This is a genomic window from Mycolicibacterium sp. XJ879, from assembly GCF_053483935.1.
Map to the genome: position 1 here is coordinate 1 of NZ_JBEFTH010000007.1, position 56,450 is coordinate 56,450.

The window sequence follows — 56,450 nt, forward strand, 5'->3', positions numbered from 1 at the left end:
GCTAGGCAAGGGTGTCACGACCGGAACGTGGGGCTCCGCCCCAGCCGGCGACATCGTCATCCTCGCCGTGCTGTTCGACAGCGCCGCACCAATCGTCAGCCAGTTCGGGGACGCACTGGCCGGCAAGATCATCGTCGACATCACCAACCCCTTCAATGCCACGGCAGACGGGCTCGCCATCCCCGAAAGCACCTCGGTCGCACAGGAAGTCGCCAAGGCGGCCCCGGCCGACGCCAACGTGGTGAAGGCATTCAACACCGTCTTCGGTCACGTCCTGGAGAAAGGCCAGACACTCGATGTGTTCTTCGCCGGCGACGACACGCAAGCCAAAGCACACGTGTCGAAGTTCATCGAGAGCGTCGGGCTACGCCCGCTGGACGTCGGTGGCTTGAAAATGGCGCACTGGCTAGAGGGAGCGGGCCTGGTCCTCATGGGCGTCGCCCGCTATGGCGCGGGGAACTTCGACATCGCCCTCGGTGTCACCAAAGTTCCCGGCTGAGCCGCAGAAAGCCAGCGGAGGACACGATGAAGCTTGGTTTCGTCATTCCCATCATCGGCCCGGCCATCACCAGCGCCGTTGGCCTCAGCGCGTTCTGCCGAGGGCTCGAGGACCTTGGTTGTGACACGCTGTGGGTCGGCGATCGACTGGTCACGCCGGTGAACATGCAGTCCACCTATCCGGGTAAAAAGCCGCCGCCGCAGATGACCCGCTACCTCGATCCGGTGCTGCTGTGGACGGTCGCCGCCACAGCGACCAGCCGCGTGCGACTCAACGCCAGCACGCTCAGCACGTTCTACTACGAGCCAACACATTTGGCTCGGCAACTGACAACGCTCGATGTGCTCAGCGACGGCCGCCTCGACGTTGGCGTGGGAGTCGGCTGGATGAAGGACGAACATGACATCGCCCGCGGTGCCGACAGGCGCCGCCGCGGGCGGATGCTCGACGACGTGCTGGCATTCCTGCAGAAGTGGTGGACGACCACTCCGGTGTCCTGGGACAGCGAATTCTTCTCGCTGCCGCCGGTCCATGTCGACCTGCGCCCGGTCCAGGCCGGCGGTCCGCCCATCTGGATCGGCGGTGCCAGCGAGGCCGCGATGCGTCGGGTCGGCCGCATCGGCACCGGCTGGCTCGGCGTCGAGGGCCTGCAGGATTCCGACCGGCTGTGGCCGATTGCGCGCCGTGCGGCGCAAGAAGCCGGCCGCGATCCTGACGCGCTGAAGACGGCCATGCGAATCAGCCTCGAACCCGGCACGTCCATTGATGCGGTGGTCGACAAGATCGAACGCTTCGCGGCCGACGGTGTCGACGAGGCGATCGTGGATGCCATCCCGCTGTTCCGCAGCCTTGAGCAACTGCTCGACTTCGCCAGCCAGGTAACCACCACATGGGACATTCGTCGGACGGCTTGACGGCAAGGGACGCCAGGCTGGCCTTCGTCGGCACGCCCGACGCACCTCCTTGGATGATACATCAACCATTCGGCGTAACATGATGCCGATGGAACCGAACTGGCTGAGCCCTGCTGAAGGCCGCGCCTGGCAAGCATTCGTATACGCGCATCAACAGCTCGAGGCCCACCTGAGCCGGCGCCTGCAGCAGTCGGGGCTGTCCGGGGCCGACTACGAGGTGCTGGCGGCACTCTCGGCTCACGACGGCAATCGCATGTCGGCCCGCCGCCTGGGCAACGCGCTGAGCTGGGAGAAAAGCCGTCTCTCCCACCAGGTGCGACGTATGCAGAAGGACGGGCTCATCGTTCGCGAGCCCAACCCCGACGACGCCCGCAGCACCATGGTCTGCCTGCTGCCGGCCGGCCGCGCCGCCATCGAGAAGGCCGCGCCCGGACACGTCGAGGACGTCCGCCGGAACTTCATCGACCTGTTCACCCCGGCCGAACTCGACACGCTCGCCACCCTCAACGAACGAATCCTGCAGCACCTGGCCACAGACCACGACTCCCCCGGCTAATCGTCCTCGGCGTCATCGCGGTGCGCGGCCTCGATCACTTCAGGCGGTACCGGCTTACGCAACCACGCCTGCATCCGCATCAGTCCGCCCACCACCGTCCCCACGGCGAATAGGGCAACGACGATCCAGAGCGCGGTCGACATGCAGCAATTCTCCCCCTGCCCGGGCGGCGTGAGGCGATATTCCCAGCCCTAACTAATGTCTCGCGCTGAGGTGTTTGCGCGCCCACTGTTCAGTGGTCGTCGTCGGGATGCCGCGGATGGCGTTGAACGTACCGGCCTTTGGCCACGCCACGCCCTCGCCCTCAGCGAACACCGCGCGGTACTTCCGTAGTGCGTCGTCGGGGTTTCGGTCGAGGTCGTGCAGTAGCTGCGCAACGGTCCATTCATTGCGGATGACCTGGGCTCCCGTGGTCCGTTCGACGATCTCGGCGAGTTCGCGGTAGGTGATCGTGTCGCCGGCGACGTAGACGACCTGGTTCGCGATACGCGGGCGGGTCTGGATGATCTCCGCGGTGAGTACACCGATGTCCTCCGGAGTGGTGACGGTGACTTCGGTGTCCCAACTGCCAAGCGCATTAACGGTATTGGTGGTGAGGTCGACGACGCCGAAGTCTGGTTCGAACAGGAAGCTGGTGAACATGCCGGTCGACACGATCACCCATTCGGTGGTGCTCTGGGCGCGCAGCATGTCGCGCACGTCGAGTTGTTCGTCGAACAGGTCGTGAGGGCTGCCGCGTCCGATGGCGTCGTAGTCGACGCCGAACTGCCACGGGAGGTATCGCGGAACCCGCGCCGCCAGCGCGGCCTCGGTGATCTTGCGTTGGGTTCCCGCCCCCGCCGCGAATCCGATGCAGCTCACCACCGTGTGGAACTGTCTCAGCACTGTCGAAAACTCAGCCGCCGACGCCGTCGCAACGTCGGCCTCTACGATTCCGACGCCGCGGGCCGCGAACTCATCGCGCAGCTGCGCATGCCGGGCTGTGCCCGACGGCCGCAGCAGCACAGTCACCGGCGGTGCGTCGTCCCGATGAGTCAGTGCGGCGACAACGTTGCCGCCGAGTTCGCCGGCTCCGATGACGAGGATCTCTCCCCCATGTGGTGATTGCTGTGACGCCATAATTCCTCCGGCGCTGATCAGTTGGCGTATGCGAACGGTCGCGACAACAACCCGCCGCGACGCAGCATTCCCGACCGTCGAGGTAGTGCCGTGCACAGGCAGGTGAGCCAGATCACTTGACGTCGACGGAATCTCGGTGGGCCCGCGCGGCTTTTAGCTGACGACAGCGGAACGGACTGGCGTGGCGCTCACCGGAGGATGGAGACGATCGATGAGGACATCACGGCCGGCCGTCTTCGGCGCAGTCGCGCGATCCGCAAACGTCCTGATTCTGGCATGGATGGCTGCCATTGCCGGAATGCTCACCGTCCCCGCTGCCAGCGCCTTCGCCGCTGACGACTCCTGTGCCGCAGTAGAAGTGGTTTTTGCCCGCGGCACGCTGGAACCACCTGGCGTCGGGGCAACCGGCCAAGCGTTCGTCGATGCACTCAATGCTCGTCTGCCCGGACAAGCCATTGAGGTCTACGGGGTGAATTACCCCGCGTCGTTAGCTTTCGGTCAGGCGGCCGACGGTGTCGCGGACGCAGTGAACAGGATCGAGTCGATCGCCACGCAGTGCCCGGCGACGAAGATCGTGCTCGGCGGCTACTCGCAGGGCGCGGCGGTGGCCGGGTACGCGACCTCCAGCGTCGTGCCGGCCGGAATCAATCTGCCTGCCGGCCTGTCCGGGCCGATGCCCACGTCGGTTGCGCCCCACGTTGCCGCAGTGGTGCTCTTCGGGACGCCAGACGATTGGGTTCTGGGCCTGGCCGACCGCTCCGCGCCGCCGATCACCATCGGAGACCTCTACGTCAACAAGGCGATACAACTGTGTGCACCCGGCGATCCGGTGTGCTACCCCGGCGGACTGAATCGCTCCGCCCACAGCGCGTACAAGGTGAACGGGATGGCCGACCAAGCGGCCGACTTCGTGATCGGTCAGCTGTCCGCGCCCGCGCCCGCGCCTGCGACCGGGTGGAATACCGCGAAATCGAATATGGCGGGTCACCAGTAGGACGCGCGGGTAACGGGACCTCCCGCGCCTGCGTGCCCCACGTCTGCGTACGGTCAGCCCGTGACCGAACCATCAGCCACCACCAACCCCTTCGATCTGTCCGGCCACGTCGCGGTCGTCACCGGCGGCGGCTCCGGCATCGGCTTGGGATTCGCCGACGGCCTGGCCCGCGCGGGCGCCTCCGTGGCCATCCTCGGGCGCAGCGCCTCCCGACTGGACTCTGCCGCCGAACAGCTCCGCCGCCACGGCCGACCTGTGCTGGCAGTCGTCTGCGACGTCACTGACGAGGACGCCGCCGCCGCGGCCATGGCGCGGATCCGTAGCGAATTCGGTTACCTGGACTCGTGTTTCGCCAACGCCGGGGTGCGCGGCGGGTTCACTCCAGTGCTGGAGACGTCGCTAGAGGCGTTCCGGGACGTCACGCGCGTCGACCTCGACGGCGTGTTCGTCACGCTGCGCGAAGCAGCCCGCCAGATGATCGAGGCCGGCCGCGGCGGCAGCCTGGTCGCGGTGTCCAGCCTCGGGGCGTTTCAGGGGATGCCGCGCCAGCCCGCGTACGCGGCCTCCAAGGCCGGTGTCGCCTCGCTGATCGACAGCATGGCGGCCGAGCTGGCCCGTTACGGAATCCGCGCCAACACCGTGGCGCCGGGTTGGTTCGACACCGATATGACCTCGGAAGGCCTGAACGACGAGCGGTTCCGCGAGCGGGTACTGCCACGGGTTCCGCTGCGCCGCTGGGGCGCCCCCGACGACGTCGGCGGGGTGGCCGTTTATCTGGCCAGTGCGGCGAGCCGCTATCACACTGGCGACGTGCTGCGTATCGACGGCGGCTATCTCAAGTTCTAGCGCCGGACGGTCAACCCGCACCTACTGCGGCGGCGGGTCGATGGGTGTCAGGGATATCGGCACCCGATGGGTCCCCGGCCCCTCCCCTGGGCAGCCCGTTCCATGGGTGGTGAGCGTCCGCTCGCCGAAGTAGCTGCCGTCAGGGTTCGGGATCAGGTAGTCGGACCGCGTGGATGGCACTGCGCTGCGCGGGTCATTGCGATCACAGAAGTACGGATACTCGCCGGTTGTTTCCCAACGGTTGTTGTTCCATCTGTACTCGAATACCAACGGAGCGCCTGGGTTACGGTCGTGGTCGGGGGTGTTGTCCCAGCGCGGAATACAGCCGTTGACGTCGCAGTGGGTGGTGAACTCGACGGGAAAGCTGACCGAATCCATTGGTGTCGGCATGCCATTGAACGTCTGCTTCGCGAAGTCGATGACCGCGCTGTAGTAGCCATATATCGGTGGCGGCTCGATGCGATCGGCCCCAGCGACCGGCGAAACGACGAGCGCGACGCACGCGCACACCGTCGTCGTGATGCCGATCGACCCACGTCTCATCAGGAGTCGATCCCCAATGCATCGGCGAGTTTCGGGGGAATCTTCGGGTTTTCGAAGTCGGGATACCAGCGGGTGATGATGTCGCGCAATGCCACCTCGGCCTCGAGCTGGCACGCCACTCCCACGATGCCGGCGATGGTGCGAAACATCAGTGCGTGCTCTGGAGGGATGGTCAGCACGGCGCCGTCGAGAAAGTCCTGGCCGCGCGCCAACCCCGGCACGCGCGGGGCCAGCTGCTGCATCCAATGCCGGTTGAACCGGAACGACTGCGCCAGAGCCGGTTCGATGAACGGGCCGAAAAAGGACTGCACATCCTCGGGGTCGATCTGGGTGTTCGAACCGCTGAACCCCAGACCGCTCAGCTCGTCGTTGATTTCGGACAACACCAGCGCCTGCAGCTCCGGATCGGCCATGTCGGCCAGTTGCACGGATTCGGCGACCTCGGCCAGCCGGATGCTGTCCAGGAACACCAGCGCCGAACGATCGGCAGGGGCCACTGAGCCGAAGTCGACCACGACCAGCCGGCCGTCCGGGTCGAGTTGGTAATTGCCGGGATGCGGGTCGGCATGAATGGCGCCGAGCCGCGCCATCGAAGCGGCGCCGAGCTCGAAAAGCAACCTGGCCGCGTGGTTCTTGGTGTCTTGATCGCCGGTTCTAATCAGATCTGAAATCGGTTGCCCGCTCACCCATTCGGTGACCAGTACCTTCGGCGCCGACGCGACCACTTTGGGCACCAGGAATTGCGGGTCGTCCGCGAACGCCGCGGCGAACGCGCGCTGATTGTCTGCCTCATGGCGATAATCAAGTTCGTCGGCCATCCGTGCCGACAACTCATCGATCATCGGTCGCACCGCGAGCCCAGAGAACAACGGCTCGATCAGTCGGCTGAATCGTCTGAGTTGACGCAAGTCCGACATCAACGCGACGTCGGCACCCGGATACTGCACCTTGACCGCCACCGAGCGGCCGTCGTGCCACAGCGCCCGATGCACCTGCCCGATGCTGGCCGCCGCGACCGGCGCGTCGTCGAACGCGCCGAATCGCTCGCGCCACCGTGTCCCCAGTTGCTCCGCCAGCACGCGGTGGATCCGATCCGCCGTGATCGGTGGCGCGGCCGCCTGAAGTCTCGTCAACGCGTCTCGGTACGGGGCCGCGTATTGCTCCGGGATGGCCGCCTCAAAGATGCTCATGGCCTGGCCGAATTTCATCGCGCCGCCCTTGAGTTCGCCCAGCACGGCGAATACCTGCTCGGCACTGCGCGCTGACCACTGCTCAGCGATCAGGTCCGCATCGCCGCCGGCCAGCCGTTGCCCCCAGCCGAGCACCGCTCGGCCGGCGGCGCGCACCGGCAGGCCCGCCAACTTCGCGCCACGACGCACCGTTCTCCGCGGAACATCCACCACAGGCTAAGAGTCGCACACCATTAGCCGGCGTAGGCGTCCCCGAGCTATTTTTCGGCCAGATCGGCGAGGTGCTCGAGCGAATTGTCCAGGTGCTGGCCGTCAAACGGCGGGAACTCGATGTTTTGCCGAATCGCCGCAGGCACCGCCGACCAGTCGTAGGTCAGGGTGACCTTCGCCCGGTCATCGCCGACCGGCTCGAGGTCGTAGCGCCAGAACCAGCCGCCGATCTCGAGTTCGGCATCGTCATCACCCTGACCCGGCAGCCACGCGATGGCACGCGGCGGTTCAAACACCGTGATCCGGTTGGCCATCTCGTAATGCATGCCGCCAAAGTTCGAGTGGTACATCGCCATCCGAAAGACCTGTCCGACCTCACTCAGCTGTTTTCTATCGAGTGACTCCCGTACCCAGCCGGTGCCGTCGATCTCCTGGTGGGTGGTCGGGTCAGCCAGCACCGCGAACACGGTGTCGGGCGTGGCGTTGACGATCCGGTTGGTGCTCATATTTTCGTGTGCCATGCAGGTACGGACCAACGACGAATCGCAAACTCATCGACGCACTCGATCAGCGCTGAGCGTGGGTGTGACTGCACCCACATCGTGGGTACCCGGTTGTCATGCCCAACGCCGATACCCGTCCCGACGCCATCCGCCGGCAGGCGGAGCAGCACGCTGAGCAGGCCCGCAGCACGATGGCGCAGCGGCGTGCCGACACCGACGGTGGCGTCAGTGGTTGGTTCAGCGAACGAGCCGCAGAGTGGGACCTGGGCGGGCAGGACGAGGCGACCATGCAGCGCCAGAAATACCTGTGGAACTTCCTGGTCGACCACTGGTTCCGGATGGAATTCGACGGGTGGGAGAACCTGCCCGATCCGCCGGTGCTACTCGTCGGCATCCACTCCGGTGCTCCGTTCGTGTGGGATGCCTGGACCGTCGGCGTGCAATGGTGGCGCCGGTTCGGTCAGGAGCGCACCCTGCACGGCACCGCCCACGACGCGCTGATGGCGATCCCGTTGATCGGTCGCTACTTCCGCGCGATGGGCGTGTTGCCGGCCGCACCGGACTCGATGGCGACCGCACTGGCCGAAGGACGCGACGTTGCGGTGTGGCCCGGCGGGGAGGTCGACTCGCTGCAGCCGTGGGTCGAACGGGACGTCGCCAATCTCGCCGGCCGAGCTGGGTTCGTGCGCATGGCGATCAAAGCCGGCGTGCCGATCGTGCCGATCGCGACGGTCGGAGGTTCTGACGCTATGCCGGTGCTGATCCGCGGCGATCGAATGTCGCGTGCGTTGCGGTTGGACAAGGTGTTGCGGCTCAAGGTGTTCCCGGTCGCCGTGTCGCTGCCTTGGGGCATCGCGCCTGCCGCATTGCCGCAGATCCCGTTGCCGGCGAAGATTCGTACGCGGCTAATGCCTGCCGTGGACGTCGATCACGATCCGGCCCGCGCTGACGACGACGATTACGTGCAGCAAAAGTACCGCGAGGTACAAGCCAGCATCCAGCGCGGGATGGACGCACTGGCTCGCAAACGCACCCTGCCGCTGTTCGGCTGAGCCCCGATCTGGCCGGGTAGGGCCGGTCGGCGTAATGTCAACACGATGAGTGACTGGAACACGCAGATAATCAATGAGTTCCGCGCAAACGACGGCCGGGTCGGCGGCAACTTCGAAGGCGCTCCGATGGTCCTCATCCACCACACCGGCCGCAAGACCGGTAAGCAGAACGTCACGCCCACGATGTACCTGCCCGACGACGACGATCCCGACACCATCTACGTGTTCGCCTCCAAGGCGGGCGCCCCGACGCATCCCGCCTGGTACTACAACCTCACGTCAGCCGGCACCGCGCGCGTCGAGGTCGGCACCGAAACCTATGACGTCAGCGTCACCGAGATCTCCGGTGCCGACCGCGACCGCATCTACGGCGAACAAGCCCGCCGCTATCCCGGCTTCGGCGAGTACGAGCAGAAAACCGCCGGCATCCGCACCATCCCCGTGCTCGCACTCAACCGCACCTAGAAGGTCACTTCAACCAATCGTTGCCCGGAAGATCGAGCTGTGCCACGTCAAGGCTCGGCGTGATACCCGATTGTGGTGCAAGACCGTGCTTTTCGAGCACTGATCGCAGCGTCTCCGCGGCGTCGATGTTCAGCGGGCTGGACACCCACATGGCGTAGGGCAGGTTGATGAACCGGTTCTCACGGACCGCCCTGAGGTTCCGGCTCGCCGGGTTGCTCTTCAACGCTGCAATCTTCTCCTCGGCCGTCTGGCCCGGGTAGTCGACGAACACGATCAGGTCGGGATCGGCGGTGGTGATCCGTTCCCAGCTCACCGTCGTCCAGGTGTCCTGGACATCTTCGGTGGCGTTACGGGCCCCGGCAGCGTCGATGATGCCCTGGGGCCCGCCGAACGCGCCGGACGAGAATATGGTGTCCTTGCCGCTGTCGAAGAGGAAGACGGTCGGCTTCTGCTCGGGTTGCGGTGCGGCACGCAAGGTTTGCAGCCTCGCGACGATATCGTCGGCCGCTCGCGCGCCCTGCTCGGCGTTTCCGGTGATGGTGCCGATGTTGCGCAGGTCGGTGTCAAGCGCGACCCACGGGTCCATGGTGCCGCGCTTGGCCTCCCCCTCGATCTGGCGGCATGCCTCCGACAGCTGGTAGACGTCAATGCCGTGTGTCGCAAGGATTTCCGGCGTGATCCCCCGTGCCTCCCCCATGCCGTAATTGAACCCGGCGAAAAGCACCTGCGGCTGCGCGCCGACGATGTTCTCCAGGGTCGGTTGTGCCGGCGCCACTTCGTTGAGATCGTCGACCTGCGAACCGTATTCGAGTCGCAGTACGTCCACGTCGCGGGCCATGGAACTTACCGCGGTCATCTGCTCACGCGCGCCGGCGGCCAATGCGATCGCGATCATTCCGCCGTCGTTGACAAACAATCGCTCCAGCGGCTGCTCGTAGGTGACCTCCTCACCGCAGTTGGTGACGGTCACCGTGTCGGCGGGAGAAGACGCGTCGGTCGGCGACCCGCACGCGGTGCTCAAGCCCACCAACAGTGCGGAAAGGGCCAGGCTGACCCGAAGGTGTTGTGCCACTGTCATATTCCTCGTGATTCGTTGAATGCCGGATCGGCGTGGGTGAGCAGGAGATGGCTACGGCCCGTCGTGGGATGGGCGACGACGTCACCGGCAACGTCGAACACCTCCCACAACAGCCGCGAGTTCAGCACCTCGGTGGGTGGCCCGTGCGCGAAGAGGGTCCCGCCGGCGACGACGGCGACCGCGTCGAAATGCCGTAGTACGAGGTCGAGGTCGTGCATCGCGGCGACGACCGTGCATTCGAGGTCATCGAGGATCCGCATGAACCTCAGCCGCCAAGCGGCATCGAGGTGGTTGGTGGGTTCGTCGAGTACGAGTACCGATGTGCGCTGAGCCAGCGCCCGCGCAAGCACGACGCGGTGGCGCTCACCACCGGAGAGTTGTGAGCACGACCGATCGCCCCATCCGCGCAGCCCAACGGCGTCCAGCGCGTCGTCGATGATGCCCTGCTCTCCCAGCCCCGCGCCCGACCACGGATTGCGGTACGGGGTCCGCCCCAGCCCGACGGCTTCGGCGACCGTGAGCTCACCCGAAGGCCGCTCCTCCTGCCCGACCACCGCGATCGTGTGGGCCCGGCGCCGGGCGGGCATGCGGTGCAGATCTTCCCCGTCGACCCGGATCGCCCCGGACGCCGGCGCGTCCAAGCCCGACAGGACACGCAGCAGCGTGGTCTTACCTGAGCCGTTCGGCCCGACCACCGCCAACCGGGTGCCGGCGGGAATCGCCAGATCCACACCGGCCACCACGGTTCTGCCACCGCGGCGACACTCGAAGCCCTGCGCGCACATCGCGGCCGCACTCATGTGCTGTTTCCGAACTCGTAGCGGCGGCGCCCCATCAGGAACAGGAACACCGGTGCGCCGATCAGACCGGTGACGATGCCCAGCGGCATCTCCCGCGGTGCTGCCATCTCGCGCGAGATCACGTCGACCCACACCAGAAACAACGCCCCGGTGCAGACGGCGACCGGCAGCATCGCGCGATGGGTTGCCCCCACCACCAGCCGCGCGGCGTGCGGCACGATGAGCCCGACGAACCCGATGCCGCCGGAAACGGCGACCAGCACGCCGACCAGAACCGCCTGGATCAGGAACAGTGCGTTGCGCAGGGCGGGTACCGGCACGCCGAGGGAGGTGGCCGTGTCGGCGCCTGCGGCGTAGGCGTCGAGCCACGAATGGATCAGCAGCGCCCCGATGAACGAGATCAGCACCACCGCACCGGCGAGCGGCACCTTCGCCCACGTCGCACCGGCGACGCTGCCGAGCAGCCAGAACATCACGCTTTCGGCGGCGTGCGGATCGCCCGCCGTGAACACCAGCAGCGACGACAACGCCATGAACGCCGACGACAGCACCACGCCGGACAGGATCAGGCGCAGCGCGGTGAGCCCGCCCTGGGCGCGCGCCACCAGATAGACGGTCAGCGTCGCGACCAGCGCGCCCATCAGCGCACCGCCGGACAACGCCCATATCCCCAGCCCGGCCAGCGCGCCCAGCGTCATCACTGCCGTCGCGCCCACCGCCGCACCCGCCGAGACGCCCAGCAGATACGGTTCGGCCAGCGGGTTGCGGACCAGGGCCTGCATCAGCGCGCCGGCCAGCGCCAGACCCGCGCCGACGATCGCCGCCAGCACCGAGCGCGGCAAGCGCAGATCCCAGACGATGACGTCGTATCCCGTCTCGACGGTTGCGCCGGTGAAGCGGCCGATGACGGTGCGCCACACGTCACCTAGCGGAATCTGCTCGGCGCCGAAGGCGACCGAGACGACGATGCTCACCGCCGTGAGGATCGCGAGCACCGTGGTCAGTGCGACAACCGAGACACGTCGCACCGTCGGCACGGGCGTCGCGCCGGTGCGACGAAGTGTCTTCTCGGTGACAGTCACGTCGAGAACTTGCCTCAATATGCCGGGGTATCCGAGCGCGAGATACCGGTGGACACAAGTGAGAACGGCAGGTCTTCGGACTCGGGATCGTCCGGACTCGACGCCTTCCCAGGATTCCAGTGGCCTCCCAGTGACTAATGTCGAGCCCGTCCCCCATACCGCTGCGCGCCAGTTCCGGATTCCCACCGGATTCCCTGACACCCGCATACACGGATGTGACCGTTCTCAACGGCTGAGGCTACCTCATGGCGATTTTGCGGTAAGAAGGATTTGTTGAGCGTTACCGTGGCTCGATCGTGCATTGCCGCGTCGGCAGGAGGTGTTCTTGCTGGGCTTAGCTGACGGCGGGTTCAAGTGCGCCGACGCGCGCAGGCACTATCTGGCAGCGTATGACGAGTTACGGGCGCTGAGCCCGCCACCGAATGTCGTACACGACGTTCCAACCAGGTTCGGCACCGTTCGGGTATACCAGCACGGGCCGGCCGACGGCATACCCGTCGTGCTGATACACGGCTTTTTCCTGACGTCGGCGATGTGGTGGGAGCAAGTCGCGGGGTTGGCAAGCGATTTCACCGTTTACACGTTGGATATGTTGGGCCAACCCGGGGCAAGCATTCAGTCGAAAACGATGTTCGCTCCCGCAGATTGCGCACGCAGCATCGACGAAGTCCTCGAGGGGCTGAGACTGCGTGCAGTACACCTCGTCGGGCATTCGTACGGCGGTTGGCTCGCCACCCACACTGCGGCGCGTGCGCCCGGTCGGCTGGCGACCGTGACACTGGTTGATCCGGCCAGCACGGTGGCGCGGACTTCTGCAACGTTCTGGCGAAGTCTTGCGCTCATAATGTCGCGCCCACGTTCCGTGCGAGCCGGAAGAGCCGCGGCATGGATTGCGGGCCACCCCACACCGGGCAGCTCCATCGATACGCTTGCCCGGTTGTTCACGGCAGGATTCGCGGCCTTCGCTCCACCCGTGCGCACACCAGCGCTGCGCTTCCCCAGCGACCGTCTGTTGCGTTCAGTATCTATCCCGGTCCAAGTTCTTCTGGCGGGCAACACCGTTCACGATTCAGAAAGGGAATTCGACGGATGCAGTCCGTGGTGCCGGCGTGGCGATATCACCTCTGGCCCACCGCGTCCCACGCCTTGCCAGCCGAGATCCCTGACGAGATCAATGCGTGTATCCGTCAGTTCGCGATCGAACACCGTAAAAGTGCTTAGCCGGGACAACTATCTGCTAATTTCACGGGGTGGCACTGCGCCGAAGAGGTGAACCAGCCCGAATCAGGTTCATAGCCACGGTTATCGCCGGATTGGCGGTCGTAGCCGGCGTCGCCTGCGGGGGCACGACAGAACCTGCGGCAGCCCCGCCGGAGGCTGCGGTAGCCGCGCCGGAAACGCCGACGTTCACCTGTCGCGGGCACGACGAACCGCGTACCCCGCGAAGCGTCGATGCGATTCAAGACGACACCGAGGACGACGACACCGCAATCCTCGGCGGCGTCTACGGAGACCCCGGGGCCGCCACCCGGTTCTGGGCGCAGCAGAGCGAGAGCGACTGCGGTCTGATGGCCACCCGCATGGTCGTCGGTGAAGTCACCGGTACTGCCCCCACCGAACGCGAGATCATCGACCTTGCAGCCGCCACGCCAAGCCAGTGCTCACCAGGCGAACCGGTGTACGACGAGAGTGTCGATCCCAGCGACGGCGGCGTCGGCCACGGCACCTGCTCGACCGATCTGCTGCTCCTCCTGGAGCACTACGGGATCGACGCGGATTACACCAACGACGCCGAAGCCGCCGACGGCGGGTTCGACACCGGCATCGACGCGCTGGCCGGCTATCTCGGCAACGGGCAACAGGCGATGGTGTGCGTGAACTCCCGCATCATCTGGGACACCGAAGGCGACCGGACCAACTGCGGTCACATGATCACCGTCGCGGCCATCGATTTCGACAACGACGCGGTCTATCTCGGCGACAGCGGCAGCGACGACACGCGCGGCGAGCAGGTCAGCATCGATGTGTTCGAATCCGCCTGGGCCACCGGTGACCACGAACTCGTGGTCACCGCCCCCTCTGGATAACTCCTCGCACTGCGGCGCGTTCTACGGGAAAGACAGGGCAATCCCATGTCTTCGGGACAAGGCGCTCAGGAGGAGAACCATGAGCTTGGACAACGTTTCCCACTTCGGTACCCAAGGGCTCGACGAGTTGGTGCCCTCGCGATATGCGGTGGCGGTCGGCGACATCGAGGTGTTGGTGATCAGCGACGGAGTATTGCCGATCACCAGCAAGACGATGGCGACCAACGCCGACGCAGTCGAGTTCGAAGGTTGGCTGAACGACAGGTTTCTGCCACCGGATGTGCTCGACTGGCCGCTGAACGTGGTCGTGGTGCGCAGCGGCCAGCGGACCATCCTCGTCGACGCCGGGCTGGGCTTGGAGTTTCCGGACTTTCCGCGGGCCGGGCAGTTGGGCCGGCGGATGGCGGCCGCCGGGATCGATCCCGCAAGCGTGACCGACGTGGTGCTCACCCATTTACACATGGATCACGTCGGCGGCCTGCTCACCGAAGGGTTGAAGGAGCGGCTTCGCCCGGATCTGCAGATTCACGTGGCGAGCCTCGAGGCCGAGTTCTGGGAGGCGCCCGATTTCTCCCGGACCGATATGCCTCAGCCAGTGCCGGACGTGCTCCGGCGGGTCGCCGCGCAGTTCCTGGACGAGTACCGCGGCCAGCTGCGAACGTTCGAGTCCGAGTACGAAGTGGCGCCGGGTGTGCTCGTGTCTCGTACGGGAGGCCACACTCCGGGACACAGCATTGTCCGCCTCGCCTCCGGCGGCGAGCGACTGACATTCGCCGGCGACGCTGTGTTCGCACCAGGTTTCGATAACCCCGAGTGGCACAACGGCTTTGAGCACGATCCTGAGGAGTCGGTGCGGGTGCGGGTCGGCCTGTTGCGCGAGTTGGCGGCGACCGGCGAGTCGATGGTGGCCACTCACCTGCCGTTCCCGTCGGTTTGCCGGGTGGCATATGCAGGCGACGTGTTTCGGTGTGTACCTGCCGTCTGGGATTACTGACCGCTCAGTTTGTTTCGCGGTCGACGGATACCAGCGTCGGATGGTGGCAGACGCGGTTGCCGCCAGCGCGTTTGGCCTCATACATCGCCAGGTCCGAAGTGCGGATCAGCGCATCGATTAGTTGGAGGTTGTCTCTGGGCGAGTAGCCATCAAGCGGTGCGCCCGCGGTGCCGATACTCGCAGTCACCGAAAACGGGATTCTGGCGATAGCTCCGCGCAGTCGCTCGGCCATCTTGGCTGGGTTCGGGCTGTCATCGAGGTCGGCGACCAAAAACTCCTCTCCCCCGAGCCGACAGATGACCGCTGTGGCGCGGCAGTTCTCCTGAAGCGTCGCGCTCACCATCACCAAGGCCTCATCACCCGCGGCGTGGCCGAGGGTGTCGTTGAGTTGCTTGAAGTTGTCGAGGTCGACCATCGCCATGACGAGATACATTCCCGTACGGGGTCGATCGAGCATCATCAGTTCATAGACCGTGTTGTGGAACGACCGCCGATTGTGCAACCCGGTGAGCGAATCGCGGTCGGAACCGCGCAGGTCGGTTCGCAACGTCTGCATCAACGACTGGATCCCAAAGGGCACACCGATGTTCAGCGCTCCGACCGTGAGGAACGACGCGACCGCCAGCGCGACGTCGCCGCTGGTGGCGATGAGCCGGTACGAGAGGATGGTCGCGCACACCATGGCGAAGCCCAGGTTGACCATCGTGAGGCCGCTGGTGTGGAAGTAGGCGACGACACCGCCGATGACGGCGAAGATCGTGCACCCCATCAAACCCGTGTACGGGTTGGACATCGAAAGAGCCATTGCGCCGATCGCAATGCCGGCCGAAATGGAATACACCACTGACTGCCGCCGGGTGGGCCAGCGCAGCAACCACAGCAGTGCACCGCCGACGCCGACTCCTACGGCAAGGATGGCGACGACGGTGGTCGCGGTGTGGTTGGGGCCGGCCGGACTCCACAGCAACAGGATGGGCAAGGCAGCGAACACAAGCGTGAAGGCGGACGTCGCGTATCGCCAGAACTTCTGGAGTCCCCGCTCGTTCAGGTATGCGCTGAGCCAGTCATATTGGTCCTGTTGCTTCCACAATCGCGCGGCCCAGCGGACCATCCCCACCCCCGCGTTTCCCGATGCACGAGACCGTTATTCCACATCAGCGGCGCTAATCTTGTTCGACGACACAGCCAAAGAAGAAGCTCGCGAAGTTTACATTAGAAGAGTTCGGTCTAGTTGGTGGCACATCAACTAAAATGCGCTGACCATCGGTTTCAGCAACGTCGATTTCCATATGAACTCAAGTGTCGGCTTCGCGCGGAAACGCCGGTTGCATAGCCGGTAACCCGACGTCAACCCGGTCTCTTTAAAGCCTCAATAGTTCTTGGGCTCTATTGCAATGCGCATAGCAGTCATAGGCAGCAAATTGCTCCTGCAATTCGCGGAGGGGCCGAGGTACGGCAGCGGCCTCGTTAGCCGAAACAGTGACCGGCCCGGTTACGCGCGAAGGGATCCCCACGCCGTCACCGCGGCAACCATGAGTACACGGGGCCCTGCTGTAGCGTGACGCAGCGTGAACTTCTCCCGTAGGCCCTCGTCCGTCGTCATCGCGGCTTGCGCCGCGACCTTCGCGATGACGCTCGCCGCATGTGGCTCCGATGCCGAAACCACAGCCACAACTACCAGTGCTCCGTCTATCGACGAACTCGTCGCACCCTCCGTCACCGAATCGGCGCCGCCCGCAGCGGCCAGCGCTTGCCCGTCTGCGCCGCCGGATGCCGCCGGCACTGCTGAATGGAACCTGACCGGCGACACGGGCAGCGTCGCAGTCACTGGATCCACCGATACGACGGCGCCGAAGATCGACGTGACCGCACCGTTCAGCGTGTCCGAGACGCAGGTGCAGACGCTGCAGGCCGGTGAAGGGCCGGTGGTCGCAGACTCCGCCACGGTGTTGGTCTGCTACATGGGCGTCAACGGTCGTGACGGCACCGTGTTCGACAACAGCTACGAGCGCGGCGCCCCGGTGGACTTCCCGCTCACCGGGGTGGTGCCGGGCTTCCAGAAAGCCATCGCGGGACAGACGGTCGGATCCACCGTCGGTGTCGCGATGACATCGGAGGACGGCTACCCGCAAGGCCAGCCCGCCGCGGGTATCCAGCCCGGCGACTCCCTCGTTTTCGCGATCAAGATCCTCGACGCCGCCAACTGATCAACCCGGCCCGAACAACGAGCGGGCATCGGCGACTTCGTATTCGGCGACCGATGCCGAAATAATCGCTGCGCCGTGGTCGTTATCGGGTCCGCTGCCGCGGAAGGCTTCGACCGCGGATCGCGACTCCCACCGCTCGAAGACGTTGACGCGACCGGGGTCGATCAGGTCGGCGGTGATTGCGAAGTCCAGACACCCAGGTGCACGACGGCCCTGTTCGACAACGCTCATGCAGGTTGCGAGGTAGCCCTCGCGCTGGGCGGGATTCACGGTGATATGTCCGGCGACGATGATCATGCCCATATAGACACCCCGAAGGCGCACGGCTCATCGGTCGGTTACGGCGTCGGCGGCAGATGCTCGATCGGTGCCGGCGCGACAGGGACCGGCGGCCCCGCGACTTCCGCCGGCGGCGTCGATGACTCCGGGGCCGTCAGCGAGATGTGCCCCGGCGGCAACGGCGGCGGTGGCCCAGCCCCTGGCGGCGGACCGGGTGCGACGGCAGACGGCGCGGTCAGCGCGGCCAGCGGGTTGCCGCTGTGGAAGGTGTGCCAAAGATCCCGCAGGAAGCCGAACTGGCCCGGCGACTGTCCTTGGCCGTAGACCGGTGCGATCTCTGGAACGGGCGGCGCACCGACGGGCGGCGGCGCTGGCGGGTTGGGCGCCCCCGGATCGGCCGGGATGGGGAGCACGGGGTCGGCGCCGGCCTGGCCGGCCGCGGCCAGCGCACCGCCGAGGATCATCGCGCCCGCAGCCGCGAACCGCACTGCCGTGGCGGACCGCATGCCGCGTCGTCGCTTCGTCACCCGAGTAAGGCTAGCCCGTAACGCGCGCGGCGTCTTGTCGGTTACGCCGCTACGGGTCCTTGGCCTCGTCGTCTCGGCCGTCGGAAGGTTCGGGTTCTTCCTCATCGTCGTCGTCGGCTTCGTCGGACTTGGGCGGTTCCAGCGCGACGCTTCGGGACGACGGTCGGTGGCTGCCCGCCGCTTGGTCAGCTTCGGCCGGCTGCAGGTGTACGACCGGCCCGATAGCGCGGCGCAGGCCGGGCAGCCCCTCCTTACGTAAGAAGTTGCCGATCCGTCCTGCGCGGTACCGCAGCGGCGAACCCAAGAACTCGCCGAGCACCACGCCGCTGCCCAGCGCAAGCGCTGTGGCGACCGCGGCCATCATCTGGCGCAACCCGTTGTCGAAGTTGCCGTCGACAGCGAAGGAGAACACCGCCCGGAACACCGCAAGCCCAGGCAGCATCGGCATGATGCCCGCGGTTGCCGTCACCAGTGCGGGCGCCTGCCGCCGGATCGAGATCACGGTCGCGATGATGCCGACGCCGACGGCTGCGACACCGCTGGCGAACACCTGGCCGAACCCAGCGGTCCCGAGCCCGATCAACACCACTTCCGCAGCCGCTGCCGCGACCCCGGCGGTGCCGATGGCCCGCAACGGCGCATAGCTCGTCACCGTCAGGGACGCACCCGCCAGCCCGGCGCCGAACACCGCGAGGAAGATCGGCAGCGCCCCGTGCGGCGTGACGAACGATTCCGTCGCGTCGACATGCAACTCGATCGTGACGCCCGCCATGGTGCCGATCTGAAGTCCAACGAGAATCCCCACGACAATGCCTGCAGTGAGCAACACGGCTTCACCGAGCCGGGCGACGGAGGTGAGCATGTACCCGGTCACCGCGTCCTGCATGGCCCCGACGAACGTCATGCCGGACAGCAACATCACGATGCCGGTCGCCACCAGCGTGGTCGGCCCCTGGCCGGCGTAGTAGTAGGCCGCTACCGCCACCAACGTCGCGATCGTCGCGCCGATCGCGTGTTGGAAGAAGAACGGGGTGCCGATTCGGTTGAGCTGCCTGCCCACTTGATCGATGACCGCCGACGTGGCGGCGGCCAACAGGCAGGTGAGCCAGGTGCCGCCGAGCAGCATGGCGATACCGAGGGCGAAGCCCGCCCAGCCCGCCGTCGCCAGCCACCGCGGGTAAGGGTGCGGCCGCTCAGTCAGTTCGTCCATGGCCTCATGGGCCTGTTCGACGCTCACACCACCCGAGGTGATGCGCTGCACCAGCCGGTCGAGCTCGCCCAACCGGGTGTAGTCGGTCGACCGGGCCCGCACGCTGCGCACAATGGTCAGCGGCGGGCTCTCCGCGGTTGGCAGTGCCGACACGATGACGGTGGTGACGAAGATGTCGACCACGCAGTCGGTGAGGCGATATGCCCGGGCGACGTCCTGGGCCGTCGCGACGACATCCGCGGTGCCCGAACCCGAGGACAGCATCACCTCGGCGAGCCGGATCGTCAGGTCGAGAACCTTGCGGGTGTGGATATCGCCCACCCCGCTGGTGGCGCGGCTACGTTGACCGGCGACGGGTGCGGGGTCGCGACGTCCGCGAAGCGCGATTTGCACTCCACGGCGGAAGCGGGCGGTCCCGCCGAAACGATCGTGCGCCATTTATCAGGAGGATACTGACGACTTCCGGCTTCCGCAGACCCGATAACGCCACCCGTGTCGCGAGGGTCGATTCGACAAAGCGCGAGCGCCGAATACAGTTAGACCTACGAAGCAGCTCGACGCTGTGACTGTGACATGTATTACCCGATGCGGTTGGTATGTGGCGTTCGGGGGCCCTTATTCGGAGGTGATTGTGTGGTGCAATTCGCGCGCGCGCTGATCGTATTGTTCGCCGCTTCGGTGATTTTCGCGCCGCAGGCTGCGGCGGACCAAGATGAATACCTGCGCCAACTGCAAAGCCGGTACCCATACCTGACGGCCGAACAGTTGATTGCTGAAGGCCACAAAATCTGCAATGTCGTTGGCCAGGGCATGCCGAGTTCGGATGCGGCCATGATGGTGCGTGAGGATCTCGGCGTGTCGATTCCCGCCGCGGGCGATATCGTCAGCGCGGCTGTCGGCGAACTGAGCTGCTGACCTCGAGAAGACGGCGTAACACCCGAACGGCTCACGCCGACAAATGGTGTGCAGCAGTCCGCTGACCGCGGCAGGCGTCAAGCATCGGCGCACTTCCGCGTCATCCAGGCACCGCCGTCCCCGTGCGGCATTTCGCGAGGTTCACAAATATGACGTTCTTATCCAGTTTCGTGCGACGCCTGCTCGTCGGTGCGATGGTCGCTTTGGTCCTGCCGGGCCTTGCCGCCGTGACGGGCACGACAGCCACCGCGTCGGCCTACTCGCGTCCCGGCCTTCCCGTCGAAACGCTGATGGTGCCGTCGGCGGCCATGGGCCGCGACATCCCGGTCAAGTTCCAGGGCGGCGGACCCCATGCGGTCTATCTGCTCGACGGGTTGCGTGCCCGCGACGACAACAGCGGCTGGGATATCGAGACAGCCGCGTTCGAGAGCTATTTCGAGTCCGGGCTGTCGGTTGTCATGCCGGTCGGCGGCATGTCGAGCTTCTACACCAACTGGCAGAGTCCTGCGGTCGGCAACGGCGGCACCCACACCTACCAGTGGGAGACGTTCCTGACCTCCGAGCTGCCCGCGTATCTGGCAGCCAACAAGGGGATCTCCCCCACCGGTAACGCGGTGGTGGGTCTGTCGATGTCGGGCAGTGCGGCGTTGATCCTGGCGGCCTACCACCCGGGCCAGTTCCGCTATGCGGCTTCGCTGTCGGGGTTCCTGAACCTCTCCGAGGGCATCTGGCCGCTGCTGGTCGGTGTCGCGATGCGCGACGCGGGCGGATTCAGCGCCACGGCGATGTGGGGTCCCCCCGGCAGTTCGGCTTGGCAGCGCAATGACCCCACCGTCAACGTCGGACGGCTGGTGAGCAACGGCACCCGCATCTGGGTGTACGCCGGCAACGGTATTCCGTCCGAGCTCGGGGGCGGCGGCGACATCGCCGGCCAGCTCCTCGAGACCATCACGTTGGACAGCAACAAGAACTTCCAGCGCCAGTACCAGGCCGCCGGCGGTTCCAACGGCACGTTCAACTTCCCGGCCAACGGCACCCACGGCTGGGGCTACTGGGGTTCGCAGCTCAACGCCATGAAGCCCGACATCCAGCGCACACTGGGCGCCTGACAGGTCACCCGGCCTGCGATTTGTGGAGCGGCAGCCGCTCTCACCGCGGCTAAGGCTCCTCAAATCGCCGGGTCGGAGACAATCGGTGGGTGACGCTCCCAGACCTGACCGTTCCCGCACTTCTGCACCGCAGCGCGCGCGACTTCGGCCAGCACTCCTACCTGATCACCCCGACCGACCGGCTCACCTACCAGCAGGCCGAACAGCGTTCAGCGCATATCGCGCGGTGGCTGCTTCACGAGGGGGTCGGTAAGGGCACCCGCGTGGGGCTGTTCTTCCCCAACGGCGTGGACTGGGTCATCTGGTGGCTCGCGGTGTCACGCATCGGTGCGCTGGCGGTGCCGTTGAGCACCCTGTACACCCCCGCCGAGATCGCCAAGGTCGCCAGGCTGGCCGACATCGCGCTGCTGGTCGCACCTGATCGGGTGTTGAGCATCGACGTCGCCGACCGATTCGAAACGGCGTGGCCGCAACTGTCCGGTCAGCGCGCCGAGCGGCTTGCGCTGACCGCGGCGCCGTATCTGCGCCGCATCGTGTTCACCGCTGGGCCACACCGGGATTGGGCGATGCGGTACGACGACGGCGCCGCCGGTGTCTCACCCGAGGTGCTGGCCGCCGCCGAATCCGAGGTCTGCCCCGCCGACCTCGCGGTCATGGTGCACACCTCCGGTTCCACCGCGGAGCCCAAAGGCGTGCTGCACACCCACGGCACGCTGGTCCGTCAGACGTCGACCTGGGCCGGCGCGGTACGGATGGTCACCAAATCCGAAGGGCCGCCGCGGATCTTGTCGGCGATGCCGTTCTTCTGGATCGGTGGCCTGCTCGCCGTCACCGGGGCGCTGCACGAACCTGTCACGGTGATCACGATGCCGCGACTCGACGCCGGCACGGCGCTGGACCTCGTCGAGGGCGAGCAGGCCACCGGCGTGATCGGCTGGCCGGCGTTCACCCAGAAGCTGCGTGAGCACCCGACGTTCGCCAGCCGCGACCTGTCCAGTGCTCCGATGTTGCGGGACGGACCGCTGGACGTCGCGATGGTCGACGTGCCCGACGGATATCCGGTGCACCGCACCATGACCGAGACCGCAGGCGGGTTCGTCTTCACCGATATGCGCATCGTCGACGACGCCGGCGCGCCGGTCCCCGACGGCACCGTCGGCGAACTGCTGGTGCGCGGCATCGGCGTCATGGCGGGCTACAACAAGCGCGAGCGATGCGAGACGTTCGACGACGACGGCTGGTATCACACCGGCGACCGCGTCTACCGCCGAACCGGCGATCCGCGCCTGTTCTATGTCGGACGCACCACCGAACTCATCAAGGCCGCAGGCGCGAACGTCTCGCCGCTCGAAGTGGAAGCCGTCATCGACGAATCCGCCGAAGTCGCGCAGTGTCTGGTGCTCGGTGTCGACGACCCGGTGCGCGGTGAGCAGGTGTGCGCCGTCGTCGTACCCGCCGACGCCGACGCCGGCGTCGACCTGACGTCCCTCGCCGAACACACCCGCGCTCAACTGTCCGCGTACAAGGTGCCCACCCGCTGGGTCGTAATCACCAGCGGCGACCAGATCCCGACCCTGCCCAGCGGCAAGTTCGACCGAAAGACGTTGCGCACGCGGATCATCGAGGGTGCGCTATGAAGGTGCTGAGAACGCCCGACGAACGTTTCGCCGCGCTACCCGGCTACCCGTTCGAGCCGAACTACGTTGAGGTGCATGCGCGGGCAATCCCGCCGGTACGAATGCACTATGTCGACGAAGGACCGGCCGATGCCCCCGTCGTCGTGCTGCTGCATGGTCAACCCACGTGGTCGTATCTGTATCGGCACGTTATCGGCGTACTGCTCGAGGCGGGCCTGCGCGTGATCGCACCTGACAACATCGGCTACGGACGGTCGGACAAGCTGACCGACCCGACGGACTACACCTTCAAACGCCACATCGAGTGGGTGCACAATGCGATCACGCGGCTGAATTTGACCGATATCACGCTGGTCGTACAGGACTGGGGCGGACCCATCGGCCTCAGCGTGCTCGCGCGCGAGCCTGACCGGTTCGCCCGCGTCGTCGCGACCAACACGATCCTGCACACCTGCGACCCCGGACTCGCGGACAAGCTCGAGTGGCCGCACCACGGCGTCGGCGACGGTCGGGTCGTTCATCAAGAGACTCTCCTCGATTACGTGGCGTTCTACCAGAGGTCACCGGAACTCGTTCCGAGCTTTTTTCTCGACGCGGTGGCCGGGCCGCTGACCCCGGATGTCCTGGCTGCCTACGACGCGCCATTCCCGGACCGCAGGTTCACCGCCGGCCTGCGGCAGATGACGGCGTTGATTCCGTTGACTCGCAACGATTCCGGTGCCGCAATCGGACGCGAGACGATGGCCGTGCTCGGTGCGTGGCGACGGCCGTTTCTCACGGCGTACTCCGACGGTGATCCGGCAACGCGCGGTTGGGACAAGGTCTTCGGCGACCACGTTCCGGGCGCGAAGGGCCAGCCCCACACGACGGTCGCGGGTGCGGGCCACTTCATTCAGGAGCAGCGGGGTGACGAACTCGGCCGCATCATCGCCGAACTCGTCGCCCGTACCGGGTGATCAGAGGCCGAACTGATCCTCGATGACACCCAGCCACACCTGCGCTGAGTCGATGGCGACCTTCTCGCTGATGAAGGCGTGTTGGGTGCCGGTGTACATGTCGCGAAACGCCCGCTCCAGGCGGGTGCCCTCGCGGATCGCGCTGGTACCCGCGACCAGATGGGCCCATTCGGCACATTGGCGGGCCACGTCGGTGGCGTAGACCGCGGCCACCCGCATATCCGCACGCAGCGTCGGGGTCAGTTCCGCACCCGAGGCGACGGCGGTTTCGGCGTCACCGAACGCCTGCAGCACCAGCAGCCGCGCGGCGCGCCACGCCGCGACGTGGTGCGCGAGACCCTTCTGAAACGTCGGGCGGCTGGCCAGCGACGCCATATCGCTCATCCGGAACTTGGTGGCGGCGAGCTCCTCGACATCGTCGAGCATGCTCTTGGCGACCCCCAGCGCCCACGACGCGTGTCCGGCCGCGGTCATGCCCATCAACCCCATCCGGGTGGCCGGTGACGCACCGCGGCGCGGCTCACGGGTGAACAGCGGAAACGTCCGGCTCGCCGGTACGAACACATCGTCGGCGCTGTAGTCGTAGCTGCCGGTGCCCTTGAGTCCCTGGACGTGCCAGCCGTCGTTGAAGCCGATCTGTTCCCTGGGTATCACGGCCACCTGCATATCGGGCACCCCCTCGCTGATCCAGCGCACTTCCCCGTCGTCCATCGGAAGAAAGCCCGCCGCCACGTATTCGGAGTGCCCCGTGCCCGAACCGAAACTCCACGATCCGCTGATCCGGTAACCACCGTCGACGGCGTGGCCCTGACCGTTGGGAAAGAACTGCCCGCCCAATGCGACCCGGTTGTCGTTGGCGGTGAACACCTCCGCGAACCCCTCGTCGGGCAGGTAACAGGCCGCGGCGAACGACGACGGCAGGTTGGCGATGCCGATCCACCCGAAAGAACCGTCCTGCCAGGCCATTTCGATCCACGTCTCGATCATCTCGGCGAACGACGGTTCGACTCCTCCAGCGGCGACGGGATTGAACGCGGACATCAACCCGGTGTCCCACATCGCCTCGACGACCGCGGGCGTGAGGGTCCGCGTGCGCTCAGACTCGGCCGCCTCGGCCGCGACGAGCTCGCGCATCCCGCGGGCCAGCCCGGTAAGCCGGTCAGTCGCGTCCACTATTGACGTCATCACGTACTCCCATCAAGGTCAGGTCCCCTGACATTAGGGTGCAGCCATGAGCCTCGTCACGTTTGAGTGCAAAGACCACATCGCCACCATCACCCTGAACCGCCCCGAGGCTCGCAACGCGATCAACGGCGCCCTGCGCAACGACCTGAACGCGGCCTGGAACCGGTTCCGCGACGACGAGGACGCCTGGGTGGGGATTCTGACCGCCAACGGCGACGTGTTCTGCGCGGGCGGCGACCTGAAGGACGGTGAAGGCGCGGTCGGCACCTTCGCGGGCACGTTCTGGGAGAAACCGACGATCAACTCCTTCGAAAGCGGTATGGAGCTGTTCAAACCGACCATCGCCGCCGTGCACGGACCGTGTATCGGTTACGGGCTGACCGGCGTGCTGTTCTGCGACTTCGTGATCGCCAGCACCGAGGCCACGTTCTGTTACCCGGAGGTGTCCATCGGGGTGCCCACCATCGTCGGTGCCATCCGCCTGCCCCAGCGGGTGCGCTGGGCCGACGCGATGGAACTGCTGCTGACCGGCAAGCCGATCAGCGCCGAGCGCGCCAAGGAGATCGGGCTGGTGTGGCGCCTGGTGGAACCCGAGGATCTGCAGGCCCAGGCGCTGGCCTGGGCGCAGACCCTCACCGAGGCGGCGCCGCTGGCCCAACGGGCAACCAAGGAGGTGGCCTGGCGCACCGAGAACATGGGCTGGATCGAGTCGGTCCGCTTCGGCGAGACCATGCGCAAGGTGGCAGGCGCGACCGAGGACGTCACCGAGGGCATCACGGCCTGGCGCGAGAAGCGCACACCCCGCTGGCAGGGCCGCTGATTTCGGCGGTGCACGTGTCAAAACGGCACATTCGGGTACGCGGTCTGGGCCATGACAACTGCCCAACCCCCTGACCCAGACCCCGCCCAGACGCCAGATCTAGAACCCGGCGGCGGTGTCCGGCCCGGCGCGACCCCACCGGATTCGGCACAGACCTCCGGGCTGTCGGAGCCCGAAGAACGCCCACGGCACCGGATGACGCCCACCGCGGTCGCTGGGCTGATCGCCGTGACCATCCTCGTGCTGCTGTTTGTCGCGACCGGAGTGCTGCTCGTCCTGGACATGTTCAACTAGAAGCCGTGCGCATCGAGATCGTGGTGTTCGACGGGTTCGATCCCCTCGACGTGGTCGCGCCATGGGAGGTGTTCGCGCGGGCCGCCGCGCTCGACAGCGGCATTGAGGTGGCCCTGGTGCGTATCGACGGCGCAGGCGCGGTCACCACGGCGTACGGCTTGCAGATGCGGATCGCAGAGACGCTGGGCACACCGGATGCCCTACTGGTGCCCGGCGGCAGCTGGATCGACGCGGCGGATACCGGTGTGCGACGCGAGATTCGGCGCGGCACGCTGCCCAGAGCCGTCGCCGAGCTGGCCCCTTCGGTGCGCTGGGTGGCGTCGGTGTGCACCGGCGCGCTGCTACTTGGTGCGGCAGGCCTGCTGCACGGCCGCAACGCGACCACCAATCATGCTGCGTTAGAGGAGCTTTCACAATACGGCGCGACCATCAGGCAGCACCGGGTGGTCGACGACGGCTCCGTGGTGACCGCGGGCGGTGTGACATCCGGTGTCGATCTGGCGCTGTGGCTGCTGGAGCGCGAGCGTGGCGCCGAGATCGCCGGGGCCGTGCGTCGGGCGATCGCCTACCCCGTGGCGCCAGACGTGTGGCGGGTGCCCGACACCGTCACGCGATGATGCGGACCAGGTACGGCGCCATGTTGTCGGTGCGCACCGGGGAAACCGTGACGCCCGAGTCGGCGGTTTCCAGCATCTGCCCGTTGCCCAGGAACATCGCCACGCTCTGCGTGCCTTCGGGGCCGTAGAAGATCAGGTCGCCGGGAAGGGCTTGGGACGGCGCCACTTTCTGGCCGACCTGGTACTGCGCACCCGAGGAGCGGGGCAGCTTGACCCCGGCCCCGGCGTACGCGTAGACCATCAGCCCGGATGCGTCGAAACCGACGGTGCTCACCGCCGGGTCCAACCCGACGATGTGACCCTCACGGTCGAGTCCGGCGACGTTCTCGGCGGTGCCACTGCCCCGGGTCGGGCCGGATGCGTCGCCGCCACCGTACGAGAACGGCACACCGCGCTGGGAAAGCCCACGGGCGATCACCAGGTCGACGGCCTGCTGGTTGGCTGCGGTCCGAGTGGTCGGCGTGGTCGGCTGAGCGGTTGCGATCCCCGGTGCCGCCCCCAACAGGGCCAGCCCGATCGCCAAGGCCAGGATGCGTCTCATCAGATGTCCACTTTCTCGAACAGGGCACGCGCGGTTGCGCCCATCGTCTGGTGCACAACAGCCGCAAGATCACTTTTACTTGCACGAGTGTCACTTCGTCCAATCACCGCATGGCACAAGATCAATGAGATGCCAGAACGTGACCGAACGGTGACTCCAACGGCTGTGACGGCCGCAGCGGGCAGGCTATAAGGCACGATCGGAACAGTTCGGGAGGTCGGATGACAGGATCGCGCATCGCGGTCGTCGGCGGCGGCATAGTCGGCGTCGCCGTAGCCCGCGAAATCCTGCGGCGCCAAGCGGAATCGGCGGTGACGCTGTTCGAAAAAGAGAACCGGTTGGCCGCACACCAGACCGGGCGCAACTCGGGCGTCATCCACGCCGGCCTGTACTACCAGCCCGGCTCCCACAAGGCGCGGCTGTGCCGGCGCGGTGTCGAACTCCTCGAGGAGTTCTGCGCCGGGCGCGGAATCCGCCGGATCGACTGCGGCAAGGTGCTCGTCGCACTCGACGACACCGAACGGGCCCGCCTGGACGACATCGCGGCGCGCGCACACGCCAACGGGGTGCCGGGCGTGCGCATCATCGGTCCCGGGGAGTTGCGCGAACTCGAACCGCACGTGCGCGGGGTCGCCGCATTGCATTCGCCGTCGACGTCGATCGTCGACTTCGCCGAGGTGACCAGGGCGCTGGCCGCCGACGCCGCCGCAGGCGGAGCCGAGATTCTGCTCGGCCATGAAGTCGTCGGGATGCAGACGGTACGCGACGAGGTGGTGATCACCGCCCGCTGCGGCGAATCAGTTCGCGATGGCGCCTTCGACCGGGTGGTGGTGTGCGCCGGCCTGCACAGCGACCGGTTGGCCGCGCTGGTGGGCGACGGTGCCAACCCGGTGATCGTGCCGTTCCGCGGGGACTACTACGCGCTGAAGCCGCATCGACGCAACCTGGTGAACGGGCTCGTCTATCCGGTGCCTGATCCGCGGTATCCGTTCCTCGGCGTGCACCTGACCCCGCGCGTCGACGGGGAAGTGCTGATCGGTCCGAATGCTGTTCTGGCCCTTGCCCGCGAGGGCTACCGGTGGCGGACGGTATCGGCGCGCGACCTCGTCGACATCGCCGGCACCCCGGCCTTCTGGCGGTTCGCCAGAAAGCACTGGCGTACCGGGGTCCGGGAGTTGTCCGGGTCGGTGAGCCGGCGCAGGTTCTTGGCCGCCGCCCGCGCCTATGTGCCCGAACTCGCCGACGACGACGTGGTCGCCGGCGTGGCCGGCGTGCGGGCGCAGGCCCTCGACAGCGACGGCAGCCTGGTTGACGACTTCCGGCTCAGCTTCCGCGACCGCGTCGTCGTCGTGCGCAACGCGCCGTCGCCTGCGGCGACATCGTCGCTGGCGATCGCCGAGCACATCGTCACCACGGTCGGACGCCCTGATTAGGCATCGCCGCGGACGCACTGCCCGTAGGCTTGATTTCATGGCCATCATCGAAGCGGATGCAGCGCCTCAGACACCGTCCGAGCGTGCCGTCGCCGCCACTCAGAGTTACTTCGACAGCCCACGATTCGAGGGGATCACCCGGCTCTACACCGCACGGCAGGTCGTCGAGCAACGCGGCACGATCCCGTCGGACTACATCATCGCGCGGGAGGCCGCGACCGCCTTCTACGCCCGGCTGCGTGAGCTGTTCGCCCAGAAGAAGAGCATCACCACCTTCGGCCCGTACTCCCCCGGCCAGGCGGTCGCGATGAAGCGCACCGGTATCGAGGGGATCTATCTGGGAGGCTGGGCGACGTCGGCGAAGGGATCCACCACCGAGGACCCCGGACCCGACCTGGCCAGCTACCCGCTGAGCCAGGTGCCCGAGGAGGCCGCCGGGTTGGTGCGGGCGCTGCTGACCGCCGACCGCAACCAGCACTACCTGCGGCTGAAGATGACCAGCGAACAACTTGCGGCGACGCCTCCGGTCGACTTCCGTCCGTTCATCATCGCCGACGCCGACACCGGCCACGGCGGAGATCCGCACGTGCGCAACCTGATCCGCCGGTTCGTCGAGGCCGGAGTGCCCGGCTACCATATCGAAGACCAACGCCCGGGCACGAAGAAGTGCGGACACCAGGGCGGCAAGGTGCTGGTGCCGTCGGACGAACAGATCAAGCGGCTCAACACCGCGCGATTCCAGCTCGACGTGATGGGTGTGCCGGGCATTATCGTGGCCCGCACGGACGCCGAGGCCGCGAACCTGATCGACAGCCGCGCCGACGAGCGGGACCAGCCCTTCCTGCTCGGGGTCACCAACCTGAGGATCCCGTCGTACAAGGCGTGCTACCTGGCGATGATGCGCCGCTTCTATGAGCTGGGCGTCACCGAACTCAACGGGCACCTGCTCTACGCGCTGCCCGAAGGCGAGTACGAGACCGCCGGCGCCTGGCTGCAGCATCACGGCATCGCCGACGCGGTCAGCGAGGCGGCCTCGACCTACCAGAACGATCCGCAGCAATCACTCGATGCCCTGTTCGACGAGGTGGAGTCGAAGTTCGTCGACGCCTGGCAGCTGGATGCCGGGCTGATGACCTACGGCGAAGCCGTCGCCGAGCTGCTCGAATTCCGGGAGAGCGAAGGCGAACAGCTCGATATGAGCGTCGACGACTGGCGTGAGTTCGCGACCCGGGCGCCGATGTACAGCGCGCGCGAGAAAGCACGTGAGGTCGGCGCGGCCGTGGGCTGGGACTGCGAGCTGGCCAAGACGCCGGAGGGCTACTACCAGGTCCGCGGCGGTATCCCGTATGCGATCGCCAAATCGCTGGCGGCGGCGCCGTTCGCCGACATCCTCTGGATGGAGACCAAGACGGCCGATCTCGCCGACGCACGCGAGTTCGCCGAGGCGATCCACGCCGAATTCCCCGACAAGATGCTGGCCTACAACCTGTCCCCCTCGTTCAACTGGGACACCACCGGCATGACCGATGACGAGATGCGCGCCTTCCCCGAGGAACTGGCCAAGATGGGCTTCGTCTTCAACTTCATCACCTACGGCGGCCACCAGGTCGACGGGGTGGCCTCCGAGGAGTTCGCGACCGCCCTCAAACAGGACGGGATGTTGGCGCTGGCGCGGCTGCAGCGCAAAATGCGGCTGGTCGAATCGCCTTACCGCACACCGCAAACGCTGGTCGGTGGGCCGCGAAGCGACGCCGCGTTGGCCGCGTCGTCAGGCCGCACGGCGACCACGAAGGCCATGGGCAAGGGCTCCACACAGCACCAGCACCTGGTGCAGACCGAGGTGCCCAAGAAGCTGCTCGAGGAATGGCTGGCGCTGTGGAGCAAGCACTACCAACTCGACGAGGCGCTGCGCGTGCAGTTGCGGCCGACCCGGCCCGGCTCCGACGTGCTGGAGCTGGGCATCTTCGGCGAGCGGGAAAGCGGCGAGAGCGAGAAGCTCGCCAACGCGATCGTCGACCCGATCAAGGACCGGCACGGACGCAGCATCCTGACCGTGCGCGACCAGAACACCTTCGCCGAGAAGCTGCGGCAGAAGCGCCTGATGGACATCATCCATCTGTGGCTGATCCACCGCTTCAAGGCCGAGGTGGTCTACTACGTCACGCCCACCGAGGACAACATCTACCAAACCGAGAAGATGAAGTCCCACGGGATCTTCCGCGACGTCTACCAGGAGGTCGGCGAGATCATCGTCGCCGACGTGAACCAGCAGCGCATCGACGAGCTGCTGGCCTCGGACCGCGAGGCGCTGCAGCGGCTGATCCGCAAGGAGGATCAGCCCGCGAGCTGACGCCGCTACGTCGACCCGTCCGAAGACGAGCCGTCCGAGGATGACGCCCCCGACGATGTGTCGGCGGAGTCGGTGTCGCCGGACGCGGTGTCATCCGGTGTCGTATCGGCGCCGGTCGTCGCGTCCTCGACGCCCGTGCTCTCCGTGGTCGGCTCGCTGGTCACCGAATCCTGGGTCGTCGTCGGGGCATTCGTCGTAGTCGGGCTGGAAGTGGTTACCCCGACGGCGGTTTCGCTGGGCTCGGCGGGCTCGGTGGTCAGCGACGGCTCCGGCGCGGTGGTGGTGGTGCTGCTGGGCGGCGGGCTCGTCACCGACGGCAGCGGTTCCTCGACGGAGACCGGCGTCGGCGTGGGCGCAGCGGTTGTCGGTGTGAGCGACGGAAACGTCCCGGGTTGGTCCTCTTCGACGATCCACATGATCTCGGTGGTGTATTCGTCGAGGCGGCCGTCGATTTCGTTCAACGGCACCTTCCCGGCCGCGATGTCGTCACCGTAGGCGTCGATCTCCACCCACAGCGCCTCGAGTTCGGCCCTGGCCTCCGGTGACAGCTCTTCGTCGAGCGTGACGAACAGTTGTCGGGCCAGCGACACCGTCATGCAGTTGACACACTCGTAGTTCAGCGCGCCCGACAAGTTCTGCGGCACAGCCACGTTGTCGTTGGTGTCATCCTGGTCGACGACGAACACCACTTGATACGAGACCGCGACGGCCGCACACGTATTACAGGATGCATACGCGTGCGCCTCGTTGACGTTCATCGCGTATTCCTCGTCGGTGGTCCACACCAGCGCGAAAGCCGTGTCGTAGACCACTGTTCCGTCTGTCGTGTTCACCGCGAGCGCCTGATTGTTGCCGTCACCGGGTTCCGGAGCGATCGGCTTGTCGAACGGAAAGACCCAGCCGACGTCGTCCGGCGCGGCAGCGGCGGCCCCGGTGGTGAAGAATCCGCCGCCGTTCGCCACGGACGTCACGTGGCGGGGTATGACGATGACCGCAAGCTGTGGGGAGTTGAACGTTGGCGGCGCCGTGCGGGTGTCCCACTGCGCCTGCATGACACCGCGCTGCCCCGCGGCAAGTGGCTGGGTGACGGCGACCGGGCCCGGGGCGCCGGTGACCGCCCGCCGCGGCTCACCCATCGCCTCGACCCGCAGCGCATAGACGATGTCGCTGATCGTGCCGCGATCCGACGCCTGGATCGGCCGGTAGTTCTCCCCGTGTGGGAACCACGCGTAGGCGATGCCGATCAGGGCGGCCGCGCCGAGCAGGCCAACGACGGCGCGCTGCACCGGCTTGCCCGCGGAGGACTGCCACGCGGTGGCGCCGATGCGGCGGGCCACCCGCAGCAGCAGGTAGATGATGCCGGCCATCGGGATCACGATCGCCATCATCGCCAGCACCCGCGCGATGACCTGCACCAGATCGCCGTCTGCCCACGCGCTGCTCAGCACGTCGTGCTGCTTGCCAAGGGCCGCCCACGCCGAACCGAGCAGCCGCGGTAGCGCGACGACTGCCAGCACCAGCATCGCGATCAGCAACGGCACCACGGTGACCACCCAGACCGTCACGACGATCCGCGCCCGCCACTTGAGCTGGTTTGCCTGCGGTTCGCGCCACCGCCACGGCAACATGCCGAGCAGGGTCGGCTTGATCCGGCCGTACAGGTCGGGCACGCCGGTCAGATCGGCCAGCACGTGGTAGCCGTCGAACCTGACCATCGGGGTGAGCTGCCGGATCATCTGGATGATCTGGGTGGCCACGACGAGCAGCAGCGCGTCGTAGCGCAGGCCAAGCCACAAGGCCGTGATGGCGACCGCGACGATGGCGTTGAAGTACAAGCCGCCCAGGTCGGTGCGTAGCCGTCCCCTGCGGCTGAGCCGGTAGGAGTCCGTGACGTCGGTGTAGAACGCGGGCCACACCAGGTACAGGCCGAAGCCCATCACACCAGGGGTCGCGCCGCCGTACCGGGCGGCCGCGGCGTGGCCGAACTCGTGGAAGCCGGCCGAGAGCACGGTCACGACGAACACCAGGATCAGCAGTCCAGGTCGTTCGAACGCATCGTAGGCCGCCGCGGCGAGCCCCTTGTGGAAGCACACCCACCAGCACACGACCGCGAACGCCGCGAGCACGGCGACGACGATGGCTGGCCGGAACAGGAACCGGAACGGATCGGTGAGGCGTTGGGTCTGGGCCGGGTCGGTGATCGTGCGGCGTAACTTCAGGCCCAGCAACGGATCTCGCTTCTGCACCTGTGGTTCGCTGCCGTCGGCGAGGGCGGTCAGGCCCATCGGTGCCAACCGCTGCTCGACGAGGTGGCTGACGTTGTCCGCGTTGACGCTGCGGCCCGTCGCCGCCGTCACCGCATCGGCGACATCCGCGGGCGTGCGGTGACCGTCGAGTTCGCGCAGCGTCGCGTACAACAACGGGGTCAACGCGAGGGTCTGGCCGTCGGCGCGACGGACCAGGCCGGGCGCAACCCGGTGGCCCGATCCCTCGAGTTCACCGATCAGCTCGACACCGTCCGCACGTCGCGGCACGACGCGGTCGACCGTCGCGGTCACCTGGGCACTCCCCACGGCTCAGCGGGTTTCAGGCCGGCTCAGCCGGCAGAACTCCCGCCGTCGCCGCCGGACCCGCCGCTGTCACCGCTCGAACCGCTCGCGGCACCAGAACCGCTGCCGGCGCCCGCCGCCGCGGACTCGCCGCCCGTCGCGTCGCCGACCGCCGTGTCGGTGCCGCCGTCGGCGTCAGGCTGCGAGGTGCCCTGCACGACGTCGGACACCTGGATCGCCTCGGCGCTGGTCACACCCCTGAGTTCCTGGTTGATGACGGCATCCTGAGTGGCGATCGCGTCCGCATCGGAGTCGATCGACAGCACGTTGGCGGCTACCGCGGCGCTGATGGGTGCGGCCACGTTGGCGTTGGCCGCCACGGCGCCGGCGATCGGGGCGGTCAGATCGGTGTCGACATCCACGTTGACGTCGACGTTGAGCAGCGGACCCTCCAGGGTGGCCAGGTCGCCGACCTCCACGTTGCCGTCGTCGTCATCATCATCGGGCACGGTGGGATCGCCGTCGGCGACGTCGCTCTGGTCGATGGCGCTGTCTTGGTCAGCCACGGCCAACGCGTCGGCTTCGATGAGCTGGTCGACCTGCGCGGTCTGCTCGACCATGGCGCCGGCAGTTGAGTTGTACGACAGCACGTTTGCGCCCGCCGCGGCGTCGATCGGCGCGCCGACGTTCAGTTGGGCGGCTACCGCGAGGTCGATCGGCGATGCGACGTCGAGGAACACGTCGACGTCGACGTTGAGGTCGAGGATGGACACGACCTCTTTGTCGGGTAGTGCGACGGCCATCTCGGCCGCCAACTCGTCAGGTGTCAATCCGTGATTCGTCATCGCCGCAGTTCCTCTCCGTGTTACCCCGACGTTGCTGAAGACCAACCGGTCAAGTGCGCCACGGGTACCCGGCGAATCCCATGATCAACACAGCAATTTCACAGATATTTCCAACGTTTCCGTTGCCACATCGAATAAGTGGCGATGCCCTAATTAGCCTGGCGCTGATTCGTTTTCGTCATTTGGCGCCATATCGCGGGGTCGGCAGGTGCGCTTCGACCCCTCATCGAACATTTGCTACGAGGCGCCGGGCGGTGACCAGTGCACCACTTTCATCTCGGTCAACTCGTCGAGCAGTTCGGGGCCGAACCCGAAACCGTTGCCGCTGGCGCGGCGCGGCTCGGATGCGCCGCCTGGCGCTCCGCCGAACACGTCGTTGATCTTGACCGTGCCGACCGGCAGCGTGCGCCACGCCTCCTGTGCGTGAGCCATATCGGCCGTCAGCACCGTGGCGGACAGCCCGTAGCGGTCGTCGGCCGCCTCGCTCAACGCGGCCTCGAAAGTCTCGACCACCCTGACCGGCGCCACCGGGCCGAACGTCTCCTCACCAAACACCGCCATATGCGGTGTGCAGTCGGCGAGCACGGTCGGCGGGTAGAACGCGCCCTTGCCCGGGCGCGGTGCACCGCCGATCAACACCCGCGCCCCCTCGGCGACCGCGCCGGCGACCTGATCGTGCACAAGTCCACGTTGTGCCCTGTCCACCATCGGCCCGATCCGATCGCCCCACACGCGAGCTTCGGCAACCAACTCGTCGAGAAACGCCTCGGCGATGGACTCGACCACGTACACCCGCTCGACCGAGACGCAGATCTGTCCGGCGTTGGCGAACGCGCCCAGTGCGGCCTGCTCGGCGGCCCACCGGGGATTAAGGCCGGCGTCGACGATCAGCGCGTCGTTACCGCCGTTCTCCAGCACCGCTTTGGCGCCGCGTTCGGCGCACGAGCGCGCGATCGCCCGGCCGGTGGCGCTACTGCCCACGTGCGCCACGACGTCCACCTCTTCGGAGGATGCCAGCTGGGCGCCGAGTTCCCCGTCACCGTCGACGATTTCGAGGACACCTTGCGGCAGCTGCGCGGCCAGCAGTTCGGCGAACCGGCGTCCGGTGCGGGGACAGCGTTCACTTGGCTTGTGCACCACGGTGTTTCCGGTGACCAGCGCGGCTCCCAACAGGCCGGCGGCCACGGCGACGGGGTCGTTCCACGGCGTCAGTACCGCGACGACGCCACGCGGTTCGGGGATCATCAGATCCGTTGCACCCCAACCGCCCTGCAGGCTTCGACCGCGGTGAAGCGGGCCCAGCTCGGCGTACTGCGCGAGGGTGCCCGCGCCTGCCGCGACGCCACCGAGTGCGTCCTCGGTCAGCTTGCCGGTCTCGCGTTCGTTGAGCTCGGCCAGTTCCTCCGATGCGGCGCGCACGGCCTCGGCGGCTGCGCTCAGCGCGGCCGCGCGTTCGGCGGCAGGTGTGCGCGCCCAGGCCGGAAATGCCGCGCGGGCCCGCGCGACGGCGTCCTCGCACGCGTGGTTGTCGGTGATCGGGATCCGGCTGACCGTGTCGCCGGTTCGAGGGTCAAGAACAGTCAAATCCGCAGTTTGTGACACGACACGGTGTTACCCGCCGTAGAGCTCCTCGAATCGCTCGATCGAGCGGTCGATATCGCCTTTGACCGCACGCGCGGCGGTCGAACCGATCGGGCCGAACAACGGCGCCCCTCCGAGGTTGACGGTGACGGTGAAAGTGCAGCCGGTTTCACTCGGTGTGACCCTCATCTTGAGGCCGTACCTGGTCCCGCCCACGCCGCTGCCGGTGACTTCCAGCAGCCGGGGCGGGTCGTAACTCTTCACCGTCCAGGTGACCCGATTGCGCAGGCCTTTCGCGCCGGCCACCCCGACGATCGTTGTCCCGACGGTTAATTCGTCGGGTAGCTCGCTTCGCCAACCTTCGTGCATCGTCAGCCAGTCGCCCAGCGAGTGGAAGTCGGAGGCGCGGTCCCACGCATCTTCCGGGCTCAACGTCAGTTCACGGGTCAGCTCGAGTTTTGCCATCCGCAGATGTTAATGCCAATTCTGCCCTCACCGGGGTCCCGGTAACCGCAGAAGCAGCCGCGCCCCGCCGAGCGGGCTGGCGTCCAGGCTTGCGGTACCGCCGTGAATCTCGGCCTGCTGGGCCACCAGCGCAAGCCCGAGCCCCGAACCCGCTCTTGCCGCCGTCGAACCTCGGGAGAACCGCTGAAACACCCGAGCGCGTTCCTCTTCCGGGACCCCGGCCCCGTTGTCGTCGACGGCGATCTCGACGCCCTCGCCGGAAGTGAGGGCGCTGAGCCGGATTTCGGTGGCGCCACCGTGTTTGATCGCGTTTGCGATCGCGTTGTCGATGACCAGGCGCAGTCCAGCGGGAAGCCCGACCATCAGCACCGTCGTCGACGACGGCAACGACACGTCGACACCGGGGTAGTTGCGCCGCGCATCGTGTGCGGCGCGGTCGAGCAGTTCGGTGATGTCGAAGGGCACGAAGTCGTCGGTGGTCGTCAGCTCACCCTGGGCGAGGCGCTCTAGCGCGGTCAGGGTGGCCTCGATGCGGCTCTGGGTCCGCATGACGTCGGCGATCAACTCCTCGCGCTGGTCGGGGCGCATCTCGAGGGTGGACAACACCTCGAGGTTGGTGCGCATCGCCGTCAACGGGGTGCGCAGTTCGTGGGAGGCAACCGCGGCGAAATCGCGGGCCGATTCCAGCGCGGCCCTGGTGCGTTGCTGTTCGTCGCCGATGCGCGCGAGCATTCCCTCGACGGCCTCGGCGATCTCCACCGCCTCCTGCACGCCCCACACCTGGACTTCGTCGGGGGCCGACTGCGCGTTGATGGCGCGAGCCTGCTGGGCCAGCAACCGGAACGGGTTGATCATGATGAGCCACATCACCCAGCCGACCAGCACGGTGCCCACGATGACCCCGCCGCAGATGAGCAACACCCGCCGGTGCAGCTCGTCGATGCGGCGCTGGGTGTCGGCGAGCGGCGCGCCGACCGCGATGGTCGCGCCGCCGGCCTCGAAGGTGCGCACCCGGTACTCGACGCCGTCGATCGTGGTGTCGGTGTAGCCGACTTCGAACTCGGGCAGCACGATGTCGGGCGGAACCGACACCGTGGCGCCGTCCACCCGCGCGGTGCGCACCAGCCCGCCACTGGGTACCGGCGCCTCCGCGTCGTCCTGCTGTGCGGTGGCCAGCATCGCCCCGATATCACCGAGGCTGCTCACCGAATCCAATCGCCGGTCCAGCTGGCTGTACTGATCGTTGGTGACACCGAACCAGACCCACGCGCCCAGCGTGATCACCAACGCGACCACCGACAGCGCCGCCACGATCACGATGACCCGCAGCGACATCAGCCGGGTCAGCATCCGGTAGAGGTGCGCGCCGAGAGTCACCGTCACACGCGCCTCGGTAGTTGAGCGAGGATCAGCGGCGCGATCTTCTCCGCCAGGTAGACGTGTCCGGCGTCGGTGGGATGCACGCCGTCGGCGCCGATCAGCCCGGGTTGCCCGACGAACCAGCCTGCTGCGATCGGGTCGACGAACGTCGCACCGGCCAGATCGGCTTGATACGCGAGGATGTCGCGCATTCGCAGCACGTCTCCCGGCGGATTCGCGGTGGGCCAAGCCGGACCGATCACCAGCAACTTCGCCGCAGGAGCGATGCGGCGGGCCAGTTGAAAGGTGCCGTAGACCAGGATCGACAGCTGGGCGGGGTTGACACCTTGGTCGTTGCGCGAGCCGAAGAAGATCACCAGCGTGTCGTCGGGTTTGACCGTCGCGGCGGTCAGGTCTTCGAAGAGATGCCCGCGGTTACCGCGGGTGCCGTAGCCCGCGCCGCCCTCGGCGCCGACGTCCGCAGTGGTGGCAATGCCCTGCTTGGCGAGCATCTGCCAGGCGCGCGTGGTCCAGCCCTTCTCGCCGAGACCGCCCTCGTCACCGCCCGTGGTGTAGGAGTCGCTGATCACCGCGACGCGGTTCAGCGCGAAACCCAGCGCCACTATCTCCTTGTGGCTGACCGAGGTTGGCGGGTGACAACCCAATCCGACCAACAGCGCGAGCGCGATTACGACGGTGACCAGACGTCTCACCGCTACAGCGTATTGCGCGACGGCGCAAACGTTGATCACACCGCGCGGGCCGAAAGCGCTTTGGCTCGCTCTTCGCGCGGCGCATGGATGGGCGCGAGCTTGCCGGGCGGCGAATCAATGCCTGCTTCGATGCCGGGGCCGCTGGGTTTCATCATGCCGCGCATCCACCTGCGAGCAGGCTCCTCGACGAAGTGATACAGCAGTACCGCGCCGGCGAACGCGACCCCGATGATGGCAAGCAGTGTCAGCTTGCCGTTGAAATCGGCGAGCAAGCGCAGTTCGAACTGGTCGACCATCCAGTTCCACGTGGTGTGCACCAGCTCGTGCACCATGTAGAGGCTGAACGAGATGTGCCCGAGGTAGACCATCGGGCGGATCCCCAGCAGCCCCGGCAGGGCGCCCGCGCCGATCGCCAACGTGAACACCAACGGCACGAACAGCACATCGACCAGACCGGCGGAATCGGGGATCTTGGCCAGCGGGTACGCGTCGAGCAGATAGAGGATGGCGACGATCGCGGCGGCCAGCAATAAGGCGCCATAGCCGGCCCCGCGCCGGGCCCGATCCGAGGGCTGCAACTTGCAGACCGCGGCGCACAGCAGTGCGCCCGCGGTGAACTGCATGACGATCCGCGGCAGCCAACTCCACGGCGTATAGAACTGGCCCGTCGACATCAACAGCAGGATCGGCGGCATCGCGGCAGCCACCGCGAGCAGAACTAGACCGCGGGGCCTGGTCGAGCGGGCTATCCGGAAGACGATCAGCACCAGTCCCCCGAACAACAGGTACGCCAGCCACTCGGCGCTGATCGACCAGGCCGGCCCGTCCCAGCTCGATCCGTCGAAGAACGGCTGGAACCACAACTGCACCAACAGGAACTGCTTGATGTAGTTCATCGCCGTCAGCGAATCGGCGGCCTCCGACGGCACGTGCCCGATGTGCAGCGTGAAGATGATCCACAGCGCCGCCAGGTGCATCGTCACCAGATAGACCGGCCACACCCGGGCCAGCCGAAGCCACAGGAAGTGCAGCGTCGAGCGCCACGACCACCTCTCACCCATCCGGTCGAGGTAGTTGTAGGTCAGCACGAACCCGCTGAGGATGAAGAACAGGTCGACGCCCTGGGCGCCACAGTCGAGCACCGGCGCCAGCGCCGACCGCAGCCCCGGCGCGGCCTGCTCCAGCAGCGGACGGAAGTGAAACAGCACCACCCACACGGCAGCGACGATGCGCAGACCAGACAGGGCTCTGATCTCTGTAGGGCGCACAAAACTCTTTTCGCGAGGGCTACAGGTGTTTCGGTCTGGCACGCTCAAGCATTGGTCGTCGGGCGGCTTGCCTCCCCGCACCACCTTGACGGCAGCTTCGCAGAGTACCAGCGCCCCCGTCGTCGCCGCGGAACGGGAACCCGGCGCGCCGCGCCCGGGGAAACCGAAATTTATTGGTAACCGCGCGGTTTGGGCTCAACAGCAACCAGTGAGCAACTAACCCGCGCGCTGTGACGTCGCCTTTCGCCAGTATGAACACGCCGCGTAAAGTCTTGACTGATTCCAGATACGACGGCATATTGGTCATGTGGTCGCTACGCCGGATTACGCCGATCAGCTTCGACGGGCTGGTCTGCGCGTAACCCGTCCGCGGGTGGCAGTGCTCGATACGGTGTACGCGCACGCGCACGCCGACACCGAGACCATCTTCGGCGCCGTCCGCAAGGTTCTGCCCGACGTGTCACGCCAGGCGGTGTACGACGTGCTTGCCGCGCTGACCAGTGCGGGCCTGGTCCGCAAGATTCAGCCATCCGGCTCGGTCGCACGATACGAGTCGCGGGTCGGCGACAACCACCACCATGTCGTGTGTCGGTCGTGCGGCGTCATCGCCGACGTCGACTGCGCCGTCGGTGACGCACCGTGCCTCACGCCGTCCGACGACGGCACGCTCGACGGCTTCGTACTCGACGAAGCCGAGGTCATCTACTGGGGTCTTTGTCCCGATTGCTCGATTTCGCAAGTTTCCCGATCACAACCGTGATCGCAGCCCGATAACCACCGGAAGGAAGATTGTGACATCCGACGCTCGCCCGCCGCATTCAGCGGAGAAGACCCAAAGCACCAGCGAGAGTGAAAACCCGGTAATCCCCTCCCCGACCCCGAAGGCGCACGCCCCGCTCAAAAACCAGGACTGGTGGCCCAACCAGGTCGACGTCTCGGTGTTGCACGCCCAAGACGTCAAGGCCAACCCGTTGGGCGCTGACTTCAACTACCGCGAGGAGGTCAAGAAGCTCGACTTCGACGCGGTCAAGCGCGACCTCGCCGAGCTGATGACCACGTCGCAGGACTGGTGGCCCGCCGACTACGGCCACTACGGCGGCTTGTTCATCCGGATGAGCTGGCACTCTGCGGGCACCTATCGGATCCACGACGGCCGCGGCGGCGGTGGTCAGGGCGCCCAGCGCTTCGCCCCGATCAACAGCTGGCCGGACAACAATGGCCTGGACAAGGCCCGCCGGCTGTTGTGGCCGATCAAGCAGAAGTACGGCCGCAAGCTGTCGTGGGCCGACCTGCTGGTGCTGGCCGGCAACGTCGCGCTGGAGTCGATGGGCTTCAAGACCGCCGGCTTCGCGTTCGGCCGCGAGGACATCTGGGAGCCCGAGGAGACCCTGTGGGGCTTCGAGGACACCTGGCTGGGCACCGACAAGCGCTACTCCGGCGAACGTGAACTGGCCGAGCCGTTCGGCGCGACGACAATGGGCCTGATCTACGTCAACCCGGAGGGCCCCGAAGGTGAGCCCGATCCGATCAAGGCCGCGATCGACATCCGCGAGACGTTCGGCCGCATGGCGATGAACGATGAGGAGACCGCCGCGCTGATCGTCGGCGGCCACACCTTCGGCAAGACCCACGGCGCCGGCGACGCCGACCTGGTCGGCCCGGAACCCGAAGCTGCGCCCATCGAGCAGCAGGGGCTGGGCTGGAAGAGCGCCTACGGCTCGGGCAAGGGCGCCGACGCGGTGGTCAGTGGTCTCGAGGTGGTCTGGACGCCCACCCCGACCAAGTGGGACAACAGCTTCCTGGAAACCCTGTACGGCTACGAGTGGGAGCTGACGAAGAGCCCCGCCGGGGCCTGGCAGTACGTCGCCAAGGACGCCGAGGACGTCATCCCCGAACCGCACGACCCCACCAAGAAGCGCAAGCCCTACATGCTGGTGACCGACGTGTCGATGCGGGTCAGCCCGATCTACGCCGACATCACCCGGCGTTGGCTCGACCATCCGGAGGAACTGGCCGAAGCGTTCGCCAAGGCGTGGTTCAAGCTGCTGCACCGCGATATGGGTCCGGCGTCGCGATACGTGGGACCGTGGGCTCCCAGCGAAACCTACGTCTGGCAGGACCCGGTGCCTGCCGTCGACCATGAGTTGGTCGACGACGCCGACATCGCTGCGCTGAAGGCGAAGGTGCTGGAGTCGGGTCTGTCTGGCACCCAGTTGATCAAGACGGCGTGGGCGTCGGCGGCCAGCTTCCGCGGCACCGACAAGCGCGGCGGCGCCAATGGTGCCCGGATCCGGTTGGAACCGCAGAAGAACTGGGACGTCAACGAGCCTGCCGAGCTGGCCAAGGTGCTGCCGGTGCTCGAGAAGATCCAGCAGGACTTCAACGGCTCCGCATCGGGCGGCAAGAAGATCTCACTGGCCGACCTGATCGTGCTCGCGGGTTCCGCGGCGGTCGAAAAGGCCGCCAAGGACGCCGGATTCGACGTCACGGTGCCGTTCGCGCCGGGTCGCACCGACGCCTCGCAGGAGCAGACCGACGTCGAGTCGTTCGCCGTCATCGAGCCGCGGGCCGACGGGTTCCGCAACTACATTCGGCCCAATGAGAAGACCCAGGTCGAACGGCTTCTGGTGGACCGGGCGTACATGCTCAACCTGACCGCTCCGGAGATGACGGCGCTCATCGGCGGCCTGCGCGTGCTGGGCGCCAATTTCGGCGGCAGCAAGCACGGCGTGCTCACCGACCGGCCCGGCGTGCTGACGAACGACTTCTTCGTCAACCTGCTCGACATGCGCACGGAATGGAAGGGCGGACAGGCCGAGAACGTCTACGAGGGTGTGGACCGGGCCACCGGCCAGCCCAAGTGGACGGCCACTGCCAACGACCTGGTGTTCGGTTCGCACTCGCAGCTGCGGGCGCTGGCCGAGGTCTACGCGCAGGACGACTGCAAGCAGAAGTTCGTGGACGACTTCGTTGCCGCCTGGACCAAGGTGATGAACAACGATCGGTTCGACCTGCACCAGTAACACCGGTGTTTGGCCGACAATAGCTGGGTGCGACACCCCGCGGGCTCAGCTGGCTCGCGGGGTGCCGTGCAATTGGCGCATCGTCCGTTTCTGCTGCTGTCGATCCGCGGTGAAGACGAAGCCGCCGACGACGAATACCTGGCGATGATGCGTTTCGGTGGCCTGGACACCACAAGCCTGCACCGGATCCGGCTGACCCACCGGCCGCTGGGGCCCGTCGACCTCGCCGACTGGTCGGGCGTCATCCTCGGCGGCGGACCCTACAACGTCAGCGATCCGGCCGATACCAAATCGGCCGTGCAACAACGCGCCGAGTCGGAACTGCTGGCGTTGATCGCGCGCATGGTGGAACAGGATTTTCCGTTCCTTGGATGCTGTTACGGCGTCGGCACGCTCGGCACCGTCATCGGCGCGACCATCGACCGCACCTACACCGAACCGGTCGGCGGAATGCGGATCACCGTCACCGAGGAGGGCCGCGACGATCCGCTGTTTGCCGATCTGCCAGAGGCTTTCGACGCCTACGGCGGACACAAGGAGGCCGCCGCGCAGCTTCCTCCGGATACCGCGTGCCTGGCGTCGTCACCGGATTGTCCGGTCCAGGCGTTCCGCGTCGGCCAGAACGTCTACGCCACACAGTTCCATCCCGAACTCGACATCGGCGGTATCTTCACCCGTATCACCGTTTACAAGAACCACGGTTACTTCGCGCCGGAATCCGCAGAAGCATTGAAAGAAGCTGCGCGACAATGGGATGTGCAACACCCGCCGACCATCCTGCGGCGGTTCGTCGAGCGGTACACTCGGCCGGCATGATGCTTGCACAGCCGCTCGAATTACCCTGTGGCACAGTGCTGCCGAACCGTGTCGCGAAGGCGGCGATGAGTGAGCAGCTGGCGACGCTCACCGGTAAACCCACCCGCGCACACGTGCGGCTGTATGACACCTGGGCGCGCAGCGGATGCGGGCTGGTGGTCACCGGCAACGTGATAGTCGACCGCGCCGCGGTCTCCGAGCCGCGCCAGGTCGTGGTCGAGGACGAGCGAGACATCTCGACGCTGCGGGCCTGGGCGGCTGCCGCCCGCTCCGGCGGCGCGCAGTGCTGGGTGCAGCTCAACCACGCCGGGCGCCAGATACCCCGCAGTTTGTCCAGCCGCCCGGTTGCGCCGTCCGCGCAGGAGATGACGAGCCTGCGCGGTGGCTTCGCGCGGCCACGAGCGTTGACCATCTCCGAAATCGCGGGTTTGGTGCAGCGTTTCGCGCGCAGCGCGCAGATCGCTGTGCACGCCGGCTTCGACGAGGAGGAGTCGATGGCAGTCGTCGACAGCCTCGGCGATGCGGGTGTCGATCTGCTGGAGATATCGGGCGGCACGTTCGAGTCGACCGCGATGATGACCGGGGCGGCGGAGTCCACCCGCGCGCGGGAAGCCTATTTTCTCGACTACGCCGAACGCGTGCGGGCACGCGCACGTATGCCGTTGATGCTGACCGGAGGTCTGCGAAGCGCCGCGGCGATGGAGGCCGCGCTGCATTCCGGAGCCATCGACGTATGCGGTGAGCACGGCACGACCGCGGCGGGGCCGCATTCCTCGGTTCGCCGGCGCGGCCGAAACCATCTGGTACACCGAGCAGATCCACCGCATCAGCCGGGGCCGCTCCCCCAGATCAGGTCGCAACGTGGAAGCCGCGATGACCACATATTTTGCGGCAAGTACGCTCGACGCGCTGGTGCGTCGCGTCTTGGTCCGTTAGTCCCCCGCGTCGGCGGGGAATGCCTGTGTCCATGGAGACAGCCGAATACGCTCCGGGCCGGCAGGTCGATCTCTGGGGCGAGCAAGCACAACGCACCGTTCTCATGTGGCACGGGGCGCAGACCGACGCCCGCGAGACGATGCGGCCGCTCGCGCAACGGGTGGCGGACCGCGGCTTCGCGGTGGTGGTGCCCGACTGGAATTCGCAGACCGACGACCGTGGTCGCGCCGATCTGTTGGGCTCGCTCGAGTTTGCACGCGGTCGCTGCGCGGACCCCGACGCGCTGGTGTTGGTCGGATGGTCGTTGGGCGGGCTCGCCGCGGCCGGGGCGACGATCCATGCCGGCGCGCTTGGCGTGCGGTTCACGCGCACCGTCTGCCTGGCTGGTGCGTTCGTGGTGGCCGACCCGATCTCGGGAGAAGCCTTACCCACCGATCTGTCCGGATATAACCCTTCACCTATCACGCTGCTGCATGGCATCGGTGACCACATCGTTCCGGTGACAGTCAGCCGCGACTTCGCGGAAACGCTGCGCACCAACGAGTGGCCTGTCGAACTGGTCGAACTCGACACCGACCATGCGGCGATTGCCGGCGCGGCCCACGATGCCCTCGCCGATCGCTATATACCGGCCGAAAATCCGCAGGCGTTGGCCGTCGCCGATGACGTCGCTGCGCGAATTGTGCAGTGAGCGGTTAGAGTTCGGAAGCCCTGGTGGAGGCGGTGACGCGCTCCGCTATGGTGCCCAGCGCGTCGGAGGCGACGATGTCGCTGCCGATCCGGTGTGCCGCTGCGCGGTAGGACGATTCGCTGAGCACTTCCGACACCGCCGCTCTAATCTGCGTGGACGTCGGCGTCGCGGTGCCGAGGTTGACGCCGGCACCCGAGTAGGCCACCCGGGCGGCCACTTCCGCCTTGTCAGACGTCTCCCCCGCGATGACCAGCGGAATGCCTTGGCGCAGCGCATGATGCACACCACCGTAGCCGCCGTTGGTCACGACCGCGTCGACGTGCGGCAGCAGCATCGAGTACGGGATCCAATCGGTCACGAACGCGTTTCGCGGAAGGTCTGCGGTCATGGTTTGGTCAACGGGCCGGCCTGTGGTTGCGACAACAGCGATGTTCATGCCGTCGAACGCCCGCAGCGTGGGGCGGATCAACTGGTTGATGTTCCGGTTGTCGAAAGTGCCCTGGGTGACGTGGACGACGGTCGGTGCCGCGACGATCTCATTCCACCACGGCGGCGGCTCGAAATGCTCGGAGCTGTCCGGTATCACCGGTCCGACGAAGTCGATGTTTACGGGCAGGTCGCTGCGGGGGTATTCGAATCCGCGTACGGTCAGCTGGAGCAGCCGGTCAGCCAGCCGGGGCCAGTCCGTGAGCGGTACGGGCAGCGGTGGTGTGCCGCAGCGCGCGAGTGCGTCGTTCAGGTCGGCGGAAATGCCGCGCAGGAGGAACTTCCGGACCACGTCGTTCATCGGTTGGTAGTCCGTTCCTGGCTGTGGTTGCCACGCCATTCCGAAGGGCGGGGTGTCGGCGCTAGTCAGGGTGAGAGGCCCGACGCCGACGGCCAGAATCTGCGGACGCGGCCGCTCGCCGAGCACCAGGGGCAGCACCCCGGTGAAGGTCAGATCGGCGAGCACCGTATCGACCGGGCCTTGCTCCAACACCCGGTTGAGCGTGGAAAACTGGGCGGTCAACGGCTCGACAAAAGTCGACCGCATCTCGGCAATGCCAAGCAAATAGCGGCGCAACAGCTTCGGTGTACGCAGCACCCACGGCGAAGGCAGGTCGTCGATGAGCCCCGACCGGTCGAGCGCCTGCAGTGACAGCCCGGCGCGGCGAACGTCGTCGCCGAACTCGGAGCCGGTGATGACAATGACGTCGTGACCGTGGTCTTTGAGGTGTGTGCCGATACGCAACATCGGGACCACATGTCCGGCCAGCGGACTGGCGGCTACCACGATTCGACCCAAGACCTCGCCTTTCGACTGCCTACGGATTACCAAGGTCATGCGGACTCAAACGTGACTTCGATCAAGTGTTGACCTCAACAGCGGTTGAGATTGCAGGCTGGGAAGCATGAGTAACACATTGACACGCATCCGTGATGATCTGTTCCAGACGCGAATGGATTCGCCGTTCCCCGGTTTGACCACGCACGCCTACTTGTGGCGTCGGACCACCGGCAACGTGTTGTTCTACAACCCCGCCACCGACGCGGAGTTCGACGCGCTCGACGCGCTTGGCGGGGTGAGCGAGCAGTACCTTTCCCATCTCGACGAGGCAGGACCGAACCTCGTCGGAATCTCGGAGCGCTTCGGCCGGCGGTTGCACGCTCCTGCGGCCGAAGTCGACGACATCTCCAAGCATGATCGCGTCGACGTCGCGGTGCGCGCGGTACGGCACGTGGATGACAACGATGTGGAAGTACTTCCGACACCGGGACATTCAGCCGGAAGTACCTGCTATCTGGTGACCGGTAGTGGTGGCGAGAAGTACCTTTTCACCGGTGACACGATGTTTCCGACCGACGCGGGCACCTGGTCCACCTTCGTGGTGCCGGGGCGGGGAGATCCTGCCGCCATGCGCGACAGCCTCAAGCTGCTGGACAGTGTCAGCCCTGATCTGGTGATCTCCAGTGCGTTTGGCGGTGACGAGGCGTTCGAGACGGTCGACCGGGCTCGCTGGTCGGAGTGTGTTGCGCAAGCGTTGGCCAGCGTGCCGTCCTAGCGATTTGACCTACGACTCACCGGTGCCCGTATCGTGCCAGATCCACCACTCATATGGCGCGGACTGTGGGAACCCCTCGGGCGAATCTTCCCAGTCCTCCTGCCGCCCAAGGGCAGTCATGTCGAGAAGGCTCCAGGTGTTGACGAACACTTCGTCGCCGCGGCCGTCGATGCAGTAGGAACGGAAGATCCGATCGCTGTCGTCACGAATGAATGCGTTGGTGGCGTGGTACTCGTCGCATCCGAATTCCTTGTCGAAATCGTCGGTGATCGTGAACCACGGGTGGCGCCAGCCCATCTTTGACGTCATCCGCGTGAGGTCAGATTGGGAGGCGCGCGACACGTATACGAACGTGGTGTCCCGCGCATTGAGGTGAGCGAGGTTCGGCACATGGTCGGCCATCAACGAGCAACCAACGCAGCCGTGTTCGGGCCAGTCGCCGGTGCCGGGTTCGATGAACGCACGGTAGACGATCAGTTGGCGGCGGCCGTCGAACAAATCGAGAAGGCTCACTGTGCCGTCGGGGCCGTCGAACAGGTACTCCCTGTCCACGGCCATCCACGGCATCCTGCGCCGCTTCGCAGCGAGGGCATCCCGGGCCCGCTGAACCTCCTTCTCGTCGACGAGCATCTCCCGGCGCGCAGCCTCCCACTCCTGCGCCGTCACGATGGGTGGTGTGTTCATCGCGATTCCTCCTCCAAACCACTCTTGAGGTTGGCCAGCTTCCACGGCCATCCGCCCGAGATCAGCTCGCGCACAGTGCTTTCCGGCGGGAAGGCGTCGTGGATGACGGTCAGCTTGACCATGCCATTATCGACCGGTTCAATGTCGAACGACACCCGGGACCGTTTTTCGGCCGCCGCCTTTGCAATCGTCTCTTCGTCCAGTCCCACCGCGGTCAGTTCGGGTACGAATGTGTGGAAGGTGAAGACCAGCCTGCGATAGGGCTCGGATTCGAGGATGACCTGATCCGGGTGCTCGATCTCGAGATTGCGGTCAGCCCATACGTAACGCGAGCCCTTCTCGAAATCCGACACCAAGGCATGGCCCATATATCGGTGTGAGAATGCCGGGTCGGTGACTGCTCGCCACAGTCGTTCGGGGGTGGTGCGGATGTAGGTCGTGTAAACGAATTCGGCGCTGCCCATCGGTTGGGTCTCCAATGCTGTCTTGAGGTCGGCGAGCGTCTGCACCCGCGAGCGGTCGTACTGGTTGATCCAGCGGTCGGCGATGGCGTTGATGGGTGCGGCGTTGAGGTAGTGCAGCTTTTCCCGGCCCCGCCACATGGTGGTGATCAGCTTCGCGTCCTCCAGCACCGCCAGGTGCTTGCTCACCGACTGTCGCGCCATCGACAGACCCGCGCACAGACCGCGCAGGGTTTGCCCATTGCGGGCGTTCAAGCTGTCGAGCAGGCGACGCCGGTTGGGGTCGGCGAGCGCCCGGAATACCTCATCCATCATTGCCATCATCTGCTATAGGCAGCCGGATGGCTGCATATATCACAGTAGGCAGCCGCGTGGCTGCATGTCAATGCTCAACGATGTGGCAGGCTCGGGCTCGTGGACCTTCCGCAGCCCGACGCCGATCTTCCGCACCTGGCCGACGTGGTGCCGTCAGTGCTCGCCGCGATGGGTGTAGAGGGGTTTGACCACCGCATTGGCCTGCGCGACGACATCGCCGGGGCGTGTGTGCTGCTGATCGACGGGCTGGGTGCGCAACTGCTCGATGCCCACGTGGCCGACGCCCCCGTGCTGGCCGGTCTGCGAGGCCAAACGTTGCAGGTCGGATTTCCGTCGACGACGGTGGCCGGGCTTGCGGCGTTGGGCACCGGCTGCCGCTCCGGTGAGCACGGCCTGGTCGGCTACTCGTTCCGGCTGCCCGACGTCGGGCTCATCAACCCGCTGCGGTGGCGACCGCACCCCTGGGGCAACGACCTTCGCGGTGACGTGCCGCCCGAGGACGTGCAACCGCACCCCACCGTCTTCGAGCGAGCCACGTCGGCAGGCGTCGCGGTCAACATCATCTCCGGCGCGGAGTTCACCAACTCGGGTATGACCCGGGCTGCGCTGCGGGGCGGTCGGTACGTCGGCGTCCAAGCGCTCGGCGACCTGGCGTCGAACATCCGAGAAACCTTGGCCGCCAACGGGTTCTGCTACGGCTACCACAGCGAACTCGACCTTCTGGGTCATCTGTACGGTCCGGGGTCGCAGGCATGGCGGATGCAGTTGCGCCACGTCGACCGGCTGGTCGAGTCGATCCTCGAGGAGATGCCGGCCGGCGGATTGCTGGCCGTCGTGGCCGATCACGGCATGGTCAGTGCGCAGCCCGCCGACATCGTCGACATCGATGACCACGATGCGCTGCTCGACGGTGTGGCGGCCGTCGGTGGCGAGCCGCGTGCACGGCACGTGTACGTCGACGACGGCGCGCTGGACGACGTGCTCGCAGCTTGGCAGGAGGTGCTGGCCGATCGAGCTTGGGTGGTATCTCGCGACCAGGCGATCGACGCCGGGTGGTTCGGTGAGCACGTCAGCGACACGGTCAGGCCACGAATCGGTGACGTGGTGGCCGCTGCGCGCCACTCCGCCGTCATGGTTCGGCGTGGCGTTGAGCCGATGGAGTCGTCACTGATCGGCCATCACGGCTCGTTGACCTTTGCTGAACAGGTCGTGCCGCTGCTGCTCGCGTACGGCTGAGATACGCAGTGTGTCAGCGTGTTTAGTGCACTAAGCGTTGTTTACAATGTAATTCGCTTGGCGGAGCTATCGTTTGGTGATCCAGTGCTGTAGATCCTCGAAAGGCTGCTACCGTCAACACTATTCGTGAACCGCGCGATAGTTGTAACCGGTTGTGAATGCCGTCACAGATTTTGCAGCGGCGCAAAATGCTCTGTTAACGTCCGACCGCGTGTTTGCTATCGCGACGCTGCTGACACTTGTGAACCAGGTGTCGGGCACGCCGTACGTCACGGGCGGGGACTCTCCTGCCGGTACGGACTGCTCGGGCCTGGTCTCTTGGGTCGCCAACGCAGCAACCGGACGACCGATCTATGGAGATCGGTTCCACACCGGAAACATCGAGAACGCCCTGCTGGCGCGTGGCTTTCAACCCGGCACGCAGCCCGGTGCCCTGGTAGTCGGCTGGAACAGCGGCCACACCGCGGTGACACTGCCGGATGGCACTCCGGTTTCCGCCGGTGAAGGCGGCGGAGTGAAGATTGGGGGCGGGGGCGCCTACCAAGAGCAGTTCACCCGCCACATGTTCTTGCCGATGCCGCCCGAACAACCGGTTCCTCCCGGCGCGCCGCCGGCGCCGGTGGTGCAGATGGGTGGCATGCCGCCGCCTCCGCCTCCCCCGGGCATGGCACCCCCGCCGCCTCCGCCACCCGCGGACCCGTTCGCGCCGGCGCCACCGCCGCCTCCGCCCGGGATGCCGCCGGCCTGACCGCGACGCTCGCCCAGATAACCTCTGCGGCGTGATCGTCCTGCTGCCGCCCTCGGAGACCAAGCGCGTCGGGGGCGACGGGCCGCCACTGCGGCTCGACGCATTGAGTTGTCCCGAACTGACGCCGATGCGTACCACATTGCTCGATGAGCTGGTGGAACTCGCCCACGATCGCCCGGCGTCCCGGAAGGCGCTCGGGTTGTCGGCCAAGCAGGATGCCGAAATCGATCGCAACGCCGAGTTGCGCACAGCGGCCACCCTGCCCGCGATCCATCGCTACACCGGCGTGCTTTACGACGCACTTGACATCGGATCGCTGCGCGGCGCGCCCGCCGCACGCGCCCGCGATCGGCTGTTTATCGGTTCTGCGTTGTTCGGACTGTTGCGTGCGGACGATCCCGTCCCCGCCTACCGGCTGTCGGCGGGCTCGAAGCTGCCGGGACAGCCCACGTTGGCCGCTCGGTGGCGGCCTCTGCTGGAACCGACGCTGGCTCGGCTGGCCGAGAACCAGTTGGTGGTCGATTTGCGGTCGGGCTCATACGCATCGCTCGGCAGGCTCACTGCGGCCGTCCGCGTCGACGTCGTCGCAGAAGACGCCGCCGGCAACCGCAAGGTGGTCACCCACTTCAACAAGGCCCACAAGGGCAGGCTGGCCCGCGTACTCGCGTCCTCCCGGGCCGAACCCGACAACGCCGCCGCCGTCGCAACGATCGCCCGACGCGCCGGCATGCGGGTGGAGCGTGCAGGCAACGACCTCACCGTCGTCGCAGGCTGAGACCGCCTTCCGAAATTTGTCGGTGGCGGGTTTTATTGTCGGGTCATGTTCGATGCGACGGCGCTGGCGGCGGTGGACCCGCACGCCGATGAAGCTGTATTGGCCGAACGGATCGCGGAGTTGGAGCAGATGAAGTCGGCTGCGGCGGCCGGTCAGGCTCGCGCTGCGGCATTATTGGACGCCAAGCGCCGGGCCCGCGAGGCGGCCGCCGGAGTGCCTAAGGCCAAGCAGGGCCGCGGGGTGGCCAGCGAGGTGGCGCTGGCACGGCGTGATTCCCCGTCGTGCGGCAACCGGCATCTGGGGTTGGCCAAGGCGTTGGTCCATGAGATGCCGTACACGCTGGCCGCGTTGGAGTGTGGTGCGCTTTCGGAGTGGCGCGCAACCGTGATCGTTCGCGAGTCAGCCTGTTTGACGGTTGAAGATCGCCGGGCCTTGGACGCCGAGATGTGCGCCGATATCGCCGGCCTCGACGGTATGGGCGATTCGCGGGTGGAGTCCGAGGCCAAAAGCATTGCCTACCGGCTTGATCCGCAAGCTGTAGTGGAGCGCGCCGCCAAAGCCGAGAAGGACCGCTCGGTGAGCATCCGCCCAGCCCCCCCCACCATGACCTATGTGACGGCGTTGTTGCCGGTCTCGGTGGGGGTGGCGGTGTATGCGGCGCTCAAACACGCTGCGGACACGACCTTTGATGGGCGCTCGCGCGGACAGGTGATGGCCGACACGCTCGTGGAGCGTGTCACCGGGCGCCCTGCCGAGCAGGCCGAGCCGGTGGCGGTCAACCTGGTCATGAGTGACCAGAGCCTGTTGGGTGATGATGAGCATCCGGCGGTGGTGGACGGTTATGGGCCGATTCCGGCGGCGGTGGCGCGCAAACTGGTGCTGGCCTCCATCGCCGACAAGCGCTCGAAGGCCACCCTGCGGCGGTTGTATCGGCACCCGAAGTCGGGGGCGTTGGTGGCGATGGAGTCGCGCACGCGGCGGTTTCCCAAGGCATTGGCGCTGTTTATCGGCTTGCGCGACCAGCGATGTCGCACCCCGTATTCTGATGCCCCGATTCGACACCGCGACCATGCGGTGCCGCATCACAGGGGCGGGCCCACCAGCCGAGTGAACGGAGTGGGGATGTGTGAACGGTGCAATTACGTCAAGGAAGCCCCGGGCTGGCAAGTCAACACCCGTGAGGTCGACGGTGTCCATGAGGCTGAATTCATCACTCCGACCGGGGCGACGTATCACTCCGCGGCACCACCGCCGCCGGGTCCTCCACGAATTGAGGTCAGCGAGCTCGAGATGCGCATCGGCATCGAACTCGCCAACCTGCACGCCGCCTAGATGCTGGCGATCAGGTCAGTGGTGTAGAACTCGGCGGGGGTCTGCGAGAAGGCGTCCGGACGGGTGACGAACACCCACACGCCTGTGGCGCCCGGTTCGATCGCATCCGACAGCGTCACCGCGCCAGCGCCCACCCCATCGGTGTGCAAGGTCGCCTGTGCGACGCCGGGATCGTTGCCCCAGCACGGCGCCGACGATGGCCGTGGCGTCTGGATCAGCCGCACCTGGTAGGGAGTGTTGGGGATTGCCAGCACCAGCTGGACGTCAGCGGTCACCCCGGACCCGTCCGAACGGACATTGGCGGTAGGTCTGCCCTGGCCCGTCGGGCCGTTGTAGTTCGTTTCGCTGAAGTCGCACCGACGCAGCACCTGGGAGAACGGCATGAACGTGCCATCTGCAGCCCCCGCCGTGCCGGCACCAGTAGTCAGTGCAGGCGCCAGCGGCGCCGCGACAACAGCTGCCGCCGCCATGATCACAACCCGAGTCAATTTCTGCACGTCACTACGTTAAACCACCCGCGAGTCCAGGGGCATAGTGTTGAACCCATGTCGGTGGTGCCGGACCTGGACGGCGTGCGCAGACACCTGGGACGCAGTTTGTTCAGCATGGTCGCCGGCCCCGAAGGCCCAGCCAACCGCGCACAGATCCATGACACCCCAGGCCCGCGCTGGTTCGACGAGGACCGCCCGATCCGACGTGTGCACGCCGACGCGTCCATGTTCGTCGGCGGATTGCGGGTGTCGCCGACCACTCCGACTACCGGTCCGACCCGTGGGGCCGCCTGCAGCGAACCAGTACCTTCCTCGCCGTCACCACGTTCGGTCCCGCCGCCGACGCCCAGCGTGCGGTGGACCGGGTGCGCGGCATCCATCAGCGGGTACGCGGCACCGCCCCCGACGGGCGGACGTATCACGCCGTCGACCCACACCTGCTGGAGTGGGTGCACATCGCCGAGACGGACAGCTTTCTGCTCGCCCACCAACTCTATGGTGCGGCGCCGCTCGACCAACGCGGCCGCGACGACTATGTGGCCGACACCGCCCGCGTCGCCGCCGCACTCGGGGTGCCCGACCCGCCACGCACCGAAAGCCAACTGGCCCAACGGGTCCAGGATTACCGCCCCGAGCTGCGCGGCACCACCGCCGCCCGCGACGCCGCCCGGTTCTTGCTGTTGACTCCCCCGTTACCGCTCGTGGCGCGCGCACCCTACGGCGTGCTGGCAGCGACGGCGGTGTCGATGCTGCCGCCGTGGGAGCGCAAACCGTTGCTGCTGCCCTACTTTCCTCCGATCGAATCGACCGTGATCCGAATGGCCGCCCGCATTCTCGTCGGCGGTATCCGCTGGGCGCTCAGCGCCGGGCCGTTGACGGTTACTCCCGGCACTCGACGACGTCGTAGCCGCCGTCGGCATAGCGCGACCGGATCCGCTTCTTGTCGAACTTGCCGACGCTGGTCTTGGGCACCTCGTCGATAAACGTCCACCACTCCGGTAACCAGAATCGGGCAACCTTGTCGCACAGATGATCTCGCAGCTCCTGCGGCGTCAGCGACTCACCCTCCTGCACGACGACGGCCGCCAGCGGGCGCTCCTGCCACCGCTCGTCGGGCACCGCCACCACGGCCGCCTCCCGCACTGCCGGATGATCGGCGATGCGCAACTCCAGTTCCACTGAGGAGATCCACTCCCCGCCGGACTTGATGACGTCCTTGGCGCGGTCGGTGAGGGTAATGAAGCCCTGCGGGTCGATGCGGCCGACATCTCCGGTGCGCAGCCAGCCGTCGTCGAACTTCTCCGGATCGGCATTGAGGTAATAGGAGGCGGTGATCCACGGCCCGCGGATCTCGATCTCCCCGACGGCCTTTCCGTCGTTGGGCAATACGTCGCCGTTGTCGTCGACCAGGCGCGTCTCCACCCCGCACATCACCCGCCCTGCCGAGGCGCGCAACGTCCAGTGGTCGGCTCCGGTGACCTCCGGCGGCGGGGTGGCCACCGCGGCCAACGGTGACGTCTCGGTCATACCCCAGCCCTGGCGGATCATCACGCCGTAGTGCTCCTGGTATTCCTTCATCATCCCGAGCGGAACCGCCGAACCGCCACAGACGACCAGTCGCAGCGACGAGATGTCGCGGCCGGGGTTGGCGTGCAGGTACTGCAGTACGTCGTTCCAGATGGTCGGAACGGCAGCCGAGACCGTCGGGCGGTGGCGTTCGATCATGTCGACCAGCGGAGCAGCCTGCAGAAACCGGTCAGGCAACAGCAGGTCGGCGCCCGCCATCACCGCTGCATACGGCTGCCCCCACGCGTTGGCGTGAAACATCGGCACCACCGGCAGCACCCGGTCCCCGTCGGCCAGGCCGACGGCGTTGGCCGCACACACCGCCATCGAATGCAAATAGCTCGAACGGTGGCTGTACACCACGCCTTTCGGCTTTCCGGTGGTGCCGCTGGTGTAACACATTGCGGCAGCGCTCTTCTCGTCGAGTTCGGGCCAGTCGTAGGTGATCGGCTGGCCTTCGATCAGGGCGTCGTAGCGGACCACGTTGCACCCGGACTCCTCGAGCGGGCCCAGATCGCCCTCGCCCACGGCGACCACGGTGTGCACCGACGTCATCTCCGGCAACATGGGCGCGAGCAACGGGGCCAGCGACATATCAACCAGCACAACCGAATCCTCGGCCTGGTTGGCGATGAACATGAGCTGGTCAGCCGTCAGCCGGATGTTGAGCGTGTGCAGTACCGCACCCATACACGGCGCGGCGAAGTACGCCTCGAGGTGTTCCTGGTTGTTCCACTGAAACGTCGCCACCCGCTGGCCGGGCGCGACGCCTAGTTCCCGCAGCCCGTGGGCGAGCTGGGCCACCCGCGTCCCCAACTCGCCGAAGCTGATCTCGCGGTGACCGTCAGAGGTCGCCGTGATGACCTTGCGGCCCGAGTAGAACCCGGTTCCGTGCCGCAGGATCCCGGTAACCGTCAATGGAAAGTCTTGCATCGTACTGTCCATGAACCACTCCCAATAACAGGTGCCGGCGCCCGATGAGCGCCATGATGGTCGATGCCGCAGCCGTTCGGCGGGAAACGAAAAAAGGCGTATCACCGCGCCGCATTCCCCTACCGTTTCAGGCGTGGAAGCACACCCCGCAAAAGCCCCCAATCTGATCCCGGTCGAGGCACTGCGCTCAGGTGACCCCATCACCGACGTCAACGGTGGCGGTCAGCATTACAAGGTGTTGGAATCCAAGGTCCTCGGCGAAGGCTGTGTGGTCCTGGAACTGGAATCCAAGGTCGACGACCAGTTTCGGGTGATCGAGATGTCGTTCCCCGCCGGATATCAGATGGGTAGGTCGCCTCGGCACTTCTGGTAGTCGCGCCGGTGCGACGCACACATGATTAGCGACGCACACATGATTAGCTCAGCAAGTCGACACCGATGGGAGCGCGCATGCTGCGAGATATCCGTGAGTTGACCGATTCGCCGGGAGAGTACGCCGCCGAACTGCGTCGCCGCTGGGGCGGCCTGCTGAGCTACCGCTACATCGGTCGCCGCTACGCGCAGATGGACCTCGGCCCCGAGGACAACACCGTCACGCTGCGCCGCGAC

Annotated in this window: 57 protein-coding genes, 2 pseudogenes and 1 riboswitch (1 of these 60 running past the window's edge); of the genes and pseudogenes, 33 read left to right on the forward strand and 26 right to left on the reverse strand. The window is 66.6% G+C overall.

Going from position 1 to position 56,450, the window contains the following annotated elements:
- The 3 genes from ABQF13_RS16430 to ABQF13_RS16440 form a co-directional block, all read left to right on the forward strand.
- The coding region (locus ABQF13_RS16430) for an NADPH-dependent F420 reductase (RefSeq protein WP_448393840.1) at positions 1-499 on the forward strand (499 nt) is incomplete at its 5' end.
- 26 nt (positions 500-525) lie between these two features.
- On the forward strand, positions 526-1,413 hold the full coding sequence (locus ABQF13_RS16435) for a TIGR03619 family F420-dependent LLM class oxidoreductase (RefSeq protein WP_448393841.1): 888 nt from the start codon (positions 526-528) through the stop codon (positions 1,411-1,413).
- A gap of 88 nt (positions 1,414-1,501) precedes the next feature.
- Complete coding sequence (locus tag ABQF13_RS16440; RefSeq protein ID WP_448393842.1) at positions 1,502-1,969, forward strand: MarR family winged helix-turn-helix transcriptional regulator; 468 nt, start codon at positions 1,502-1,504, stop codon at positions 1,967-1,969.
- Here the strand turns inward: ABQF13_RS16440 and ABQF13_RS16445 are convergent.
- Both ABQF13_RS16445 and ABQF13_RS16450 read right to left on the reverse strand, forming a co-directional pair.
- Complete coding sequence (locus tag ABQF13_RS16445; RefSeq protein WP_448393843.1) at positions 1,966-2,112, reverse strand: hypothetical protein; 147 nt, start codon at positions 2,110-2,112, stop codon at positions 1,966-1,968. The two genes, ABQF13_RS16440 and ABQF13_RS16445, sit on opposite strands and share 4 nt — an antisense overlap.
- Positions 2,113-2,164: 52 nt before the next feature.
- The gene (locus ABQF13_RS16450) at positions 2,165-3,088 is read right to left on the reverse strand and encodes an aromatic alcohol reductase (RefSeq protein ID WP_448393844.1); all 924 of its coding nucleotides are present in this window, start codon (positions 3,086-3,088) and stop codon (positions 2,165-2,167) included.
- Positions 3,089-3,299: 211 nt separating this feature from the next.
- Between ABQF13_RS16450 and ABQF13_RS16455 the strand changes: the two genes are divergently transcribed.
- Positions 3,300-4,082 (forward strand): cutinase family protein, encoded by a 783-nt coding sequence (locus ABQF13_RS16455; RefSeq protein ID WP_448394073.1) that lies wholly within the window; start codon positions 3,300-3,302, stop codon positions 4,080-4,082.
- Positions 4,083-4,142: 60 nt separating this feature from the next.
- Positions 4,143-4,928 carry an SDR family NAD(P)-dependent oxidoreductase gene (locus ABQF13_RS16460; RefSeq protein WP_448393845.1) on the forward strand — a complete coding sequence of 262 codons (786 nt, stop codon included), beginning with the start codon at positions 4,143-4,145 and terminating at the stop codon, positions 4,926-4,928.
- A 21-nt stretch (positions 4,929-4,949) separates the two neighbouring features.
- On the opposite strand, the gene ABQF13_RS16465 is transcribed toward ABQF13_RS16460, so the two are convergent.
- The 3 genes from ABQF13_RS16465 to ABQF13_RS16475 all read right to left on the reverse strand — a co-directional run bounded on the left by ABQF13_RS16465 (position 4,950) and on the right by ABQF13_RS16475 (position 7,392).
- A complete protein-coding gene (locus ABQF13_RS16465; protein WP_448393846.1) occupies positions 4,950-5,471 on the reverse strand; it encodes an MBOE_33420 family protein in 522 nt (173 codons plus the stop codon).
- Positions 5,471-6,850 carry an ABC1 kinase family protein gene (locus ABQF13_RS16470; RefSeq protein ID WP_448393847.1) on the reverse strand — a complete coding sequence of 460 codons (1,380 nt, stop codon included), beginning with the start codon at positions 6,848-6,850 and terminating at the stop codon, positions 5,471-5,473. The genes ABQF13_RS16465 and ABQF13_RS16470 overlap by 1 nt, the downstream gene beginning before the upstream one ends.
- Before the next feature lie 68 nt (positions 6,851-6,918).
- Positions 6,919-7,392, reverse strand: a complete 474-nt coding sequence (locus ABQF13_RS16475) for an SRPBCC family protein (protein ID WP_448393848.1) — start codon at positions 7,390-7,392, stop codon at positions 6,919-6,921.
- A gap of 98 nt (positions 7,393-7,490) precedes the next feature.
- Here ABQF13_RS16475 and ABQF13_RS16480 point away from each other — a divergent pair, with 98 nt between their 5' ends.
- Together ABQF13_RS16480 and ABQF13_RS16485 are read left to right on the forward strand one after the other, a co-directional pair.
- Positions 7,491-8,426, forward strand: coding sequence for a lysophospholipid acyltransferase family protein (locus tag ABQF13_RS16480; protein ID WP_448393849.1), 936 nt, complete (start codon positions 7,491-7,493; stop codon positions 8,424-8,426).
- Between the two features lie 45 nt (positions 8,427-8,471).
- Positions 8,472-8,891, forward strand: coding sequence for a nitroreductase family deazaflavin-dependent oxidoreductase (locus ABQF13_RS16485; RefSeq protein WP_448393850.1), 420 nt, complete (start codon positions 8,472-8,474; stop codon positions 8,889-8,891).
- A 4-nt stretch (positions 8,892-8,895) separates the two neighbouring features.
- Here the strand turns inward: ABQF13_RS16485 and ABQF13_RS16490 are convergent, their stop codons facing one another.
- Genes ABQF13_RS16490 through ABQF13_RS16500 form a run of 3 tightly spaced genes read right to left on the reverse strand, consistent with a single transcriptional unit; the run spans position 8,896 to position 11,806 of the window.
- Positions 8,896-9,969 (reverse strand): ABC transporter substrate-binding protein, encoded by a 1,074-nt coding sequence (locus ABQF13_RS16490; RefSeq protein ID WP_448393851.1) that lies wholly within the window; start codon positions 9,967-9,969, stop codon positions 8,896-8,898.
- Complete coding sequence (locus ABQF13_RS16495; RefSeq protein WP_448393852.1) at positions 9,966-10,769, reverse strand: ABC transporter ATP-binding protein; 804 nt, start codon at positions 10,767-10,769, stop codon at positions 9,966-9,968. The genes ABQF13_RS16490 and ABQF13_RS16495 overlap by 4 nt, the downstream gene beginning before the upstream one ends.
- Entirely contained in the window at positions 10,766-11,806 is a 1,041-nt protein-coding gene (locus ABQF13_RS16500) for a FecCD family ABC transporter permease (RefSeq protein WP_448394074.1), read from the reverse strand. The genes ABQF13_RS16495 and ABQF13_RS16500 overlap by 4 nt, the downstream gene beginning before the upstream one ends.
- 94 nt (positions 11,807-11,900) lie before the next feature.
- Positions 11,901-12,090: riboswitch (cobalamin riboswitch) on the reverse strand.
- A gap of 293 nt (positions 12,091-12,383) precedes the next feature.
- Here ABQF13_RS16500 and ABQF13_RS16505 point away from each other — a divergent pair.
- From ABQF13_RS16505 to ABQF13_RS16515, 3 genes are all read left to right on the forward strand, one after another.
- Entirely contained in the window at positions 12,384-13,124 is a 741-nt protein-coding gene (locus tag ABQF13_RS16505) for an alpha/beta fold hydrolase (RefSeq protein ID WP_448394075.1), read from the forward strand.
- 40 nt (positions 13,125-13,164) lie between these two features.
- Positions 13,165-13,938, forward strand: a complete 774-nt coding sequence (locus ABQF13_RS16510; protein ID WP_448393853.1) for a hypothetical protein — start codon at positions 13,165-13,167, stop codon at positions 13,936-13,938.
- Between the two features lie 79 nt (positions 13,939-14,017).
- A complete protein-coding gene (locus ABQF13_RS16515; RefSeq protein ID WP_448393854.1) occupies positions 14,018-14,932 on the forward strand; it encodes an MBL fold metallo-hydrolase in 915 nt (304 codons plus the stop codon).
- 4 nt (positions 14,933-14,936) lie between these two features.
- Here ABQF13_RS16515 and ABQF13_RS16520 read toward each other — a convergent pair whose 3' ends face one another.
- The gene (locus ABQF13_RS16520) at positions 14,937-15,911 is read right to left on the reverse strand and encodes a GGDEF domain-containing protein (protein WP_448393855.1); all 975 of its coding nucleotides are present in this window, start codon (positions 15,909-15,911) and stop codon (positions 14,937-14,939) included.
- A 589-nt stretch (positions 15,912-16,500) separates the two neighbouring features.
- Between ABQF13_RS16520 and ABQF13_RS16525 the strand changes: the two genes are divergently transcribed.
- Positions 16,501-17,139, forward strand: a complete 639-nt coding sequence (locus ABQF13_RS16525; protein WP_448393856.1) for an FKBP-type peptidyl-prolyl cis-trans isomerase — start codon at positions 16,501-16,503, stop codon at positions 17,137-17,139.
- On the opposite strand, the gene ABQF13_RS16530 is transcribed toward ABQF13_RS16525, so the two are convergent.
- From ABQF13_RS16530 to ABQF13_RS16540, 3 genes are read right to left on the reverse strand one after another with little or no spacing between them, the layout of a single operon-like run.
- On the reverse strand, positions 17,140-17,436 hold the full coding sequence (locus ABQF13_RS16530; RefSeq protein ID WP_448394076.1) for a putative quinol monooxygenase: 297 nt from the start codon (positions 17,434-17,436) through the stop codon (positions 17,140-17,142).
- A gap of 41 nt (positions 17,437-17,477) precedes the next feature.
- Positions 17,478-17,945, reverse strand: coding sequence for a hypothetical protein (locus ABQF13_RS16535; RefSeq protein WP_448393857.1), 468 nt, complete (start codon positions 17,943-17,945; stop codon positions 17,478-17,480).
- Between the two features lie 49 nt (positions 17,946-17,994).
- Positions 17,995-19,593 (reverse strand): threonine/serine exporter family protein, encoded by a 1,599-nt coding sequence (locus ABQF13_RS16540; RefSeq protein ID WP_448393858.1) that lies wholly within the window; start codon positions 19,591-19,593, stop codon positions 17,995-17,997.
- Between the two features lie 195 nt (positions 19,594-19,788).
- Between ABQF13_RS16540 and ABQF13_RS16545 the strand changes: the two genes are divergently transcribed.
- The 4 genes from ABQF13_RS16545 to ABQF13_RS16560 all read left to right on the forward strand — a co-directional run bounded on the left by ABQF13_RS16545 (position 19,789) and on the right by ABQF13_RS16560 (position 23,772).
- Entirely contained in the window at positions 19,789-20,070 is a 282-nt protein-coding gene (locus ABQF13_RS16545) for a DUF732 domain-containing protein (RefSeq protein WP_448393859.1), read from the forward strand.
- 149 nt (positions 20,071-20,219) lie between these two features.
- Positions 20,220-21,179 carry an esterase family protein gene (locus ABQF13_RS16550; RefSeq protein WP_448393860.1) on the forward strand — a complete coding sequence of 320 codons (960 nt, stop codon included), beginning with the start codon at positions 20,220-20,222 and terminating at the stop codon, positions 21,177-21,179.
- 89 nt (positions 21,180-21,268) lie between these two features.
- Complete coding sequence (locus tag ABQF13_RS16555) at positions 21,269-22,816, forward strand: class I adenylate-forming enzyme family protein (protein ID WP_448393861.1); 1,548 nt, start codon at positions 21,269-21,271, stop codon at positions 22,814-22,816.
- Positions 22,813-23,772 (forward strand): haloalkane dehalogenase, encoded by a 960-nt coding sequence (locus tag ABQF13_RS16560; protein WP_448393862.1) that lies wholly within the window; start codon positions 22,813-22,815, stop codon positions 23,770-23,772. The genes ABQF13_RS16555 and ABQF13_RS16560 overlap by 4 nt, the downstream gene beginning before the upstream one ends.
- Here the strand turns inward: ABQF13_RS16560 and ABQF13_RS16565 are convergent, their stop codons facing one another.
- Positions 23,773-24,957 (reverse strand): acyl-CoA dehydrogenase family protein, encoded by a 1,185-nt coding sequence (locus tag ABQF13_RS16565; protein WP_448393863.1) that lies wholly within the window; start codon positions 24,955-24,957, stop codon positions 23,773-23,775.
- Positions 24,958-25,003: 46 nt separating this feature from the next.
- Here ABQF13_RS16565 and ABQF13_RS16570 point away from each other — a divergent pair, with 46 nt between their 5' ends.
- The 3 genes from ABQF13_RS16570 to ABQF13_RS16580 are packed head-to-tail and all read left to right on the forward strand — an operon-like array spanning position 25,004 to position 26,688.
- Positions 25,004-25,777 carry an enoyl-CoA hydratase/isomerase family protein gene (locus tag ABQF13_RS16570; RefSeq protein ID WP_448393864.1) on the forward strand — a complete coding sequence of 258 codons (774 nt, stop codon included), beginning with the start codon at positions 25,004-25,006 and terminating at the stop codon, positions 25,775-25,777.
- A gap of 51 nt (positions 25,778-25,828) precedes the next feature.
- Positions 25,829-26,071: a DUF6480 family protein gene (locus tag ABQF13_RS16575; protein WP_448393865.1), complete on the forward strand. Its 243-nt coding sequence runs from the start codon at positions 25,829-25,831 to the stop codon at positions 26,069-26,071.
- Positions 26,072-26,076: 5 nt separating this feature from the next.
- Positions 26,077-26,688, forward strand: a complete 612-nt coding sequence (locus ABQF13_RS16580) for a DJ-1/PfpI family protein (RefSeq protein ID WP_448393866.1) — start codon at positions 26,077-26,079, stop codon at positions 26,686-26,688.
- On the opposite strand, the gene ripD is transcribed toward ABQF13_RS16580, so the two are convergent.
- Positions 26,678-27,229, reverse strand: a complete 552-nt coding sequence (gene ripD, locus ABQF13_RS16585; RefSeq protein WP_448393867.1) for an NlpC/P60 family peptidoglycan-binding protein RipD — start codon at positions 27,227-27,229, stop codon at positions 26,678-26,680. The two genes, ABQF13_RS16580 and ripD, sit on opposite strands and share 11 nt — an antisense overlap.
- 221 nt (positions 27,230-27,450) lie before the next feature.
- On the opposite strand from ripD, the gene lhgO reads away from it, so the two are divergent.
- Both lhgO and aceA read left to right on the forward strand, forming a co-directional pair.
- Positions 27,451-28,662 (forward strand): L-2-hydroxyglutarate dehydrogenase, encoded by a 1,212-nt coding sequence (lhgO, locus tag ABQF13_RS16590; RefSeq protein WP_448393868.1) that lies wholly within the window; start codon positions 27,451-27,453, stop codon positions 28,660-28,662.
- 37 nt (positions 28,663-28,699) lie between these two features.
- Complete coding sequence (gene aceA, locus ABQF13_RS16595) at positions 28,700-31,012, forward strand: isocitrate lyase ICL2 (protein WP_448393869.1); 2,313 nt, start codon at positions 28,700-28,702, stop codon at positions 31,010-31,012.
- 5 nt (positions 31,013-31,017) lie between these two features.
- Here aceA and ABQF13_RS16600 read toward each other — a convergent pair whose 3' ends face one another.
- The 7 genes from ABQF13_RS16600 to ABQF13_RS16630 form a co-directional block, all read right to left on the reverse strand.
- Positions 31,018-33,570: a hypothetical protein gene (locus tag ABQF13_RS16600; protein WP_448393870.1), complete on the reverse strand. Its 2,553-nt coding sequence runs from the start codon at positions 33,568-33,570 to the stop codon at positions 31,018-31,020.
- 38 nt (positions 33,571-33,608) lie between these two features.
- Entirely contained in the window at positions 33,609-34,406 is a 798-nt protein-coding gene (locus tag ABQF13_RS16605; protein ID WP_448393871.1) for a peptidoglycan-binding protein, read from the reverse strand.
- A gap of 237 nt (positions 34,407-34,643) precedes the next feature.
- A complete protein-coding gene (locus ABQF13_RS16610; protein ID WP_448393872.1) occupies positions 34,644-35,990 on the reverse strand; it encodes an aldehyde dehydrogenase family protein in 1,347 nt (448 codons plus the stop codon).
- A 27-nt stretch (positions 35,991-36,017) separates the two neighbouring features.
- On the reverse strand, positions 36,018-36,452 hold the full coding sequence (locus ABQF13_RS16615; protein ID WP_448393873.1) for a type II toxin-antitoxin system Rv0910 family toxin: 435 nt from the start codon (positions 36,450-36,452) through the stop codon (positions 36,018-36,020).
- A 27-nt stretch (positions 36,453-36,479) separates the two neighbouring features.
- A complete protein-coding gene (locus ABQF13_RS16620; RefSeq protein ID WP_448394077.1) occupies positions 36,480-37,802 on the reverse strand; it encodes an ATP-binding protein in 1,323 nt (440 codons plus the stop codon).
- 29 nt (positions 37,803-37,831) lie between these two features.
- A complete protein-coding gene (locus ABQF13_RS16625; protein ID WP_448393874.1) occupies positions 37,832-38,524 on the reverse strand; it encodes an Rv0518 family GDSL lipase in 693 nt (230 codons plus the stop codon).
- A 35-nt stretch (positions 38,525-38,559) separates the two neighbouring features.
- Positions 38,560-39,792, reverse strand: a complete 1,233-nt coding sequence (locus ABQF13_RS16630) for an acyltransferase family protein (protein WP_448393875.1) — start codon at positions 39,790-39,792, stop codon at positions 38,560-38,562.
- Between the two features lie 307 nt (positions 39,793-40,099).
- On the opposite strand from ABQF13_RS16630, the gene ABQF13_RS16635 reads away from it, so the two are divergent.
- From ABQF13_RS16635 to ABQF13_RS16655, 5 genes and pseudogenes are all read left to right on the forward strand, one after another.
- Complete coding sequence (locus ABQF13_RS16635; RefSeq protein WP_448393876.1) at positions 40,100-40,552, forward strand: Fur family transcriptional regulator; 453 nt, start codon at positions 40,100-40,102, stop codon at positions 40,550-40,552.
- 31 nt (positions 40,553-40,583) lie between these two features.
- A complete protein-coding gene (katG, locus tag ABQF13_RS16640) occupies positions 40,584-42,815 on the forward strand; it encodes a catalase/peroxidase HPI (RefSeq protein WP_448393877.1) in 2,232 nt (743 codons plus the stop codon).
- A 72-nt stretch (positions 42,816-42,887) separates the two neighbouring features.
- On the forward strand, positions 42,888-43,631 hold the full coding sequence (locus ABQF13_RS16645) for a glutamine amidotransferase (protein ID WP_448394078.1): 744 nt from the start codon (positions 42,888-42,890) through the stop codon (positions 43,629-43,631).
- A gap of 65 nt (positions 43,632-43,696) precedes the next feature.
- Positions 43,697-44,056, forward strand: a pseudogene (locus tag ABQF13_RS16650) (oxidoreductase); the annotation flags it as partial.
- A 542-nt stretch (positions 44,057-44,598) separates the two neighbouring features.
- Positions 44,599-45,258: an alpha/beta hydrolase family protein gene (locus ABQF13_RS16655; protein ID WP_448394079.1), complete on the forward strand. Its 660-nt coding sequence runs from the start codon at positions 44,599-44,601 to the stop codon at positions 45,256-45,258.
- A gap of 4 nt (positions 45,259-45,262) precedes the next feature.
- Here the strand turns inward: ABQF13_RS16655 and ABQF13_RS16660 are convergent, their stop codons facing one another.
- A complete protein-coding gene (locus ABQF13_RS16660) occupies positions 45,263-46,531 on the reverse strand; it encodes a nucleotide disphospho-sugar-binding domain-containing protein (RefSeq protein WP_448393878.1) in 1,269 nt (422 codons plus the stop codon).
- A gap of 118 nt (positions 46,532-46,649) precedes the next feature.
- Between ABQF13_RS16660 and ABQF13_RS16665 the strand changes: the two genes are divergently transcribed.
- Entirely contained in the window at positions 46,650-47,300 is a 651-nt protein-coding gene (locus tag ABQF13_RS16665; protein ID WP_448393879.1) for an MBL fold metallo-hydrolase, read from the forward strand.
- 9 nt (positions 47,301-47,309) lie between these two features.
- Here the strand turns inward: ABQF13_RS16665 and ABQF13_RS16670 are convergent, their stop codons facing one another.
- Positions 47,310-47,984, reverse strand: a complete 675-nt coding sequence (locus ABQF13_RS16670) for a DUF899 domain-containing protein (protein WP_448393880.1) — start codon at positions 47,982-47,984, stop codon at positions 47,310-47,312.
- Positions 47,981-48,757 carry an ArsR/SmtB family transcription factor gene (locus tag ABQF13_RS16675; protein ID WP_448393881.1) on the reverse strand — a complete coding sequence of 259 codons (777 nt, stop codon included), beginning with the start codon at positions 48,755-48,757 and terminating at the stop codon, positions 47,981-47,983. The genes ABQF13_RS16670 and ABQF13_RS16675 overlap by 4 nt, the downstream gene beginning before the upstream one ends.
- A 102-nt stretch (positions 48,758-48,859) precedes the next feature.
- On the opposite strand from ABQF13_RS16675, the gene ABQF13_RS16680 reads away from it, so the two are divergent.
- The 4 genes from ABQF13_RS16680 to ABQF13_RS16695 all read left to right on the forward strand — a co-directional run bounded on the left by ABQF13_RS16680 (position 48,860) and on the right by ABQF13_RS16695 (position 52,851).
- Positions 48,860-49,996 (forward strand): alkaline phosphatase family protein, encoded by a 1,137-nt coding sequence (locus ABQF13_RS16680; RefSeq protein WP_448393882.1) that lies wholly within the window; start codon positions 48,860-48,862, stop codon positions 49,994-49,996.
- A 211-nt stretch (positions 49,997-50,207) separates the two neighbouring features.
- The gene (locus tag ABQF13_RS16685) at positions 50,208-50,744 is read left to right on the forward strand and encodes an NlpC/P60 family protein (protein WP_448393883.1); all 537 of its coding nucleotides are present in this window, start codon (positions 50,208-50,210) and stop codon (positions 50,742-50,744) included.
- A 31-nt stretch (positions 50,745-50,775) separates the two neighbouring features.
- Positions 50,776-51,519, forward strand: coding sequence for a peroxide stress protein YaaA (gene yaaA, locus ABQF13_RS16690; protein WP_448393884.1), 744 nt, complete (start codon positions 50,776-50,778; stop codon positions 51,517-51,519).
- A 45-nt stretch (positions 51,520-51,564) separates the two neighbouring features.
- Complete coding sequence (locus tag ABQF13_RS16695) at positions 51,565-52,851, forward strand: HNH endonuclease (protein ID WP_448393885.1); 1,287 nt, start codon at positions 51,565-51,567, stop codon at positions 52,849-52,851.
- On the opposite strand, the gene ABQF13_RS16700 is transcribed toward ABQF13_RS16695, so the two are convergent.
- Positions 52,848-53,348, reverse strand: a complete 501-nt coding sequence (locus tag ABQF13_RS16700) for a hypothetical protein (protein WP_448393886.1) — start codon at positions 53,346-53,348, stop codon at positions 52,848-52,850. The genes ABQF13_RS16695 and ABQF13_RS16700 overlap by 4 nt on opposite strands.
- Before the next feature lie 48 nt (positions 53,349-53,396).
- On the opposite strand from ABQF13_RS16700, the pseudogene ABQF13_RS16705 reads away from it, so the two are divergent.
- Positions 53,397-54,211 (forward strand): annotated as a pseudogene (locus ABQF13_RS16705) (oxygenase MpaB family protein); the annotation flags it as partial.
- Between the two features lie 10 nt (positions 54,212-54,221).
- Here ABQF13_RS16705 and ABQF13_RS16710 read toward each other — a convergent pair.
- Positions 54,222-55,853 carry a fatty acid--CoA ligase gene (locus tag ABQF13_RS16710; RefSeq protein ID WP_448393887.1) on the reverse strand — a complete coding sequence of 544 codons (1,632 nt, stop codon included), beginning with the start codon at positions 55,851-55,853 and terminating at the stop codon, positions 54,222-54,224.
- Positions 55,854-55,974: 121 nt separating this feature from the next.
- On the opposite strand from ABQF13_RS16710, the gene ABQF13_RS16715 reads away from it, so the two are divergent.
- On the forward strand, positions 55,975-56,214 hold the full coding sequence (locus ABQF13_RS16715; protein WP_448393888.1) for a hypothetical protein: 240 nt from the start codon (positions 55,975-55,977) through the stop codon (positions 56,212-56,214).
- A gap of 77 nt (positions 56,215-56,291) precedes the next feature.
- A protein-coding gene (locus tag ABQF13_RS16720) for a hypothetical protein (protein WP_448393889.1) crosses the window boundary here: on the forward strand, positions 56,292-56,450 show its beginning. Its footprint extends 690 nt past the window's final position; 159 of the gene's 849 nt are visible here — the first part of the coding sequence; its start codon is at positions 56,292-56,294; its stop codon lies off the right edge, out of view.

Excerpts from the sequence above, each read along its gene's own strand:
- ABQF13_RS16655 (WP_448394079.1), top strand. The coding sequence starts at position 44,599 with ATGGAGACAGCCGAATACGCTCCGGGCCGGCAGGTCGATCTCTGGGGC.
- ABQF13_RS16530 (WP_448394076.1), bottom strand. The coding sequence starts at position 17,436 with ATGATCATCGTCGCCGGACATATCACCGTGAATCCCGCCCAGCGCGAG.
- ABQF13_RS16445 (WP_448393843.1), bottom strand. The coding sequence starts at position 2,112 with ATGTCGACCGCGCTCTGGATCGTCGTTGCCCTATTCGCCGTGGGGACG.
- ABQF13_RS16550 (WP_448393860.1), top strand. The coding sequence starts at position 20,220 with ATGACGTTCTTATCCAGTTTCGTGCGACGCCTGCTCGTCGGTGCGATG.
- ABQF13_RS16495 (WP_448393852.1), bottom strand. The coding sequence starts at position 10,769 with ATGAGTGCGGCCGCGATGTGCGCGCAGGGCTTCGAGTGTCGCCGCGGT.
- lhgO (WP_448393868.1), top strand. The coding sequence starts at position 27,451 with ATGACAGGATCGCGCATCGCGGTCGTCGGCGGCGGCATAGTCGGCGTC.
- ABQF13_RS16675 (WP_448393881.1), bottom strand. The coding sequence starts at position 48,757 with ATGGATGAGGTATTCCGGGCGCTCGCCGACCCCAACCGGCGTCGCCTG.
- ABQF13_RS16465 (WP_448393846.1), bottom strand. The coding sequence starts at position 5,471 with ATGAGACGTGGGTCGATCGGCATCACGACGACGGTGTGCGCGTGCGTC.
- ripD (WP_448393867.1), bottom strand. The coding sequence starts at position 27,229 with ATGAGACGCATCCTGGCCTTGGCGATCGGGCTGGCCCTGTTGGGGGCG.
- ABQF13_RS16575 (WP_448393865.1), top strand. The coding sequence starts at position 25,829 with ATGACAACTGCCCAACCCCCTGACCCAGACCCCGCCCAGACGCCAGAT.
- ABQF13_RS16515 (WP_448393854.1), top strand. The coding sequence starts at position 14,018 with ATGAGCTTGGACAACGTTTCCCACTTCGGTACCCAAGGGCTCGACGAG.
- ABQF13_RS16435 (WP_448393841.1), top strand. The coding sequence starts at position 526 with ATGAAGCTTGGTTTCGTCATTCCCATCATCGGCCCGGCCATCACCAGC.
- ABQF13_RS16695 (WP_448393885.1), top strand. The coding sequence starts at position 51,565 with ATGTTCGATGCGACGGCGCTGGCGGCGGTGGACCCGCACGCCGATGAA.
- ABQF13_RS16490 (WP_448393851.1), bottom strand. The coding sequence starts at position 9,969 with ATGACAGTGGCACAACACCTTCGGGTCAGCCTGGCCCTTTCCGCACTG.
- ABQF13_RS16560 (WP_448393862.1), top strand. The coding sequence starts at position 22,813 with ATGAAGGTGCTGAGAACGCCCGACGAACGTTTCGCCGCGCTACCCGGC.
- ABQF13_RS16565 (WP_448393863.1), bottom strand. The coding sequence starts at position 24,957 with ATGACGTCAATAGTGGACGCGACTGACCGGCTTACCGGGCTGGCCCGC.
- ABQF13_RS16605 (WP_448393871.1), bottom strand. The coding sequence starts at position 34,406 with ATGACGAATCACGGATTGACACCTGACGAGTTGGCGGCCGAGATGGCC.
- ABQF13_RS16665 (WP_448393879.1), top strand. The coding sequence starts at position 46,650 with ATGAGTAACACATTGACACGCATCCGTGATGATCTGTTCCAGACGCGA.
- ABQF13_RS16475 (WP_448393848.1), bottom strand. The coding sequence starts at position 7,392 with ATGGCACACGAAAATATGAGCACCAACCGGATCGTCAACGCCACGCCC.
- ABQF13_RS16505 (WP_448394075.1), top strand. The coding sequence starts at position 12,384 with ATGTGGTGGGAGCAAGTCGCGGGGTTGGCAAGCGATTTCACCGTTTAC.
- ABQF13_RS16440 (WP_448393842.1), top strand. The coding sequence starts at position 1,502 with ATGGAACCGAACTGGCTGAGCCCTGCTGAAGGCCGCGCCTGGCAAGCA.
- ABQF13_RS16710 (WP_448393887.1), bottom strand. The coding sequence starts at position 55,853 with ATGGACAGTACGATGCAAGACTTTCCATTGACGGTTACCGGGATCCTG.
- ABQF13_RS16620 (WP_448394077.1), bottom strand. The coding sequence starts at position 37,802 with ATGCTGACCCGGCTGATGTCGCTGCGGGTCATCGTGATCGTGGCGGCG.
- ABQF13_RS16480 (WP_448393849.1), top strand. The coding sequence starts at position 7,491 with ATGCCCAACGCCGATACCCGTCCCGACGCCATCCGCCGGCAGGCGGAG.
- aceA (WP_448393869.1), top strand. The coding sequence starts at position 28,700 with ATGGCCATCATCGAAGCGGATGCAGCGCCTCAGACACCGTCCGAGCGT.
- ABQF13_RS16455 (WP_448394073.1), top strand. The coding sequence starts at position 3,300 with ATGAGGACATCACGGCCGGCCGTCTTCGGCGCAGTCGCGCGATCCGCA.
- ABQF13_RS16615 (WP_448393873.1), bottom strand. The coding sequence starts at position 36,452 with ATGGCAAAACTCGAGCTGACCCGTGAACTGACGTTGAGCCCGGAAGAT.
- ABQF13_RS16670 (WP_448393880.1), bottom strand. The coding sequence starts at position 47,984 with ATGAACACACCACCCATCGTGACGGCGCAGGAGTGGGAGGCTGCGCGC.
- ABQF13_RS16485 (WP_448393850.1), top strand. The coding sequence starts at position 8,472 with ATGAGTGACTGGAACACGCAGATAATCAATGAGTTCCGCGCAAACGAC.
- ABQF13_RS16450 (WP_448393844.1), bottom strand. The coding sequence starts at position 3,088 with ATGGCGTCACAGCAATCACCACATGGGGGAGAGATCCTCGTCATCGGA.
- ABQF13_RS16570 (WP_448393864.1), top strand. The coding sequence starts at position 25,004 with ATGAGCCTCGTCACGTTTGAGTGCAAAGACCACATCGCCACCATCACC.
- ABQF13_RS16540 (WP_448393858.1), bottom strand. The coding sequence starts at position 19,593 with ATGGCGCACGATCGTTTCGGCGGGACCGCCCGCTTCCGCCGTGGAGTG.